The organism is Catenulispora sp. MAP12-49 (assembly GCF_041262705.1).
In the GTDB taxonomy this organism is placed as follows: Bacteria; Actinomycetota; Actinomycetes; order Streptomycetales; family Catenulisporaceae; genus Catenulispora.
In genome coordinates, this window is record NZ_JBGCCP010000002.1 from 397,889 (window position 1) to 454,102 (window position 56,214).

Sequence of the window (56,214 nt, forward strand, 5' to 3'; positions counted from 1 at the left end):
CGAAGGCGACGTAGCCCAGCCGCTCGTACAAGGCGCGCGCCCGGGGGTTGTCGTGCTCGACGCCGAGTTCGGCACGAAGCAGACCCCGCCCCCGGATGCGCTCCTCGGCAGCTGCCATCAACACCGTGCCCAGCCCGCAGGACTGCAACGCGGGCATGGTCGACAGCTGGTGGATCACCCCGGCACCAGGCGTCTGCTCGTAGTCGATACCGCCGATGGCCAGCGGCTGGCCGCTCTTGGCGGCGCACACAGCGAGATACTCCGCATCACCGGCCGCCACCCGATCCAGTTCGATCGCCACACTGCGCAGGTGCAAGGCCGACCCCGACCACCCGCAGTGCGGCAGGTCGGCTTGACTCAGGTCCCGGACAACAACGGGCAGCACTAATTCACCAAAGCCAGACATGCCGGTAGTCCAGCACACCACGCACCGGCCCGCGGAGTCATTTTCACCGCCACACCCGCTACACCCACCCCCTCCCCCGCGCCTCCATCCCGGCCTGGAACCGCGTGGTCGCGTCCAGGCTCCGCATCAGGGCCTGGACCCGCCGCTGCGTGGTGCGGAAGCTCCAGCCCAGTGCGCGGGCGATGGCCTCGTCGGTCTGGCCGGAGGCCAGCAGCAACAGCAGGGTGCGGGTCTCCTCGTCCGGTCCGGCTCCGGAGGCCTGCGGGATCGGCAGGGCCAGGCGCCATTCGGCCTCGAACAGGGCGATCAGGGCGTCCAGCAGGGAGGAGGGGTGGATCACGTAGGCGGTGGTCAGCGCCTCCTCCGGGTCGCGGATCGGGATCAGGGCCTGGCGGTCGTCGCTGATCACCATCTTGATCGGCAGCGTGGGGCGGGTGCGGGCGTGCTCGAAGGGCTGCGAGGGCTTGATGTCCTGGGTCAGGCGGCCGGGCCAGGCCAGGGCGGCGCGGGTGTAGATGACGCGGTAGGTCAGGCCCGAGCGGGCACGGCCGGCTTCGCGGTCGTGGTTGGTGCCGGGGGCGTCCAGGTAGGGCGGGCGGTCGAAGCCGCGGATCTGGTGGCGGGCCTCGGTCTGCAGGTGCTCGAAGCGGCGGCTGATCTCCTCGTGGCCGCGGACGACCTCGACCGACAGCGAGGGGTCGGTGTAGCGGGCCGCCTCGCGGTAGCTGTCCATGAGCTCGTTCATCAAGGACCTGACGCGCACCAGGTCCTGCTCCGCGCGTCCCACCAGCGAGCCGATCGCGACGTCCGGGGCCGAGGCGAACCACACCGCCGCGCGGCCCGGGGCACGGCTGGCCATCCCCTCGGCGGTCAAGCGATCAAGTGCGGCGCGAACCTTGGTCAACGGCAGGCTCGTGACCTCCGCCAAACGCGTCGCTCCGGACTCCGGATGCTCAACGAGTGCTGAGTACACTGTGCCGCACGGCTCGGGCAGGCCTACGGATTCCAGCACGTCAGACCCCTTATTCAGTCTCGCTGGCGTAAGTACGCCGGATGGCGAGAATACGCCCCGCTGGCCATCTTGTGCCATCCCCCGCCACGCTGCCAGGTTGTTCCCCACCGTTGGTTGACTGAAGCGTGTGAGGGACAGTAATGCACCATGCAAGAAGGCGAACACGCCTGCTCACAGCCCTGATAACGGGCACCGCGCTGGCCGCCGGGACACTCGGCGCGGCCGGCGCCGCCGCGGGCGCCGACACCCCCGGCGCCCCGACCACCCCCACCGTCCCGAGCAGGCCCGCCTCCGCCTTCGGGTCCGGCGGGTCCGGCGGCTCTGGCGGGTCCTCGGTGTTCGGCGAGTCCTGGAACAGCGCCGACCACCCGGTCCCCGGCGGCTCCACCGCCGGCGCCAAGGCCGGCACCAAAGCCGGCACCGAGGCCGCCTCCGGCCACACCGTCAGCAGCATGATCAGCGACCGCACGCAGATCCCGGCCGCCCTGGTGGCCGCCGCCAAGTCCGACGCGAACGCGACCGTCACCAAGCGCCTGAACGCCGCGAACACCTCCGGCCTGCCGGACAACTACGGCATCTCCTCCTCGCTGGAGAGCTGGATGAACTCCGGCGGCGTCGACGCCCTCGGCGCCTACAGCGACCTGGCCACCCGCTACGGCAAGCTGCCGGGGCAGGGCGAGATCATCACCAACGTGTGCGTCGGCGACCTCACCGACCAGTCGATGGCCGACGCCGGCGACGGCTACGTGCAGCAGTACGGCCCGACCACCGTCGTCACCGGAGGCCAGCGCTACCTGGACATGCCGTCCATGCCGCTGATCCCCACCTACGTCGCCGACACCGCCGGGCACCTGAACCCGCTGGGCTCCACGGAGAACCAGGACCCGTCCAACGGCGAGATCATGCTCGACTTCAGCGTGATGGCCCCGCTGCCGCACCAGAGCCAGCGCCCGTCCAACACCGGCAGCGGCTTCACCGACCTGCTCGGCGTGGCCCCCGGCGCGCAGTACCGGCTGGTCGTGCCCTCGGCCCCGACCCCGGACCAGATCCGGGTCGCGCTGCTGGCCGCCGCGCGCCAGAACCCGCGGCCGAACGTGATCAACGCCAGCCTCGGCTTCGGCACCGACAGCCAGGGCTACCCGGGGCGCTACCTGGAGGACGACCCCTCGATCGAGGCCACGGTCGCCCAGATCGTGCACCAGTACGGCATCACGGTCTCCATCGCCGCCAACGACGGCACCCGCCTGTACACCCCGACCTCGGTCGGCCCGGACGGCGGCAGCACCCCGACCGACCTGGCGCACTCCGCGCACCAGGCGACCACGATCGACGACGACGCCAACTCCACCACCCCCAGCCGGGTCCAGGACAGCGGCGCCATCGCCGCCGGCGGCACCACCACCGACGACACCCTGGCCTCCGGTCCCGCCGGCCCCGCGACCGTCGCCGAGACCCGCATCACCGGCAGCGGCGACTTCTCCTCCGGCATGGGCTCGCGCATCAACCTGTCGGCACCCAGCGACAACATCCCGGCGTTCTACCACGCCGAGGGCATGACGGCGACGAACGTCGCGGTCAGCCTCACCGGCGGCACCTCGGCCGCGGCCCCGGAGATCGCGGCCGCGGCGGCCGTGGTCGACGGCGCGGCGAAGCTGACCGGCCGGACCCTGACGCCGGAGCAGATCAGGGACCTGCTGGAGCACACCGCGCGCACGGTGGCCACGCCGCCGCAGATCGACCGGACCCTGAACGTCGGCCCGCAGGTCGACGTCACCGCCGCGGTCGAGCGGCTGCTGTCGGCCCGTCATGAGGACGCCAGCAACGACGTCGTCAGCGCGGCCGGCCCCGCGACTGCGAGCGCTGACAGCGCCGACGCCACCGACGCGAAGAACAACCCGACGAAGATCGTCCGCCTCGGCGTCCAGCACCACCAGCTGCTGGGCGAGGAGGGCGGGGAGTTCCTGGAGAACACCGACCCGGCCTCCATCGACCTGGCCGGCCCGACCGACGGCCGCAACGAGAAGACCGGCGAGGGCCTGGTCGGCCCGATCACCTTCGCCGCGGACGTGGTCAACGCCGGACACGGCGCGCGCTACCGCCTGACCGTGGGTTCGAAGACCTTCGACTCCGACACCCCGGCGATCCGCCTGACCCCGACCCAGCTGCTCACCGCGGCCGGCCTGCCGGTGGTCTCCACGACCCCGCGCACCGTCTCGGTGCGGTTCGACGTCCTGAACCACGGCCGCAGCACCGCCTCGATCACGCAGTCCCTCACCCTCAGCGCGACCGACGGCACCTACATGGAAGCCCAGGCGCCGACCGCCCCGGCGACGGTCGCGGCGGGCCAGGACGTGACCGTCCACTACGACCTGACCGGCGTGCGGAACGTCAAGGACCCGACCCTCTCGGTCTCCACCGTCGGCCACTGGAGCCCACTGCTCGCGCCGCTCTACAACAACGCCTGGACCACTCCGCTGACCGGCACCAGCGGCGACGTGAAGATCCCCGCCTCGGCGTTCACCTCCGGCGGCGGCATCTACGGCATCACGATCATCCAGGACAACTCCAACCCGCTGTACCCGGTGTACAGCGAGTCCGCGCCGATCCGCGTCGCCGGCTTCAGCGCCGACCGACGCGCCGACGCGCCGACCCTGGCCGCCGGCGGCGCGCGCCATGGGGCTTCGAGCGACTCGGGTGACTCGGGCGACTTGGCGAGCAACTCGGTCTCGTTCGGCCACCAGGCCGAGGTCTCGCGCACGGCGTCGACCTTCAGCGTCCGCTACTCCGTGGACTCCGTCCCCGGCGCCACCGGCGCGATGCTGGAGATCTCCGCCGGCGCGCCGACGCTGTGGAACTCGCTGAACACCTTCACCGCGCAGAACGGCACCGCCCAGGACACCGACGGCTTCGACGCCGGCTCGGTCGTCTACCAGCGACTCCCCTGGGGCTCCGGGGTGGTGACGCTGGACGCGCTGAAGCTGGGTCTGGCGACCGCCTCGCAGTACAACGTGCGGATCGTGCCGATCGGCCGCGACGGCAAGGCGGCCGGCCAGGCCTCGCCGTCCTCGGGCCTGATCGTGGACGACGGCGTGCCGCCGGCCGGCGGCGCGATCGCGGACTTCACGGCCGCCGGCGCCGACTCGGTCGCCGTGGTGACCGACGCCGCCGACGCCGGCGAGTCCGTCCGGCACTACAACCCGGCCACCGGGACGTACGGGTCGGTGATCACTTCCGACACCACCCAGGCCGGACCGTACGCGCTCATCGGCGTTGACGCCTCGGCGCACCGCGTGGTCCTGATGCACACCCTGAGCCAGGACTCGTACCAGCTCGAAGTGCGGAACCTGTCGAACGGCGCTCTGGTCGGCACCCCGCAGGCCGTCCAGAACGACCCGGGCCTGGTGATCGGCGGCCGGGTGGACTCCACGACCCACAAGGCGTGGGTGCTCCAGTGGGTCAAGTCCGACTACCACGACGAGCTGCTCAACCTGGACGTCGCCACCGGCACGCCGGGCACCCCGGTCGAGCCGGACGCCGCCGCGAAGGCGAACCGGGCCTACTACGACGGCATCGACGTGGACGCCGGCACCGGCACCGTCCAGCTCGCGCACCTGGCCGACAGCTCGCTGTGCTTCGGCTTCTCGGCGAACGCGGTGCTCGACGTCAGCGAGGCCACCGGCGCGGTCAGCCTGTCCGCCACGTCCAACCCGGCGTGCGGCACCAACTTCGCCTCGGCCCAGGACGGCTCGAAGGCGGCGCTGCTGAACTACCAGAGCTTCAGCGTCAACTTCCTGAGCCACCTCACGCTGAACATGATCGACGAGAAGACCCTGTCCAACTCGGCCGGCGGCACGCTGCGCCAGCAGATGGCCGGCGCCCTGGCGCTGGACAGCGTGCACCACGTGGCGCTGATCGCCTACGCCAGCCCGCAGCCGCTGTCGGTCTACGGCCACCCCGGCGGCATCCTGACCGACAGCAACTCCCGCGGCCAGATCGACGAGGTGGACACCGACACCGGCAAGGTCCTGAAGACCGTGTCCGCCTTCGAGTTCACCCACGGCTTCGGCGGCCCGCTGTCCGCCACCGCCGAGCCGGACATCCAGATCGACCCCAAGACCCGGACCGGATTCACCTACGGGCCCGGCTGGAGCCAGATCGAGCAGTTCTCCTACTGATACCGCTCACATAGCCTGATACCACTCGCATAACCCGCGCGGACCGGGCCTTCGGGCCCGGTCCGTTTGGCGTGTCCGACGCTCAGGTGGTCGGTGCCGGGATCTGCAGGGAGCCCGGTCCCCAGTCGGAGATCCATTCATGGCCGCCGTGCTTGTAGAGCGGCCTGGCTGGAGCGGACCGTCTGGCACCCGAACATGAACGCCACGCTGCGCCGCCGCAGCCGGGTCAGCAAGCTGCTGCCGACGCAGATCAGCGACCTGATCGCGCGGATGGCGCCGGCCCTGCGCGCCGACGGCGTCCCGGTCCGCCTGCAGGGCCCCGAATAGAGGACCATCAACTACACCGACAACGGTCTGCGGATGGCACGGTTCTTGGCCGGGGCGGCCTGCGCGGGCATCGTGGAACGGGTGGTCTCCGGGACCCTTCCGGCCGGGACCTGCGAGGCCGATCCGCGAGCCAGCGTCCCCGAGCTCGTCGCTCGGGTTGCCGAGGAGCATGGTCTGGGCTCGGAGGCTGCGACGCTCTACCTCCAACTCCTCGCCATGCCGAATCCGACCGACAGGAGGGTGCGGGCCTGGAACCGGTGGAACGCCGCCGCCCACAAGGCCGCGGTCGCGGAGCTGGTGACCAAGGGGCTGGTCCTCGAGGAGAAGCGGCCGAAGTCCGGGCGCGGGATCGTGCTGGCCGGCGACTGGCACAAAGCCCGCAATGAGCCCGGGTCCCGGCCGATGGAGTACTGGAAGATCAGGCTGCTGAACGAGTTGGGCTTGAGCGAGCACTCCGACTGGCCGGCGATACCGCTGCCGGAGTTGTTCGAGGCGGCGTGGAAGAAGGCTGGTTCCACGCCGCCGGTATGACTGCGGCTCACACGGTCAGGACGATCTTGCCCTGTGTGCGACCGGATTCGATGAGCTCGTGCGCCTTGGCGGCCTCCTCCAGCGGGAGCGAGTGCTCAACGTAGGGCCGCAGCTGGCCGTCCTGTACCAGGGCCGCCAGCGCTTCGAGGCCGACGTGGTCGGGCTCGACGGTGAGGCCCGCGAAGCGGCGGCCGGCGTCGATGGTCGCGGCCCGCAGCCCGGTGTCCATGCGGTCCACGATGGTGAGCAGCAGGCCGCCGGGGCGCAGGACCTCGATCGACCGGCGCGCGACGGCTCCGCCGACGGTGTCCAGGACGACGTCCATGCCGCCGATCGCCTCGGTGATGTCCACGGCGCGGTAGTCGACGACCTCGTCGGCGCCGAGGCCGCGGACGAAGTCGTGCTTGGCGGCGCTGGCGGTGGCCACGACGTGCGCGCCGCGGGCCTTGGCGATCTGCACCGCCAGGTGCCCGACCCCGCCGCCGCCGGCGTGGACCAGGACGCGGTCGCCCGGGGCCACCTCGGCGGCGTCGGCGAGCGCCTGCCAGGCGGTGAGGCCGGCCAGCGGGAGGGCGGCGGCGTGGTCGTGGTCGACGGCGGCCGACTTGCGGGCCAGCTGGCGCGAGGGGACGGCGACGTACTCGGCGTAGCCGTTGCCGGCGCGCGGGAAGAAGGGCATGCCGAAGACCTCGTCGCCGACCTCGAAGCGGGTCACTCCGGGGACCACCTCCTCCACGACCCCTGAGATGTCCCAGCCCAGCACGAACGGCGGCTGCCCGAGCATCGGGAACGCGCCGGAGCGGACCATGGCGTCGACGGGGTTGATGCCGGTGGCGTGCACCCGGACCAGGACCTCGGAGGGCAGCGGGGCGGGCTTGGGCAGGTCGACGACGTGCAGGACGGTCGGGTCGCCGAAGGCGTCCTGGGTGACAGCGCGCATGGGAGGTCCCTCCACACTTTTTGTAGTGGTCGATACAGAAAGGACGGTACCACGTTTCCTAGCGATCGCTATAGAATCGGGGACGTGACTACCGCGACCGCCCCCGGCACCGCCGCCACCACCGCGTCCAGGCCCCCCGCCAAGGGCCGCCCGCGCGGCTTCGACCGCGAGCAGGCCCTGGAGGCGGCGCTGATGGAGTTCTGGCGCCACGGCTATGAGGCGACCTCCATCGCCACCCTGACCAAGGCGATGGGCATCAACCCCCCGAGCCTCTACGCGGCCTTCGGCGACAAGCGCAAGCTCTTCAGCGCCGCCGTCCAGCGCTACGCCGAAACCCACGGCGACTACGGCTCGCGCGCCCTGGACCAGCCCACGGCCCACCGCGTCGTGGAAACCATGCTCCGCCTGGCCGCCACCGAGTACACCGACGCCGCCCACCCGCCCGGCTGCCTGGTCATCGACGCCGCGACCAACACCTCCGAGGCATCCCAGGACGTCGCCGAGGAACTCCGCACCTACCGCGAGAACACAAAGCAGGCCATCGCCGACCGCATCACCGCCGACGTCCAGGCCGGCACCCTGCCCCCGAAGACGGACGCCCCAGCCCTGGCGACGTTCTACGCGGCGGTGATCCAGGGCATGTCGACCCAGGCGCGCGACGGCGCGAGCGAAGCGCAGTTGCAGCGGGTCGCCGACGTGGCCCTGGCGGCCTGGCCGGCGTGATCACGGTCTCGGACCGGCAGCGCTCGGCGGAGTTCTACGCGGAGATCCTCAACGGGCAGATCGGCGGGCCGGCAGGCGGTGCGATCGCTATCACCTTTGGCAGCGGGGATACGGTCGAAATCCACGAGCCGCCTGCGGGTACTGCGTTCCGGCTCCGGGAGGCAGTCGTCGAGGCCTCGACACGAGGCTGACGGTCATGCTGTGTTGTCCAACAGCCGGGCTTGACCGATTCTGAGCTCGGCGAGAAGACCCGTTCCGACGACTTCGATCGCGCTGGGCTCGTCCACGACGATCGCGTCGAGGGCGTTCAGCGTCACGCCGTCGCCGCCCAAGGTCAGCCCGCCAGTCAGCGCGACCAGCACTACCGTCTCGCCGCTCGCCACCGTCACCGCCTGCGCTCCGGCCACCTCCACAGGCCGTGACGTCCCGCTCGCGCGCCCGCGCCGCGTCATCAGGTTCAGCGCGCGGGCAGGGCCTGCGGGCACGCGGCAGGCAGTGGTCGCTTCGCCGGAGAAGGCGAGGGTGTCCGCTACGCCGAGCCGGTGGACCGCCCTGTCGACATCCACGATCAGTTCGCTGCCGCCGATCAGCATCAGGACCCGGTCGATGCCGGGGAAGCCGGAGAAGGGGCCGTCCTTCTCGATGTCGGCGATGCTCACCGACCAGTCGATGTCCTCGAACGCCGCGCCGGCGGGAGCGGCCTGGACTCGCCGTGTCACGCCGCCGCCGTTCTTCCACGGCGCCGGGGTGAGATCTTGCCAGCGCACGAGGGTTTGGGACATGGCCGCATCATAGGGGCCCGCCGGTCCGCGTCCGCGAACGTTCGGCCAGCTTCCTGTTTCCGGTCACTCGCGGTTCACGGAAGAGCCTTGATCAACGCGCCTACTGGATGAAGTTGTACAGTCAACTTTGGCGCTTTACCCGACACCTTCGGGAGCCGTCGAGCAGCGACGTCTCTGGCAGGAGATTCCATGACGCACATACCGAACACCTCCCCCACCCCCGAATCACCGCTCGACGACAGCTCGGAGCCCACCGCCGGCGCCAGCCGCCGACGCTTCCTCCAGGGCTCCGGAGTCGTCGCCGGCACGCTCGCGCTTGGCGGGCTCACCAGCGAGGGCACCGCCGAGGCCGCGGACGCCAACGGCGGCAGCATCACCGCCGACGCCACCGAAGCCGCAGCCGCAGCCGCCGCCAAGACCAACCGCAGGGGCCTGCCCCGCGGCTTCAACGGCGACATCTCCGACCTGAAGCACGTCGTCATCCTGATGCAGGAGAACCGGTCCCTGGACCACTACTTCGGCGCGTTGCCCGGCGTGCGCGGCTTCGGCGACAAGCAGGCGCTGCGGTTCCAGGACGGCACCAGCGTCTTCCAGCAGAAGGACGCGAGCGGCAAGATCGTGACCCCGCAGGCCGACGACGGCGCCTGGGGCAACGACCACGGGGCCTGGGGCGACGTGAACCACCGCAAGTGGGACCTGTGGGTGCAGCACAACGGCGCCAGCTGCATGAACTACCACAGTGCCGCCTACATGGGCTTCTACCACTCGGTCGCGGCCCAGTACACGATCGCCGACCAGAACTTCTGCTCCGAGTTCGGGCCCACCGACCCGAACCGGAAGTACCTGTGGAGCGGTACCGCCAACAGCGAGACCGGCAACACCGACGAGTCCAACTACTCCCGCCCCTGGGTCACGGTCGCCGAGCAGCTCCAGGAGGTCGGCATCGACTGGCGGCTGTTCTCGGACAACAGCGGCGACGGCCGGCAGGGCTACGTCAGCAGCTGGATCGGCGACTACGGCGACAACGAGCTGAAGTACTTCAAGGGCTTCGAGCCGGCCGGCCTGGCCGCCGACGACCCGCGCCTGCGTCCCGGCACCGGCCTGATCTGGCGCGGCAACGCCGCCTACTACGCCGGTTCGACCACGCCGGACGACGACTCCGACGCGAACCTCGACGCGGTCCTGAAGCCCCTGCACGACGCCTGCCAGCCGGGCGCGGAGCACCCGCTGCCGGCGGTGTCGTGGATCGTCGCGCCCTACGGCTGGTCCGAGCACCCGGGCGCGGACACGATGCACGGCGAGCGCTACACCAAGAAGGTGCTCGACATCCTGCAGGGCAACCCCGACATCTGGAACCACACCCTGTTCATCCTCAACTACGACGAGAACGACGGGAAGTTCGACCACGTCCTCCCGCCGTGGCCGGAGGCCGGCACGGCCCGCGAGTACGCCGGCGACTACCCGCTGGGCTTCGGCGCACGGGTGCCGATGCTGCTGGTGTCGCCGTGGACCCGCGGCGGGCACGTCGCCTCTGAGGTGTTCGACCACACCTCGACGATCAGGTTCCTGGAGGTCTGGGCGAAGTCCCTGGGCAAGCCCTTCACCTGCCCCAACATCAGCGACTGGCGCCGCTCCATCGCCGGGGACCTCACCAGCGCGGTCGACTTCGCCCACCCGCAGCCGGGCCCGGCCGCCTTCCCGGACCCGCTGGCCGAGACGCCGGTGTCGATCACTGCTGACGACATGACGCCGCGCCCGCTGAGCTTCCAGCCGAACGCGACCCTCTCCGAGGACCGCAAGGCGGGCACCGTCACCGCCACGATGACCCTGGCGGGCGGGCCGGCCGGCAAGGCGGTGAGCTTCCAGGTGTTCCCTGACAAGTACCTGCCGTTCTCCAGCACGCCGTTCACGGTCACGGAGAAGAAGTCGCGCACGTACACCTGGGACGCGAAGGCCAACGACGGCAAGTACGCCTTCTCGATCTACTGCAACGACGGCTTCGTCCGCTCGTTCGCGGGCCAGGTCGGCGGCCCGGCTCGGGTGCAGGCGGAGTTGGTCACGGGCCACCACCACGAGGTGAAGTTCACTCTGCACAACGACGGGACCAAGCGGATCACGTACACGCTCACCGCCAACGACTTCCTCGGCGGGACGCGGCACGTCACGGTGGCCCCCGGGCACACCTCGACCGTGACGTGGCCGACGAAGCAGGGCTACTACGACGTGGTGCTGACCGTCGACGCCGACGCTGCCTGGACGCAGCGCTACGCCGGACGGATCGCCACGGCTGAGCACGGCTGCCGCTAAGGCGGGCCAAGCCACCAGCTGTCCGAAGCCGCCGCCACCCCGGGACAAGGGTGGCGGCGGCTTCGGCGTGCTGTCAGGCCTCGATGAACCGCTCGTGGACCCGGTCCCAGGAAGCGAGCACCGTCTTGTCGCCGCCCAACGCCGAAAGCAGGCGCGGGAAGTAGTCCGCGAGGCACTGCTCGTAGTCCCGGCGCCCCTCAACGAGGTCATCGGCTGCTTCCAACAGCTCGGGGATGGTCCCCTCGATCCGCTCCCGGGTCATCGACGCCTCGCGCACGCCGCTGCCGTCGCTGTCCGCGATCCGATGGCCGACACCGCCGAAAGACGGGAAGCGCGCGGTATCCGGCAGAAGCGAATGGAAGGGCACCCCGTTGTGGAAGTACTCGAACCACGGCCCGCCGGAAAGCGTCAGCCAAGGCGTGCCGACCACGAGCGCGGCGAAGGAGAACCCCGAATGCGGCGAGAACAGCAGCGCGGCACGGTGGATCAGTGCCAGCTGCACCAGCAGCGGCAGATCGTAGCCGTCGACCGCGCCGACAGCAGCCATCAACTCGGCCGCGTCCCCGCGCGGCATCGCACTGGAGCGGCGCCCATGCGCCCCGGCGGTCTTGCCGATCAGCACGATGGTGGCGTCCGGCCACGCCGCGCGCAGCTCACGCAGCATCAGCAGCCATGATCCGGTGGACGGGTAGCCCGCTCGCTCCCCACCCCCGCTGAGCAGCACCGCGAGCACCGGACCGGAACCCGAACGCGGCGCGAGGATGCGCTCGGCCTCCTGCAGCGCCTGCGCCGGAAGACGCAGCCGCAGGTGCTGCTCAAGCCGGAAGGGAAGGCCGGGGGCGTTGCCAGGTGCCGCGAAGTGCGCGGCAGCAGCCTCCGACAGCCGGGCGAGGTGGGGGAACTTGGCGCTCTCGACCGGGTCGTCGCGCCGGTAGCAGCGATACGTGAACTCGAAATCGCGCGGCACCTCCGCGTACGGATCGGCCGGGAATCCCGTCTCCGTCGGGTCGAACATCACCGGGTACACGGCGTCGAGGAAGTCGCAGCATTCGGCCAGTTCGAGCGGGGAGCGATAGGGCAGCGCAAGCGAGACTGACAAGCCCGGATTGGCGGCGGCGTAGGCACCGGCGATCTGCAGGCCCTCGATCACGTGGCCGACAGGAGGGTAGGTCGACCAGTCCACCAGCAGTCGTCCGATCATGGCGGGGACGCTACCAACAGGCCCGCCCCCACCGCCTCGCATTTTCCTGTCGCAGAACACGAAGAGGCCGCCGACCGGGGGGTGGTCGGCGGCCTCTCTATCCTGCGATCAAGCGATCAGCAGGCGGTGCATCAGCCCTCAGCCACCGCGAACACGTGCATCGCCGTGGTGTTGCTGCTGACGCTGGAGGCCACGTCCGGGAACGTGATCGACGCGAGTGTCTTCGTCGAGTCCAGCGGCACCGTGGTGGAGAACACGTACATCGTGATCGACTGCGAGCTGCCACCGTCGCTGTTCCGGTAGGGCATCGTCGCGATCGCGGCGTCCGTGGTGTCCGCGCCGCTGGCCCAGTCGTTCAGGGTCAGCGTCTGGGTGGTGCTGGTGCCGTCGGTGTAGGTGAGGGTGACGGGCCCGGCGGACCCGCCGTTGGTGGAGGAGCCCAGGAAGCCGAGCTTGGTCGCCCCGGCCTTCCCGTTCACCAGCATCTCCTGGCCGGCGGGCAGGAGGTTGTCCGCGCCGCAGGCCTGGACGTTCGGCCAGGTGTAGGTCACGCCGTTGGACGTCACCGTGCCGCCGGGCTTGATGCCGTCGGCGGCCAGGGCTTCAGCCGAGTAGCTGTAGCCGTCGCCGTCGAAGTTGGCGCACTGCTGGTTCGCGTCCGGCGAGGTGCCGGTGTTGCTGTAGTAGTCGGCCGGGTTGGCGGTCGGGGTCATCGGCAGCACCTGGCTGTCGGAGACCTGGCCCGCGGCGTTGACCACGGTCGCGGCGGCGTTGGTGCCCGCGTAGACGTGGAACATGCCGTTGGAGCCGCTGGGGGTCGGGACGGTGAAGGTCACCGCCGTGTCGCTCCAGGAGTCGACCGTGAACGCCGCGCTGTTGCCCGGCGCGCCCCAGTTGATGCCCTGGTCGCTGAAGGCCACGTAGCCGGTGCCCTGGGTGGCGCCGAAGCCGGAGCCGTGGATGGTCACCTGCTGGCCGGCCGCGGCCGGGGAGGGGCTCACCGAGGTGGTCACCGCACCGGTCGGGGCGGTGGTGGAGGTGCCGGTCGCGAAGACGTGCAGCCGGCCCTGGTCGGCCCCGTTGGGCAGGGTGACCGAGGTCAGCGTCTTGGCCGGGTCGACCGGGAACACCGTGGAGAACACGTTCGTCGCGACGGACTGCTTGCCGTTCGAGCAGCCATCGCAGGTCCGGTAGGGCAGCGTCGCCGCGTTACCGTTGCCGAACGAGGGCTTGCTGTTGCCGCCGCCCAGCGTCCAGTCGGACAGCCCGAGCCAGAACTGGGTGCTGGTGCCGTCGGAGTAGGTCAGGGTCATGACGCCCTGGCTGGGTCCGCCGTCAGCCGAGCCGAGCAGGCCGAACTGCTGCGTCCCGGCCGGGGCCGACACGGTCAGCTTCTGGCCGGCGGCCACCGTGTTGTCCGGGTAGCCCGGAGCCGGCAGCGGCCAGGTGTAGGTGATGCCGCCCACGGTCACCGGCTTGCCGGGGTTCAGCCCGGCGGCGGCCAGCGCCTCTGCGGAGTAGCTGTAGCCGCCACCGTCGAAGTTCGCGGAGTTGACCGCGGCGTCGTCGGCGATGCCGTTGTTGTTGAAGGTGGACAGCAGGCTGCCCGGGGTGGCGACGAGGACCGTGAGGTTCATCGTCGGCAGGGCCTTGCCGTTCTCGGTCAGCTTGACCGGGATCGTGTAGAAGGTCTGCGCCGTGGCGGCCGAGGCGTTGACCGTCAGGGTCAGCGAGCCGTGGCCGTCGGGCGAGACGTGGACGTCCGATGCGGACTGCTTGGTGCTCAGGCCGGCCGGGGCGGTCGCGCTCACAGAGATCTTCTGGGAGTGGCCGATGACGTCCTGCGCGGACACCGTGACCTTGGCGCTGCCGCCGGGGGCCACCTGGATCTGCTGGTCGGACAGGTACCCGATGGCGGGCTGCTGACCGGCGCCGTCGGACGGAGGCACGTCGTTCTTGCCCGAGCCCCAGTCCTTGTTCGGGGTCGAACCCATCTTGACGTCGAGCCGCGCGCCGTTGGTGAACGCCGAGGCCGGCAGGTACGGCGAGTGCCACGACGAGCCGTCGAGCTTCATGTTCTGCACGTAGAAGTTCTTCACCGAGTCCGCGCCGGGGGCGTTGACGGTGATGGCCTTGCCGTTGCCGAGGTGGATGACCTCCAGCGGGAACTCAGGGCTGTTCAACGCCATGTTCGCGCTGCCCGCGGCCTCCGGGAACATGCCGAGCATCGAGAAGACACCCTGGGCCGAGGTGGTGCCCAGGTCGTCGTTGCCGCCCAGGCTGGTCTTCGGGTCGTCGGTGAAGATCTGCGTCCGGACGTCGTTGACGATCTTCTGCGCCTTCCACGGGGCGCCGGTCCAGTCGTACAGCCACGGCACGCCCATGTCGGGCTCGTTGCCCAGGAACGCGTACGGCGAGGGCGGACCCTGGTCGAGCTGGGTGAAGAAGGTGTCCAGCTGCTTCTGCACCGCCTTGCCGCCGCCCATGGCGGTCACCAGACCGCCCAGGTTCCAGCCGATCTGCCAGCGGTACTGCGAGGCGTCGCCCTCGACGTAGTTGTCCGAGGAGCTCAGCGTCGTCGGGACGTACTGACCGCTGGTGGTGCGCGGCTCGATCAGGCCGGTGGCCGGCGCGAACAGGTTCTGCCAGTCCTGCGACCGGGTCTGCAGCGCGGCGGCGTCGGTCTTGTCGCCGAGCGCGCCGGCCAGCTGGCCCAGGGCGTAGTCGGCGGCGCCGTACTCCTCGGTCGTCGACACCGGCCCGTAGAAGTTGCAGCAGGTGTTGGCGGCGTCGGAGGGGACGTAGCCGTACTTCTCGAAGTCGGCCAGGTCCGGCCGGATGTTGTTCGGCGTGTTCGCCTCGGCCAAGGCGTACTTCAGCGCCGAGGCCGTGTCGAAGTCGCGCGCGCCGAAGGCGTAGTAGTCGGCGAGTTCGCCGTCGGCCGGGTCGCCGACCATGACGTAGCTCTCACCGTTGTTCATCGCCCACTTCGGCATCATCCCGTTGTTCTGGGAGGCGTCGTTGACGATCGACTGCGCGGCGTTGCTGGCCATCGCCGGGTCGACGATCGCCTCCAACTGCGCCTGGGACCGGTAGATGTCCCAGCCGGAGTAGTTCGCCACCTGGATGTGTCCGGCCTGGACCGTGTGCACCTGGTTGTCGAACCCGACGTACTGGCCGTTGGTGTCGGAGAACGTGTTCGGGTGCAGCAGCGCGTGGTACAGCCCGGTGTAGAACACCTGCTGGCGCGCCGCGGTCCCGCCGCCGATCTGGATCTTGCCCAGCTCGTCGTTCCAGGCCTTCACGCCGGCGGCGTGCACGGTGTCGAACGCGAAGCCGTTCTGCTCGGCCGCCAGGTTCGCCGTGGCGTTGGGGCCGGAGGTGAACGAGATGCCGACCTTGGCCTGGACCACCTGGTTGCTGCTGGTGTCGAAGGTCAGGTAGACGCCGTCCGGGCCGGTGGCCGCGGCGTTGACCGCCAGCTTCTGGGCCGTCTTGGGCGCGGCGGGCACCGTGCCGTGCAGCGTCGGCGCGGGCAGCACGCCCGGCTTGGCCTTGGGCGCGGTGTCGGTCTTGGCGCCCTGGTTCGAGGTCGAGTTCGAGTTCGAGTTCGGACTCGGGCTCGCGCTGGGGCTCGGCGAAGCGCTCGGCGCCGCGGGGCTGGCGGCGGTCGAGGGGGCCGCCTGGGTCTTCGTGCTCTGCGTGGCCTTGGACTGCGTGTTCGCGGCCGGCGCCGAACCCGGGGTGACAGTCGAGCCGGTCCACGTGCCGTTCGCGGTGAACGGCTGGTCGAAGACCATGTCGAAGTTCAGCGTGTAGGTGTTGCTGGCACCGCAGAAGTGGCCGCTGGTGACAGAACCCTTGATCTCGTTGTTCCCGACGACCGTGGCGCTGGTCGCCGAGTCGCCGTTCTGCGAGCCGTTCAGCTTGAACAGCAGGTTGGACTGCGCGTTGGCCGGGAAGGTGAACCGGCCTATGCCAGAGCGCGCGGTCTCGGTCAGCTCGGTCTTGACCGCCGAGGCCCCGGTGCCAGTGGTCACCGAGTAGTAGTCGGACGAAGCCGACTCGGCGGAGTGGCTGAACGGCGCCGACGCGCTCGACGGGTTCGCCGGCAGCGCGCCGACCGTCGGCAGGATCGGCACGTCGCCGAACGCCCCACAGCCCGGGCCGGACATGTGGGTCATGCTGAAGCCGGAGATGTTGGAGTCTCCGTAGTAGTAGCCGCCGCCCTCAGGGCGGTCCGGCGTGGTGTCCGGCCCCCACTGCATCATGCCGAACGGCACATCCGGGCCGGGGAAGTCGTCGGCCTGGCCGCCTGCTCCGCCGTCTCCGGTGGCCAGGAACGGGTTGACCGCCGCCGCCGGGTTCGCGACCGGGGCTACCGTCCCGGCCCCGTCGGTCGCGGCGAAAGCCGTCCCCGCCGCACCCGACAAGCCTGCTGCAACGCTTAAGGCTCCGGTCAAAACGACGGCTCCAGCCGTCTTGGCCATCTTTCGTCGAACAGCCCTTAGTTGGACATCTGCACGGCGCGCCATGGGCACCGTCCCTCCACGAGTGGTCAGTTTTCGAACGAGCTCGAAGGTGACGGCGGTAACGTTAGCAAGGCTTCTGAGTTGCGACTATGGGTCCTGGCGAACCTGTTTTCCTGTTAACGTTCCCATGCTGGTCAGGCCGACCCGACGGCGAAAAATCGTTATCCGGCTCCGGTTACGGGCAGGTGACAAAGGCGGTCGGGGCCGACATCGGCCCCGACCGCCTCAACAGGGGGTGAATACTAACTCGCTGTACCGCCACGGGCATCAGCCCCGATACGTCTCCAACAGACGCAACCAGACCTCGCCGATCGTCGGGTAGGCCGGAACGACGTGCCACAGCCGGCTCAGCGGCACCTCGGCGGCCACCGCCATCGCCGCGGAGTGCACGAGCTCTGCCACCCCGGGCCCGACGAAGGTGACCCCGACCAGCACCTCCCGGTCCAGATCGACGACGGCGCGCGCCTTGCCGGTATACCCGTCGGCGTACAGCGCCGCCCCGGCGACCGAGCCGAGGTCGTAGTCGACCTCGCGCACCCGAAGTCCCTTGTCCTGCGCCTGCTTCAGGGTGATGCCGGCGGCGGCGGCCTCGGGATCGCAGAACACGACCTGGGTCACGGCGTGCACGTCAGCGGTCGCCACGCTGCGACCCCACGGCGCGGTGTCGAGCGCCCGCCCGAAGGCGCGGTCGGCGATCGCGCCGCCGAAGATCCGGCCCTGATACTTGCCCTGGTGCGTGAGCAGCGCGCGGTGGTTGACGTCGCCGGCCGAGTACAGCCACTCCCCCTCGACGCCCTGGACCAGTCCGGTGTCGTCGACCTCGAGCCAGCCGCCGGGCTTGAGGCCGACGTTCTCCAGGCCGAGGTCGGCGGTCGCGGGCCGGCGGCCGGTGGCGAACAGGACCTCGTCGGCGGTCAGGGTGCTGCCGTCGGCCAGGGCGAGGTCGACCGTTCCGTCATCCCGGCGCTTCACGGCGGCGACCGAGGCCCCGAAGCGGACGTCCACGCCGTCGTCGGCGAGGTTCTTCGCGACGAGTTCCCCGACGAAGGGCTCCATGCCGCCCAGCAGCTTGTCATCGCGCACCAGCATGGTGACCTCGCTGCCCAGCGCGTGCCACGCGGTGGCCATCTCCACGGCCACCACACCGCCGCCGACCACGGCCAGCCGCGCCGGCGCCTTCTTGGCGGAGGTCGCCTCCCGGCTGGTCCACACCTTCGCCTCGGCCACACCCGGCAGGTCCGGCACCAGCGCCTTGGTCCCGGTGCACACCGCGACGGCGTGCCGCGCGGTCAGGACGCGGTCGGTGCCTTCGGGGGTCCGGACCACGACGCGGCGCTCGCCGTCGATCCGGGCGTGGCCGCGCACCAGGCACAGGCCGGCCTTGGCGAGCCAGTCGACCTGACCGTCGTCCTTCCAGTCCGAGGCGAACCCGTCGCGGCGGGCGAGCACCGCCTCGACGTCCAGCGTCCCGGCGGCGACCGCCTGCTTGGCGCCCTCCAGGCGCCGGGCGTCGGCCAGCGCGGCGATCGGCCGCAGCAGCGCCTTGCTGGGCATGCAGGCCCAGTAGGAGCACTCGCCGCCGACGAGTTCGTGCTCGACGACGGCCACGCTCAGCCCGCCGGCGTGCGCGCGGTCGGCGAGGTTCTCCCCCGTCGGCCCGCCGCCCAGGACGATGACGTCGAAGACCTCGCCGTCGGCGGGGTCGATGGTGTCGGCCGGCTCTCCGTCGTCGCCGACGGCCGGGGCGGCACCGTGCACGAAGACCGGGGCCCCTTCGGCCACCATTTCCTGGGCGGCTTGCACGACGTTCTCATCCGGGGCTTCCATGGCACTCCTCGCTGGTCTCAGTGATGGATCAAGTATCGGGCTCAATGCCGGACCAGGCCGCCGACCGGCACCGCGGCGACGTGGCCGGTCGCCGGGGTGGTCCGGGCCAGCGCCAGGCCCACGTCGACCAGCGAGGAGCGGCGCAGGGCGGGGACCTCGGCGATCGGGGTCCAGACCGACTCGGCGATGTCGCCGTCCGGCTCGGGCCGCGGCTCGCCGCCGGTGATGCGGACCTGGTAGAAGATGCCGACGTTCTGGTGCGGGACCGGGCCGGGTTCACGCATCTCGGCGATGGGGATGACGCGCGAGTCCACGCCGAGCAGCCGTTCGACCACCGCGTCGCAGCCGGTCTCCTCCGCGACCTCGCGGATCACCGCGTCGATGGGGTCCTCGGTGTGCTCGACGCGGCCGCCGGGGAATGTCCAGACACTGTCGCCGTCCGCCTGCACACAGCGGGCCAGCAGGACTCGGTCATCGACGATGCAGACGGCATAGGCGGCCAGCCGGAAGCTCATTCCTGCCACGGTATACGGCATCGCATACGAAAACCGGCCCGGCCGCCGGGAAGGCGACCGAGCCGGTCCGCAAACGCTGAATGTTGAACGCTGAATGTTGAACGTTGAACGCTGAACGCTGTCAGCCGCTCTTGGCCGCCGAACCGGAGTTCGCGCCCTTGGTCCCGGCGCCGGACTCGCGGGCCGCCGCCGCCCCGGCCGCGCGCGCCGCGGAAGACCCAGAGGATCCAGAGGACCCTGAGGACGCGGAGGATCCAGAGGACGCCGAGGGCGGCGGGCCCGGCTTCGGCCCCGGCTTGGGGACCGGTCCGGGCTTCGGGGCCGGCTTCGCCGCCGGGGTCGCGCCCGGAGCCGCCGGCGCCGGCGCCGCCTGCTGCTCTTCCTCCTCCTCGGCGAAGGCCTCGCGCAGCTGCGCCTCCTGCTCCGCGGAGAGGTTCGTCTTGATCAGCTCGGCCCCGGCCCGCTCGAAGGTCGGCAGCACCCGGTCCCCCACCTCGTCGGAGGACAGCACGAACAGCGCCGAGGTGCCCCGCGTGACCTTCGCCTTCACCTGCTCGATGAAGTCCTTGTCGATCCCGACGTTGGCCATCGAGCCGCCGAGCGCGCCGGCCGCGGCGCCGACCGCCAGGCCGATCAGCGGGATGAAGAACAGCAGCCCGAACAGCAGGCCCCAGAAGGCGCCGCCCAGGGCCCCGCGGCCGGTCATGTCGGCCAGCTGCCGGGTCTTGGGGCGCTTGGCGTCGGCCGGCCAGCTGACCACGGCGCCGTCCAGCACCTTGATCAGTTCCTGGGCCTGCAGCTGCTTCAGCTCCTCGAGCACCGTCTCGGCACCGTCGGGGTTGTCGAACTTCCACACGGTCAGGGTTGCCACGAATCCTCCTTCGGAAGGGCATCCCGACCAGTTTGCGTCGGTATGGGCGGACGTGCCTCTCGGCTGGGCCGCATGCGCCGACCGGGGCCGTGCCGGACTGGTTCTGGGGCCCCGACAAACTGGTTCCGCGGCCCTGCCGATTACTTCGCGAGCCGCCCGAGCAGCGCCGAGGCCGCGGCGATCCCGGCCACGGCCGCGCCGGCCAGCACCCCGAAGCCGGTCAGCCCGCTGTCGGCGGACAGCTGCTGCGGGACGTAGCCCAGCAGCCGGCGCGCGCCCATGCGGTCGCGGGCGACGTCGTGCCCGAAGAGGCGGATCATCCCCGGCGGCACCTTGGGCAGCGTGGTGATGGCGCGGATCGCGGTGGTCTTGCCGGCGCCGTTGGGGCCCAGCAGCCCGAAGACCTGCCCGGCCGGGACGGTCAGGTCGATGCCGTCCACGGCCCGGGTCTGGCCGAAGGCGTAGACCAGGCCGGTGACGGCGATCGCCGCCGCGCCGGCGTCGGGCGCAGCGGCGGGTTGTCGGGAATCGGCAGCGGTCATATGCCATCTCCGCTCTCGGGGAACTCAACGCGGTCCGGAACCCCGGCGCCGTTCTCGGCTTCCTCATGCAGCGACGCGGACAGGGCCCGCAACGCCGGCAGCGCGGCGTCCAGCGCGGCACGGTCGGCCGGCGCCAGGCGCTCGATGTGCGCGCAAACCAGCACGGAGCGACGGTCCTGCCACTCCTGCAGCCGCTTCTCCGCCTCGGGGGTGATGCGCAGCAGGGTGGCCCGGCCGTCGCTGGGATCGGCCGAGCGCTCCAGCATGCCGAGCTCCACCAACCCCTTGACCAGCGTGGACACCGAGTTCCCGGCCAGCCCGAGCTCCTTGGCGGCCTCGGAGACCCGCAGGCCCGGATGCGCACGCACCAGCCTGAGCAGCTCGACCTCCGCGCCGCGCAGGCGCGGCAGCTGAAGCCCGGCACGCAGCCGGCGCCGGATCAGCCGGTTCAGCCCCGCAAGGACGTTCTCAAGCTCCGATGGCTCGGTGGCACCGCTCATACCCCCGATTTTAGCTCTGACGCAGAGCTAACTGAAGTGGGGGGTCGGAACGCGGCGGTATCACGCGGTGAAGCAATAAGGACCTTTCCACGCCGAAGCGCCGTAATGATCGCTTGCGGAAGCCCGGGTCCCCGGCCAGGTCCTCGCTGACCACATTGTCAGAGCTCGTATGAGCACGCCTACCGGTCGCGCGGTGCCAGATCAGTTTTGTCACCACGCGAACCGCACAGGTCGGCCTCACCGCCAAGGCATCAGCAGTACGTCAGCGGTGCGTCAGCAAGCCGAGATCCCGCAGGCTCTCCGCCGACTCCACGATCGTCGTCTCGGCCGGCCGCGGACGCCAGCCCAGTTCCTGGCGCGCCCGGTCGTTGTGGATGACCGGGCGGGGGACCTCGGGGCCGTCGGCCTCGGTGGTCGGTGCGAGCGCCGCGAGGTCGCCGAGGCGGTCGCGCAGGATCGCGGCGAGTTCCAGGAAGCTCAGCGCCGGGCCGTCGGCCAGGGCCAGGAACCGCTTGCCGGCGGCCTGGGGTGCCGCCATCGCGCGCAGGTGCAGGTCGGCGACGTCGCGTACGTCGGCGACGCCGAAGCGCAGGCGCGGCGCGACGCTCATCGTGCCGTCGAGCAGGGCCTTGATCAGCTGCATCGACGAGCCCAGCGCCGGGGTCAGGGTGGGGCCGAAGATCGCGGTCGGGTTGACGGCCACCAGCTCGGTGCCGCCGTCGGCCATCAGGTCCCACGCGGCCCGCTCGGCGATCGCCTTGGACCGCGGGTACGGTGCCAGCCCGGGCGTGTCGGGGTCGGTCCAGTCGGCCTCGGTGAACTCGGGGTGCCCGGGGTGCTCGGCGTCGGGCTTCGGCGTGTAGCCGATCGCCGCGAACGACGAGGTGAGCACGACCCGGCGGACCCCGGCGTCCCGGGCCGCGCCCAGCACGCGCAGCGTGCCCTCCCGCGCCGGGACGATCAGCTCGTCGGGGTCGGCGGGCTGCGCCGCCGGGATCGGCGAGGCGACGTGGTGGACCTCCTGGACCCCGGCCATCGCCTGCTTCCAGCCCGCGTCGGCCGTCAGCTCGGCGGCGACGACCTCCAGGCGGGCATCGTCGGCGCCGCCCCGGCGCACCGCCTCGCGCAGACCGGCTTCGCGAGCCTGCGACCGCACTGTGGCCCGCACCCGGCGGCCGTCCCGCAGCAACGCGGCCACGACATGGCTCCCCAGGTAGCCGGACCCGCCGGTCACCAGTACGGGATTGGTGGAATCACTCATCGCAGCGCCTCCAAACGCTTCATCGTGGCCACCAGCCTTTCGGCGGCCACCTCCTCGGCGACGGCGTCGCCCCGGTCGCGGGCGTCCCACAGCTCGGCCTTCTGGCGCAGGTAGCCCAGCCGCAGCCGCTGCGCGGCGATCTCGGCCTCGACCCGCTCGACGTGCCGCAGCAGCAGATCGCGCTGCTCCCCCGCCCGCGACCGGCCGATACGCCGGTTCGCCAGGTAGGTGCGCATGTCGTCGATGCCCATGCCGACCGCGCGCAGGCACGAGAGCACCTCGACCGTCTCCAGGTCGCCCTCGCCGTAGCGGCGGTGGCCGCTGCGCTCGTCCCGGTCGATCGGGCCGACGAGCCCGACCTCCTCGTAGTAGCGGAGGGTCGGCTCGGACAGGCCGCTGTGCCGGGAGACCTCCTGGATCGTGTATGCCGTGGAAACCGTCATGAAGGCAGCGGACCACACTTCAAGCGCTTGAGGTCAAGCCCGCGCCGCCGGCCGAGCGACCACAATGGCGCCATGACCGCGCAGCAGGTGACCCTCCGCACGATGACCACGGCCGAGTACCGCGCCGCGACCGAGCACCGCGAGGCGGAGTCGGTACGGGTACTCAGCCGGACCATGGCGGAGGACCTCGCACGCGAGCGCGTCGCCCAAGGCACCGCCCGGTTCCTGCCCGACGGCCTGGAAACCCCCGGCCACCACCTGCTGACCGCCGAGAACAAGGCCGGCGAGGCCGTCGGCAACGCCTGGGCGGGCCCGGACCCGAGCGGCGCCGCGGCGTCGGCGTGGCTCTACGACATCAACGTCTTCGAGCCGCACCGCCGCCACGGCTACGGCGCCGCGATCCTCGCCGCCGTCGAGGAGCTCATCGCCGCCGACGGTCGCACCGCGCTGGGATTGAACGTCGTCGGCGACAACGCCGCGGCGATCGCGCTGTACCGCCGCGCCGGCTACGACGTGGCCTCGATGGTGATGCGCAAGCAGGTGTAGAAGTCTGCGCGAATGACCGTTACCGCGACGTCCGCCCCTGCATACGCTCGCTCCCATCACCGTTCGCACAAACGGATCCAGGGGGCAGCCATGTCGTGGCGCGAAAACGGATACATCTTCTACGGGAGACAGACGCTTTCCCACACCGCCCGGTCCCAGGGCCGCGGGACGATGCTCTGCTGGTGCTACGCGTTCGGGGCGATCCTGGACACCAATTGGAGCGGCGTGGCGCTGTTCTCCGATCTGAACGCGCTGTCCAAGGGACAGTCCCCTCAGGGCATCAACCTGATGGTCGAGGCCATCAACAAGGACGGCAGGCACGGCCACCTCCGCCCGCTCGCACGCTGGCACGGCGCGGACTGGGGACCCGCGCAGCTGGAGCAGAACTTCCCGCAGGCCACGTTGATCAACGGGCACGTCGTCGTCGCCCTGGCGATCGGCAAGGCCGACCCGCCGGCGAAGCCGGACGAACCGGCGAAGCCCGACCTGGTCCGCTACTGGGACCCGGGGGACGCGCAGATCCACGTCGTCAGCCTCGCCGCTTTCACCAGCCTCAATCCGCACGGGGGCTTCATCAGAGGCTGAGGACCCGGCCCTCTCAGCTCCCGGTCAGCACCGACCCCCCGTCGACCGTGACCACCGTCCCGGTCACGAATCCGTTCTCCATCAAGAACACGTGGGTCGCGGCGATCTGCTCGGCCTCGCCGATCGCGCCGGTCAGCGTCCGCTTCGCCATCGCGCCGAACATCCCGTCGCGCTGCTGCTGCGGGATCGCGTCCCACATCGGCGTGCGCACAGCGCCGGCCCTGACCACGTTCACCCGGACCGGCGCCAGCTCCACCGCCAGGCCGCGGGCCAGGCCCTCGATCGCGCCCACGCCGGCCGCGCCGAGGGCGAAGCCGGGGACCGGGCGGACGCCGACGGTGCCGGAGGTCACCGAGATCGAGCCGGTCCTGCTCAGGCGCGGGATCGCGTGCTTCACCGCCGTGACCGTGCCCCAGAAGCGCACGTCCAGCCGCCGGCGCGCGTCGGCGAGGGCCACCTCGGCCACCGGGTGCGGGGCGACGGCGTCGCCGGCGGTGTAGACGAGGTGGTCCAGGCGGCCCACGTGCTCGAACAGCGCGGCGATCGCCTCCTCGTCCCTGGTGTCGGCCACGACGCCGTCGCAGCCGTCGGGCAGGTCGGCCAGCGCCGCGTCCAGGCGCCGCTTGTCGCTCGAGGCGATGGTCACGCTCGCGCCGGCCTGCGCGGCGGCGCGCGCCGTCGCCAGTCCCATGCCGGAGCTGCCGCCTATGACGACGATCTTCTGTCCCGTCAGTGCCATGATCCGTCCTCCTGTCATCGATCTGCCATCGATCCGTCATCCATCACCGATTGGTGATGTCCCACTGAGACATCACCGTAGCGCATGATGTCTCACTGTGTCATCACTGCTAGGCTGACCCCATGCCGCGCTGGGAACCGAGTGCCGAGGACCGCCTCCGTGAAGCCGCGCTGGCGCTGTTCCTGGCCCGCGGATACGAGAACGTCACCGTCGCCGACATCACCGACGCCGCGGGTCTGACCCGCCGCACGTTCTCCCGCTACTTCGCCGACAAGCGCGACGTGCTGTTCGCCGGCTCGGACCGGCTGCCGCAGGTCATCTCCAAGGCGGTGGCCGAGGCCGACGCGAGCCTGGGCCCGGCCCAGGCGCTGCTGGCCGGGCTCGCCGGCACCGCCGCGACCCTGGCCGCGAACGTGCCCCGCTCCCCCGAGCGCCGCCGCGTCGTGGCCGGCAGCGCCGAGCTCCGGGAGCGCGAGCGCACCAAATTCGCGGCCGTCAGCGATTCCCTGACCGAGGCCCTGCTCGCCCGCGGCGCGACCGAGACCGCCGCGCGCATGCTCGCCGAGGTCGGCATCGCCGTTTTCCGGGCCGCGTTCGCCCGCTGGACCGAGGAGCCGGACGGGGCCGACTTCCCCGTCTACATCCACGAAGCGGCGGCCGAGCTGACGACCGCCCTGGCACCGGTGGCCGAGCGGGACTGATCGCCGGTCAGCCCAGATGCACCGCGTTCGCCAGGACGACGTACACCACGGTTCCGCCGACGATGCTCACCAGGGCACTGCGACGCCATACGTGCAGACCCACTGTCATTGCCAAAGCCACCAGCGGCGCCAGCAACCGCGCCGGATGCGTCACCGGCAGATCGCGCAGGCAGTAGCACAGCAAAATCACCATGACGCCGGCCGGCATCCGAGCGCTGAGCTCCCGCACGGTCGCGCTGGAGCGCAGCGCGTTCAGCGCCGCGAACGGCAGCGCCCGCAAGGCCCACGTCACGGCCGCGGCGACAAGGACCGCGGCGACCAGGTAGCTGGTATCAGGCATCTGCGTTCCTCCGCACCGAGACCACGCGGCGGACCGACAGCCCGGCCGTGAACACCACGAAAGCGGCCAGCAGGAACTGCCCCGGGAACAACCACCGGGCCATCAGCGCACTGAATACCGCCAGCACCGGCGTCGGCAGGTCCCCGCGCTGATCGCGCAGCGCGTCCAACGCCAGAACCGTGAACAGCGCGGTCATCGCGAAGTCCAGACCGGTGATACTGCTGGGTATCAGGGTGCTGAGCAACGCTCCGACCGTCGCCCCGAGCACCCAGTACAACTGCAACAACACCTGCAGCCACACGACCCGCCGGCCCGGCCAATCCCGCGCTTTCTCCGCCGTGGTCAGCGCATAGGCCTCGTCGGTCATGGCGAAGGTGCTGTAGGCCTTGGCGAGCCGGCCGTCCACCCGGTGCAGCGGGAAGGACAGCGAGTAGAACACGTGCCGGACGTTCACCAAGAACGCGGTCATCGCGATGCTCGCCAGCGGGACCATCGCCACGGCCAGCGGCACCAGCAGGAATTCCAGCGACCCCGCGTAGATCACGCTGGTGAACAGGACGGCGCACCACCACGGCAGCCCGGCGTGCGTGACCACCACCCCGAACGCCACGCCCAGCGGCAGCAGCCCGATCCCTACCGAGGCTGAGTCCCGCAGTGCCACACCAGTTCTCATGGCGAAATTCTAGAAAGAATCGCGCCTAATATGGTTTCCGATTATGGCTCTACAATGTCCTTGTGAGCAATGAAGTGACCCTGGATGCCATCGACCGCGAAATTTTGTTGCACCTCCGCACAGACGGCCGTCTGACCAACGTCGAACTCGCCAAGCGCGTCGGCCTCACCCCGCCGCCGTGCCTGCGCCGGGTCAAACGGCTGGAGGACGCCGGCGTCATCAGCGGCTACCGCGCCGTCATCGACCCCCGCGCCCTGGGCCGGGGTCTGGAAGTCCTGGTGGACGTCGAGGTCAGCGGCAACGACCGCAAGAGTTTCGAGGAGTTCGAACGCATCGTGGTCTCCTACGAGGAGGTCACCGAACTGCGCCGGCTGTTCGGCCGCAAGGACTACTTCCTGCGCGTCGCGGTCGCCGACCACGCCGCCTACGAGGAGTTCCTGACCACCAAGCTCAGCGGCCTGCCCGGGGTGCTGCGGCTGACCTCGCACCTGACGATGAAGGAGCTCAAGAGCGAGGCGTGAGCGACGGAGGCGCAAAAGAGTCGGGCGCAAGAGGCCCGGGCACGGGAGACCCGGGCATGAGGGCCCGGGACGCGGGAGACCCGGATGTGAGCGGCACCAGCATGACCGCCTCCAGCGCGGCGACCAGCACCCCGGCCCGCGTCGCGGCCAGGGCCCGCACCGGGTGGGTGGTCGGGTACGGCGGCGCGGCCTCGGCACCGGTGCGCAGGTCCCAGGTTCGCACCAGCCGGTCATCGCCGCCGCTGACCGCGACCGGCCGGCCGTCCAGCTGCGCTACCGCCACCGCCCGGACCACGGCGGCGTGCACGGCCAGCGGAGCACCGGCCGGCGCGCACGCGGCCAGGTCCCAGACCCGCACCGTCGCGTCCCGCCCGCCGGTGACCGCGATCGGCCGCCCGTCGAGCACCGTCGCCGCTATCGCCGTCACCGCGCCTTCGTGCCCTGTCATCGCCGCCCCGACCGGCCCGCCCGAGTCGGCGTCCCACATCCGCACCGTGCCGTCGGCGCTCCCGGCGACGAACACCGGACGGCCGTGCAGCACCGCGGTCGTCACGCAGGAGGCCGCGTCCATCGCGTCGGCACGACCGGGCACCGGATCGCCGAGCGGCGCGCCGGTGTGCACGTCCCGCAGCCACAGCCGGCCGTGATCGTCGCCGACCACCGCGATGGTCGGACCGCCGGGCACCTCGGCCAGCGCCGCCGACACCGCCCGCACCCCGGGCACGGACAGCGGTGAGCGGCCGCCGCGGGGGCGCGCGGCCAGATCCCAGACGTTGACGACGGCGTCACCGCCGGCCGAGACGACGATCGGCCGGCCGCCGAGTTCGGCGACCGCCACCGCGGTCACCGCACGCCGGTGAGCGCGGATGGAGTCGGTCACCGCGACGCGGGTCGCCAGGGCGACGAAGTCGACGCCGCCGTCGGCGCGCCCGATGACCAGGACCGGCCCGGCAGGCGAAGGCATCACCGCGAGCGCGCAAACGGCCGCTTTCCGGTCCCCGACAATGTCGCCGACCTGCTCGCCGGTCGCCAGATCCCAGACCCGGACGGTCCGATCACGGCCGCCGCTGATGCCCACCGCGCGACCACCGAGGTCGGCCACCGCCACGGCGGTCACCTCGTCCCGATGCGCCGGCATCACTCTGCCCCGCTCCCCGCCGGCCAGCGCCCAGGCCATGACCGAACCCCGGCTGTCGCCGCCGACCACCCACGGCCGGCCGCCCACCACCGCCGCGGCGACCGCCCCCACCGCCCCGAGCGACGGCTCCGGCGGCCGCAACGCGGCACCGGTGCGCAGGTCCCACACCCGGACCGTGCCGTCAGCGCCGCCGGAGACCGCCGCCGGCCGGCTCCCCAGCACGATGGCCGCCACCGCGTGAACCCGGCCGCGGTGCCCCGGGAAGGGCCCGGCCGCCGGGCTGTCGCTCATCAGGTCCCAGACCCCGACCGTGCCGTCGAAGCCGCCGGTGACCGCGACCGGCCGACCGTCGAGCTCCGCGGCGGCCACCGCGAGCACCGGACACCGCTCGCCCACGCGCGATGCCCCGGCGGGTGCGCCGGTGGCCAGGTCCCAGGTGAGCAGAAAGCCGCCGGCATCGCCGACCAGGGCGACCGGCCGCCCGCCGATCGCGGTGACGGCGACGGCGTGCACCGGCCTGCCGTGGCCGCCCAGAGCACCGAGACGCCGGACGTCGGGCTCGGCGGTGGTGGCCCACGCCGCGCGCCATCGGACCTGGCCGCCGAGGGCGGAGTACTCCATCACAGCGGCACGCTAAGCCAGTGCCCGGCGGTTGAGGCAGAGGACATTTGCCCTTACGGGATCGGCGGAAAGTTGCTACGGCGAACGTCTTTCGGTGATCGCATGACGCTGACATGACGTGGGCATAACCGCCTCATGCCCCTTGGACCCCGCCGCCGGATGATCTCGGCGCGGGCACCCCCATGTAACGATCGCATCAAGCTCTTGTCCATATACCGAACCGGTTTGACCCTCGCCCGAATCCCGACCTACCTTCTAGACATGTCCTCGATTCTCACGGCCCGCATGGCGTTCCTCGAACGCGCGCTGCTCGCCGTGACCAACCACTGCGTGGCGGACATCCTCTGTAGCCGTTAGTCGGCCTTGCTTCCGCGTTCTTTTGCGGACTTCTGCTTAAGCGTTACACGTCAGTGCGTGCCCTTGCCGGTGCGCACCGCTTTCCCTCGTCTCCCTCGTCCGAGAGGTTTCTTCCCATGCGGAGAATATCCGTCCTGTCGGCTGCCCTGGCGCTGGTCGCCGCGGGTGCGGCCGCGTGCTCGTCGTCGGCGGGCCACTCCTCGTCCGGCACCGCCGGTTCGGCCGCCTTCGACCCCAAGACCTGCCAGGGCGGCACGCTGGAGGTCCTGAACCAGGACAGCATCAGCAAGCTGGACCCCGCGCGGATCTACACCTCCGGCGGCGGCAACATCCCCTCGCTGCTGTTCCGCACGCTGACCACGCGCAACCGGCAGCCCGGGGAGGCCGGCGCCAAGCCCGCGCCGGACCTGGCCACGGACCTGGGCACGCCGAGCGACAACGCGCAGACCTGGACGTACCACCTCAAGAACGACATCTACTTCGAGGACGGCACGCCGATCACCTCGGCCGACGTCAAGTACGGCATCGAGCGCTCCTTCGCCCCCGAGCTGCCCGGCGGCGCCCCGTACCTGCGCGACTGGCTGGTGAACGCCGCGAACTACCAGGGCCCCTACAAGGACCCCGACGGCATCGCGGCGATCGAGACGCCGGATGCGAAGACCATCATCTTCCACCTGCGCAAGCCCGAGGGCGACTTCCCGCTGCTGGCCACCGCGACGCAGTTCGCCCCGGTGCCCAAGGCCAAGGACACCGGCGTCGACTACGACAAGCACCCGATCTCCTCCGGCCCCTACATGGTCGCCAGCTACGACAAGGGCAAGACCCTGGACCTGGTGCGCAACCCGCACTGGACCGCGGCCTCGGACCCGCTGCGCTACGCGTGCCCGGACAAGATCAACGTGACCTCGGACCTGGACCCGGCGGTCATCAACCAGCGCATCGCCACCGGCACCGGCCAGGACGCGAACGCGGTCACCACCGACACCACCATCGGCCCGGACCAGCTGGCCCAGCTGAACAGCAACCCCTCGCTGGCCAAGCGGGTGGCGCGCGGGGAGTTCCCGGCGACCACGTACCTGGCGTTCAACACCAAGGTGAAGCCGTTCGACGACATCCGGGTGCGCGAGGCGGTCTCCTACGCGATCAACCGCACCACCGCGGTCAACGCCGCCGGCGGCACCGCCGTGGCCGGCGCCTCGACCACCTTCCTGCCCCCGCAGAAGGCGCTGGGCTACCAGCCCTACGACTACTTCCCGGCCGGCGCCACCGGCGACCCGGCCAAGGCCAAGGACCTGCTGGCGCAGGCGGGGTATCCCAACGGCCTGACGATCACGCTGTTCCACCAGAGCGACGACGCCAACAACCTGGGCCCGAAGGAAGCCACCGCGGTGCAGGACGCGCTGAAGGCGGCGGGCATCACGGTGAAGCTGAACCCGGTGGACGACAACAGCTACCAGGACGTGACCGGCAAGCCGGCCACCGAGCCCGGCATCTCGCTGCAGTACTGGGGCGCCGACTGGCCCTCCGGCGCGCCGTTCCTGATCCCGATCTTCGACGGCCGGGAGATCATCAACAGCGGCGGCAACTTCAACATGGCGCAGCTGAACGACCCGAGCGTGAACACCGAGATCGACGCGATCAACGCGATCACCGACCCGGCTCAGGCGCAGGCCCGCTGGGGCGCGCTGGACGCCAAGCTCGGGCAGCAGGCGCTGACCGTGCCGCTGTTCTACGAGAAGGACGTCTACCTGTTCGGCAAGAACGTCAAGGACGCGGTGCCGGACGGCTGGCGCGGGCAGTACGACCTGGCCCGCGTGTCGGTCAAGTAAGGCTGCTGCGTTGACCGCGATCATCGACGCGGCGGGGGCGGCGGCGGGTTCGGACCCGTCGTCGCCGCTGTCTGCTGTTCCCCGGACGCGCGGCGCCCTGTGGCGCCGCCTGCGCAAGGACAAGGCCGCCGCGACCGGCATGGCGATCATCGCCGTGATGGTCCTGGTGGCGTTGTTCGCCCCGCTGCTGACCGCGCTGGAGGGGCAGAACACCACCTCCCTGCACCCGGAGCTGGTCGACTCGGCCAGCGGCGGCACCCCGCTGGGCTCGCTCGGCGGGATCAGCGCGAGCCACTGGCTCGGTGTCGAGCCTCAGACCGGGCGCGACCTGTTCGCCCGGCTCGTCTACGGCGCCCGGATCTCCCTGGGCGTCGCGCTCGGCGCCACCGCGCTGCAGGTGCTGATCGGCGTCTCGGTCGGCATAGCCGCTGGGCTCGGCGGCCGGGCCACCGACGCGTTGCTGAGCCGGCTGACCGACCTGTCGCTGGCCTTCCCCTCGGTGCTGTTCGCGATCGGTCTGATGGCCATCGTGCCGGGCTCGGTCCCGCGGCCGCTGATCCTGGCCGTGGTCATCGCGGTGCTGGGCTGGGGCCCCACCGCACGGCTGGCCCGCGGCCAGACGCTGTCGCTGCGCACCCGGGACTACGTGGCCGCCGCCAAGCTCTCCGGCGCGGCGCCGCTGCGCGTGGCCCGGCGCGAGATCCTGCCCGGGCTGGTCACCCCGATCCTGACCTACGCCGCGCTGCTGGTGCCGGGCAACATGATCGCCGAGGCCGGGTTGTCGTTCCTGGGCGTCGGGGTCCGGCCGCCGACGCCGTCGTGGGGCCAGATGCTCTCGGGCGGCACCACCTGGTTCCGCCCGGACGTGATGTACGTGCTCGTCCCCGGCGGCGCGCTGTTCCTGACGCTGCTGGCGTTCACGCTGCTGGCCGACGGGATCCGCCGGGTCCTGGACCCGCGCAACACGGAGGTGGCGGCGTGATCGGCTATTTGCTCCGCCGGATCATCGGCGCGGCGGTGGTGCTGCTGGCGCTGTCGGCGATCGTCTACGGGCTCTTCTACGCCGGCCCCTCCGACCCGGCGCTGCTGGCCTGCGGCAAGGGCTGCACCCCGGACCGGCTGGCGGTCGTGAAGGCCTCGATGGGCCTGGACAAGCCGCTGGTCGACCAGTACCTGTCGTTCCTGCACGCCATCTTCCTCGGGCGCGATTACTCCTCCGGGCCCACCGTCACGCACTGCCCCGCGCCGTGCCTGGGCTACTCGTTCTCCACCGACCAGCCGGTGACCACGATCCTGAGCTCCGCGCTGCCGGTGTCGGCCTCGCTCGCGCTCGGCGCGATGGCGCTGTCGCTGCTGCTGGGCATCGGCGCCGGGCTGGTCACGGTCCTGAGCCGGCGGCGCTGGCTGGACCACGGCCTGAACGCCGTGGTGCTGGTCGGCTACGCCACCCCGGTGTTCCTGGTGGCGCTGGTGCTGCTCATCGTGTTCTGCGCCGACCTGCAGTGGCTGCCGTTCCCGACCTACGTGCCGCTGACCCAGGACCCGGCCGGCTGGGCCCAGAACCTGCTGCTGCCGTGGATCGCCCTGGCCCTGATCCAGGCCGCGGCCTACGCGCGCATGACCCGGGCCCAGACGCTGGAGACGCTCGGCGAGGACCACGTCCGCACGGCGCGCGCCTACGGCCTGCCCGAGCGGCGCGTCATCACCGGCCACGTGCTGCGCGGCGCGCTCACCCCGCTGGTCACCATGGCCGCGATCGACCTGGCCGCGATCATGACCTCGGCGGTCCTCACCGAGACCATGTTCGGCCTGCCGGGCATCGGCCAGGCGCTGGTGTCCGCGGTCGGCAGCACCGACCTGCCGGTGATCGTGGGCGTCACGCTCACCGCCGGCGCGGTCTACGTCCTGGCCAACGCAGGCGCGGACATCTTGTACGCGGCGATCGACCCCCGAGTGGAGCTGACATGACCGCCCCGAACCCGGTGCTGAACCCGGTGCTGGAGGTCAAGGGCCTGAGCATCGACTTCCCGGTCCGCGGCGGCAGTGTGGTGCACGCGGTCCGAGACCTGAGCTTCTCGGTCGCGGCCGGCTCGGCGCTGGGCATCGTCGGCCAGTCCGGCTCGGGCAAGAGCGCCACCGCGCTGTCGTTGCTCGGGCTGCACCGCAACACCCCGGCCAAGGTCTCGGGCAGCGTGCTGGTCGACGGCGTGGACCTGGTCTCGGCCACCGACACCGAGGTCCGCAAGCTGCGCGCCTCGAAGATCGCGATGGTCTTCCAGGACCCGCTGACCGCCCTGGACCCCTTCCACACCATCGGCGACCAGATCTCCGAGGTCTACCGCCTGCACACCAAGGCCTCCCGGGCCGAGGCCCGGGCCCGGACCGTCGAGGTGCTGCAGCAGGTGCGGATCCCGGACGCCGGCCGGCGCTACCGCGCGCACCCGCACGAGTTCTCCGGCGGCATGCGGCAGCGCGCGCTGATCGCGATGGCCCTGGCCTGCCGCCCGGCCGTGCTGGTCGCGGACGAGCCGACGACGGCGCTGGACGTGACGGTCCAGGCGCAGATCCTGGACCTGCTCGACGAGGTGCGGGCCGAGACCGGGATGGCGCTGGTGCTGATCAGCCACGACCTCGGGGTGGTCGCCGGGACCGCCGACGAGGTGGTGGTGATGCACGAGGGCGTCGCGGTCGAGAGCGGGACGGCCGAGCAGGTGCTGCTGGATCCGCAGGATGCTTATACGCAGGGGCTGCTGGCGGCGATGCCGCGGCTGGATTCGCCGCTGCCGGAGCGGATTCGGATTCAGACCGGATCAGAGCCCGAAGTCCCCGAAGTCCCCGAAGTCCTGGTCCGCATCGAGGACGTCGCCAAGCACTACCGCCGTGGCGGCGCCATCCTCGGCCGCGGCAGCGAACCGGTCCGCGCGGTCGACGGCGTCAGCCTGGAGTTGCGCGCCGGCGAGACCCTCGGCCTGGTCGGCGAGAGCGGGAGCGGCAAGACCACGCTGGCGCGCATGCTGGTGCGCCTGCTGGAGCCCTCGGCGGGCCGCGTGGTCTTCGGCGGGACCGATATCTCGGCCCTGGCGGAGCGCAATCTCCGTCCCCTGCGACGCGATCTGCAGATGGTCTTCCAGGACCCGCTGTCCTCGCTGAACCCGCGCCGCTCGGTCGGCGAGACCATCGCCGACCCGCTGCGCGTGGCCGGCGGGTCCTCCGACTCCGAGATCCGCGCGGCCGTCGCCGACCTCATGGCCAAGGTCGGCCTGGACCCCGGCTCCTACGACCGTTTCCCGCACGAGTTCTCCGGCGGCATGCGCCAGCGCGTGGGCATCGCCCGCGCCCTGGCCCTGCGGCCGAGGCTGCTGGTGTGCGACGAGCCGGTCGCGTCCCTGGACGTCTCGACGCAGGCCGTGATCCTGGACCTGCTGCGGGACGTCCAGCGCGAGTACGGCCTCACGGTCGTGTTCGTGGCGCACGACCTGGCCGTGGTCCGTCAAGTCGCCGACCGCGTGGCCGTGATGCGCGCGGGCAGGATCGTCGAACTCGCCGACGCCGCGACCCTGTTCGCCGACCCGCAGCACGAGTACACCCGCACGCTGCTGGACGCGGTGCCGATCGTCGATCCGGCGGCGGCCCGGGCGCAGCGGGCGCGGCGGCGGGAGGCGCTGGCGGTGGTGTGATCGCGCCGAAGGACTCCTTAGGCCGCCGACATTCCGTCGGCGGCCTGCGGGGGCAGATCGGCGGCCAGCATCGAATACCCGATCATGTCCTGGCGCTCCTCGCCGACCAGCTGCCAACTGCGCAGCAAGCCCTCACGCTGGAAGCCCACCCGCTCGGCCGTCCGCGACGAGGCGGCATTCCACGGCTCGACGTACAGCTGAAGACGGGGAATTCGCAGGTCGCCGAGAGCCCAGTACGCGACCGCCCGGAGCGCCTCGGCCGCAACCCCTTGGCCCCGAGCCGATCCGGCGAGCCAATACCCCACTGATGCTCGTCCCTGGCCTTGGTCCTTCAACCACAGACCAATCGTTCCCAGCGGGCGCCCATCCTCTGCCCGCGCGATGACGAACGGACATCCGGTGCCGCTGGAGGCTCGCTCCCACTGCCGCCGGACGAAGGCCTCACCGGCCGCCTGCGAGTACGGCGAAGGAACAGTGGTGATCAACGGGATGTAGTCGTCGTCTGACGCCTCCCGGACCAGAGGCAGATCGTCAAGCTCCCACGCGCGCAGCAACAAACCGTCACCAGCACTTAAGCGTGGGACGTCCAAGGAATCAGTCATGATCGCATCATGCCAGGCGTGCCTCGCACTACCCCGCCACCGCGGTTTCGGCCCTATCCCGCCTAGCCCTCGGCGGCGGTCGTCTCAGCACTCTGAGCCGGCCGCCGCAGCCGCCACCCCGCATAAGCCAGCGGCCCCAACAGAATCGGCAGCGCGTACGTCAGCGCCCGCGCCAGCAGCACCGCCGCCGTGACCCGCGTCGCCCCGGCGGCGTCGAGCCCGGCGCCCAGGTAGGCGGTCAGGCCCAGCTCGATCACGCCGACCCCGCCGGGCGTCACCGGCACGGCCGACAGCACGCGGGCCAGCGCGAAGCCCGCCAGGCAGCGGCTCCAGGGCACCTGCGACTGCGGCACCCCGCAGGCCAGCAGGCAGGTCTGGAACACCAGCAGCCAGCCCAGGTCGTTGCCGATGCTGGCCAAGGTCAGCCGCCGGCTGCGCACCCGCAGCAGCTCCACCGCGTCGTCGCGGAAGCGCACCACGGCCGCGGCGATCGTGGTCGGGGCCGTGCGCCTGGCCAGCCGGAACAGCCGGTCGGCCCACCGCTGCGCCTCGCGTCCCACGGCGCGCGCCGCGCGCTCGTCGCGCAGCGAGCGCCGCACCACCAGCACCCCGGCAACGAACGCGCCGGCGCAGATCGCGGCGCCGCCGCACAGTGTCGCCACGGCGCCGTCGCCGGACGTCAGCCGTCCGGTCGCGGCCAGGACCAGCACCACCGCGGAGGGCGTGGCCAGCTTGGCCAGCGTGCTCCACACGCCGGTGACCCCGGTGTAGACCGCGAACGAGCGCCGGCTCAGGCCCCAGTTGGACAGCATCCGCCAGCTCACGCCGACCGACACCGCGCCGCCGGCCGGGACGGTGTTCGCCACGGCGGTCGAGGCCAGGTTCACCGCCGCCGCCCGGCGCAGCGGCAGGCCGGGGATCGCCGCGGCGATGAACAGCCAGTTCGCGAGCAGGTTCAGCGCGGCGGCCGCCAGGACCAGGACCGCCCATCCCGAGGTCAGCGCCCGCAGCGTGCCCAGCACGCCGTGGTACGGCGCGAGCTTGGGCAGCCCGTAGCCGAACGCCGCGACGCACACCGCCGCCGGGATCAGCACCCCGGCCGCGCGCCGCCCCCGGCCACCGACCATCCCCACCATCGCAGCCCCCTCCGCCTTGATGTCAGGAGGCTAACGGATCGGGCCGGTGAAGGAGCGGCCGGTGAAGGGCGGTCAGTGAAGGAGCGGTCGGTGAAGGAGCGAAGCGAGCCCTACGCCTTGGCGGCCCGCGCGTTGTGCACCCGCAGCCGAATCGTCGCCGCCGCCAGCGAGGGCACGGCCACCCCCAGCGCCTCGGCCCGCGCCACCAGGTCGCCGAAGATCTGCTCGGCCTCGACCGGCAGGCCCGCGGACAGGTCGCGGAACAGGGACGAGGTGTCGTCGCTGCCCTGCGCCGTCAGCATGCCGGCGTAGGCGGCGAGTTCCTTCTCCGGGACCGGGTGCCCGGCCGCCGCCGCGACCGAGGCGGCCTCGGCCAGCACGGTGTCGGCCAGCGCCGTGCCGCCGGGGACGCCGGCCACCTCGCCGACCGTGCCGCCGCCGAGCACGCAGACCGCCCCGAGCGAGGCGATGAACGTCCACTTCGACCACATCGCCGACAGGATCCGCTCGGACAGCGCGGTGTCGAACCCGGCGTCGGACAGCGCGGCGTGCACGGCCCGCACCTTGTCGTCGACGCTGCCGTCGCGGCGGCCGTAGGTCAGGCGGTGCATGCCGGCCAGGCGCAGGATGTCGCCGTCGGCGTCGATGGTGGTCATCACGTAGGCGATGCCGCCGAGCACGGCCCGCTCGCCGAAGCGCTCGACCAGCACGTCGATCTGCCGCATCCCGTTGAGCACCGGCACGATCAGCGTGTCCGGGCCGACCGCGGGCGCCAGGTCGTCCACCGCGCCGGTCAGGCCGGATTCCTTGACCGTGAGCAGCACCAGGTCATAGGGACCCTCGATGGCGTCGGCGGTGACCAGCTCGGGCTCCAGCACGGTCTGTTCGCCGAGCCCGACGATGCGCAGGCCGCGCTCGCGCAGCGTGCGGGCCCGCCCCTCGCGGACCAGGAAGGTCACATCCCGTCCGGCCTGGACCAGTCGGCCTCCGAAGTACCCTCCGGTCGCGCCGGCTCCGACAACGAGAATCCGCATCCCGCACCCCTCCTGATCGACGAACAATGGTTCTCAGCGGGAAACGACCGCGCTCATGTGATCATTCCCGCGGACTACCCATTCGGAGCAACGGATGCGGCATAGACGCGGCCGGATCGGGACCCTGGATCGCATGGAAGCACTCATCAATCCCCGAAGCGTCGCGCGCCTGGCCGCAGCGGTGGCTGTGGTCCTGTCCTTCGCGCCGGCCACGGCCGTCGCCGCGACCGCGCACATCCCGAAGTACGACCTTTGCGACGGCCACAAGTGGTCGCTGTTCGGCTGCCGCCCCGATCCCGGACACCACGGCGTCGGCCGGCCGGAGGCCGAGCGGTTACCGGCGGCCGACGACTGACTCAGGACTCGTGATCAGCGGGGCGGCGGGCCGCCAGCACGGTGCCGATCCCGGCGAGCAGGGCGGTCAGTGCGGTGACCGCGCCGAGGGCTGCTGACATGGGGACTCCGGTGTCGGGAAGGCTGCGCGCCTTCTTGCTGGGGTGGAGGAAGGGAAGGCGCGGGTGGAGCTTCTTGGGTGAGGCGTGCTTGGGCGCGGGCTTCGGTGCGGGCTTGGGCGCGGGCTTCGGCGACGTCGTCGCAGAGGGCTGCGACTTCGGTGTTGTCGCAGCCGTCGCAGCCGTCGCAGGCTGGTCGGCCGGGGCCGGCGCCCGCTGCTGCGGCTGCGAGGCGGCGGGCACCGGGAAGCCAACGGTCCCGGCCTCCAGGTCGAAGCGGATGGGCCCCTTGGCGAACGCCGGCAGCCCGATCAGGGTCCCGGAAGTCGCGGTCGATGGCGCGTCGGCCACGGTGACGCCGGTCCCCGGGCCCGTGCTGTACACCGCCGTCCAGCCGGCCGCCGGGACGCCGACGACCAGCGAGCGCCCGGCGCGCCAGGCGCCGGCCGGGCCGCCGGGGACGTTGAGCGCGAACTCCGGCGTGCCGGTGTCGAACATCGCCGGGCCGCAGCTCTTGCGCAGCCCGGCGCCCTCGACGCAGGTGTGCACCTCGCGCGGGTTCCAGGACGGCGGAATCGCCAGAGCCGCCGTGGCCGCAGTAGTTGCCGTAGTCGCCGTAACCGGCACACCGACGCTCGCCCGAGCAGCATAGGAGCCCATGTAAGAACTCACATAAGCACGTGCGTCGTAACCGCTGTTCGCCCCCGAGTGCCGGGTGCCGCTCCCCGGCGTCCGGGGCAGCTGCGCCAGGCCGTACCCGGCGGCCGGGACGTTCAGCAGCACCTCGCCGCTGACCAGCTCCGGGTCGTACCGGACCGCGAACTGCCGCCCGATGTGCGCACCGGCCGCGTCGTGCAGCGCCCACAAGGGATTCACCAGCCCGGAGATCTCCTCCGGGCTGACGCCCATGATCCCGTCGAGCACGCCGCCGAACATGGCCGGCTTGACCCCGTGCGCGGCGGGGCAGTCCGGCTTGTCCGCGAAGCAGTCGGTGGAGCGGACCAGCTCGATCGGCAGCGGGCCGGTGTGGTAGTCGCCGATCGCCACGTCGGCGTCGGCCTGGTCGCCGTGCAGCTCGATGCCGCTGCCGTAGCCGTAGGCCGCCGCCGCGCCGGTGACCGCGACCGCGCGGGAGGGGATCTTGTCGGCGGCCACCCGGATTCCGGTGGAGCCGGTGTCCAGCAGCAACAGCAGCGGCACGCCGCCGATCGCGACCGTCACCACCGGGCGCGGCGCCGTGTCCGGATCGGCGACGGAGAACGGGACGGCTCCGGCTCCGGCACCGGGCCCGGCCGGCGCCGCCGGGACCGCCGCACCGGCCGGGAGCCCCGCGGTCAGCCCCACCGCGAGGCCGGGCGCGGGCCGGGAGCCGGGGCGCGCCGCCGCCGCGACCGCACCCGCCGACGAGGCCGCGAGCACCCCGCCGACCAGGCCGATCGCCGCCGTCGTTGCCGAGAACCGTGTGGCCAAGGTCCCTATCCGTCCGCCCGAGGTTGCCGAAGACGCGCCTACTCTGAGCGATCAGGAGCCGGAGACACGAATCGCTTGCGCTGAACGGATGAAGACCCTTGCGATTGGGTTCGCGCTGTTTGTGCGACCTGGAAACGTAGGGCCCGACCGGAGCGCGAAGCACGCCTTCGCCGTTCCACAGGACCCTGATGAGGAGACCCCATGAAGCCGACCGAAGCGGCCATCGGCGCACCCTGCTGGGTGGAGCTGGGTGCCGCGGACGTCCCGACGGCCGGCGAGTTCTACAGCGCCCTGTTCGACTGGACGATCACCACCGACCCCCGAGCCGAGGCCGGCGGCTACACCACGGCGTCTTCGCAGGACCTGCCCGTCGCCGCGATGTCGCCGCTGTACGCCCCGGGGCAGCCCGTCGCGTGGACCGTCTCCTTCGCCGTCCTGGACGCCGACGCCACCGCGTCCCGGGCCGCCGAGGAGGGCGGCGCCGTCCTGATGGCGCCGATGGACATCTTCGACAACGGCCGCTTCGCCGTCCTGCGCGAACCCGGCGGCGCGATGTTCACGGTCTGGCAGCCGCGCACCTTCCAGGGCTTCGGCCTGTGGGACGAGCCCGGAGCGGCGTGCTGGGCGGAGCTGGCGACCCGCGACGTCCCCACCGCCACCGCCTTCTACCAGGCGCTGCTCGGCTGGTCCGTCAGCAGCGACGACTACCCGCATCTGAGCGCGGGCGACCGCGTGTTCGGCGGCATCCGCGACCTGAACGCGATGGGCGCGCCGGAGGACGTGCCGACGCAGTGGCTGGTGCACTTCAAGACAGCGGACGCGGCGGCGACAGTCGCGCGGGCGGCCGCTTTGGGCGCGCACACGACGTCCGGAGCGTTCCACCTGCCCGGGACGGGATATTTCGCGACGCTACGGGATCCCCAGGGGGCCGTGTTCGCGGTGTACCAGCCCGATAACGAGGGCGAGAACGAGAACGAGAACGAGAACGAGGACGCCGCGGCGGCCTGAGCAGCCGCCGCAGCCCCGCGGCTCACGCCGTGATCGGTACCTCGTAGACCTCGTTGGCCGGATGGCCGGCGCGCTCGTGGACGCGCATCACGGCCTCCTTGCTCGGCCCGGTGGACAGGCAGAAGACCATGCCGGACTCGGGGTCGAGCCAGGCCTTCTCGAAGTGCACGCCCTCGTCGGCCTCGATGGCGAGGTCGGCGGCGTGCGCCTCCTTGAGCTGGTCGCCGGTCACGCCGACGAATCCCTTGTGCACATCCATGAAGGTCGCCACACCGACCACCTTCCCTTCCTTGCGCGACGCTGGTTTCCTTCCAGGATCGCCGCTTCGGGCCGGTCCCGCCTGTTCGCCGAAATTCCGCGCTTACAGCGAGCTCTCGCCCCGCACCCACTGCCCCAGCGTGCGCCGCGGGTAGCGGACGATGACGTCCCCGCTGACCCGCCCGGACACCTTCACCCGCAGCGTCACCGGCGCGTTCGCGTCCGAGCGCGGCGTGCGGATCTTGATGTCGCCCATGCGCACCTTCACGCCCTCGGTCTCCACCGACACCCCGGGCTTGGTGATCAGCACCAGGTCGCCGCCGAACCCGACCTCGACGTGCAGCTCCAGCTCACCGTGCTCGGAAACCGCCTCGGTGAAGTCCAGCCGCACGTCGCCACCGACCATCTTGATCTCGAACCGGCGCGGCACATGCCACACCCCGACCCGCTGCAGGGTCCCGAAACGCTGGTCGGCCACCACCACATCGGCCGTGGTCGTGGCCGGCAGCGTCTCCACGGCCGGGACCGGCAGGTCGCGGGTCAGGTCCGCCAGCTCCCCCACCGTGCGCGCACTCAACGCCGCCCCCACCCGCTCGTCCAGCTCCTCGCCGGTCAGCCGGCCGTCGGCCGAGGCGTCCCGGAGGATGTCGACGACCTGGTCGCGGTCGGAGTGCGAGGCCTTCATGTCCACGGGCTGGTTTTGATCTTCGTCGCTCACGCTGACAGCTTGCTGGCCCCCGCCGGGTGAGCGCAAGCAGGTTGCCGGCCCGCCGCCGGTCTGCGAGCGTCCCACCCATGACGGGAGAGCGCTTGCTGCGGGTGCATATCAACACTCGGGGTATCGGACTGGTCGAACACAGTGGCCCGGAAGCGACACGGGGAACGTGGTACTCGCTGCCGGCCGAGCACGAGGAGCCAGACGTCTGGCTCAGCCGCGAGCAGGCCGTTCACGCCGAACTGCACCCGAGCGGCTCCGCGGCGCAGGTCCTCCGCTCGTGGTCCTCGGGGACCGTCCTGCCCGAATACGTGGAACACGACGAGCCGGCCGACAGACCCTCGGCCAGGGACCGCGGCGCGGCGGTCGTCATCCGGGACGGCCGGATGCTCGCCATCGCCTACGCACCGCAGAAGGGCGGACACTTCATGCCCGGCGGCGGAGTCGAGCAGGGCGAGACCCCCGAGGAAGCCGCGATCCGCGAGCTGCACGAGGAGACCGGCCTGCGCGGAACCGTCCAGCGGAAACTGGCCACGGTCTACAACCGCGGCAGACACGAGCACTACTTCCTGGTGGAGGCCACCGGCACGACCTCGCCGGCCGAGAGCCTGGACCTGTATCCCGGCGAAGTCCTGACCTGGATCGACATCGCGGCCCTGCCGACCACCGCCATCTGGCCCCGCCGCCTGGCCTGGCGCATCGCGTACTGGCACCGCGCAGGCTGGCCGTCGCGGCCGGCCGTGCTGGAGGACTCGCTCGAATCCGGGCTGACGGAGTGTGCTTGGTAGGAGGGAGCAGCCGAGGAGCAGCCTGCCTTCCACCCGAGAGCGTCAGTAGCATGATCGACGGACCGACTGACCGCTTACCCGAAGGCAGCCCGATGGCAGACTCGACCGACAAGGCCCGTATGATCGCCCACTGCTTGACCGATGCCGAGTTCGAGGGCGTGCCCGGGTTCTCTTCCAACAAGGTGCGCGATGCCTACCAGTTGCCCGACCGGCGCCGGCTGCTGATATCGACCGACCGGCAGTCCGCGTTCGACCACGTCCTGGCCGCCGTCCCGCACAAGGGCCAGGTGCTCACCCAGACCGCGCGGTACTGGTTCGACGTCACCGCGGACGTGTGCCCCAACCACGTGCTCTCCTACCCCGACCCCAACGTGGTCCTGGTAAAGGACCTCGACATGTTGCCTCTGGAGATGGTCGTACGCGGCTATCTCACCGGATCCACCAACACCAGCCCCTGGCCGATGTACGCCCGCGGCGAGCGAGTGCTCTACGGTCACCGCTTTCCCGAGGGGATGAAGAAGAACCAACCCCTGCCCGAGCCGGTCATCACACCGACGACGAAGTCGGCCCAGGGCGGTCACGACGTGCCGACCACCGAGGCCGAGATCCTCAGCACCCAGCTCGTCACGACCGAGCAGTGGCACGAGATGGCCCGGAAGAGCCTGGCGCTGTTCGCCCGCGGTCAGCAGGTCGCAGCGGAGAAGGGCCTGATCCTGGTGGACACCAAGTACGAGTTCGGCCTCGACGAGAACGGGGTCGTGGTCGTCGCCGACGAGATCCACACCCCCGACTCCAGTCGCTTTTGGATCGCAGACTCCTACGAGGAACGGTTCGCGGCCGGCGAGGAGCCGGAAAGCTTGGACAAGGAGTTCCTTCGGCTCTGGATCACCAGCCAATGCGATCCCTACACCGAGCCGATCCCGCCGATCCCGGACGACACCATCATCGAATTCAGCGACAAGTACATCGCGCTCATTGAGCGGGTGACCGGCCAAACCTTCAATCGTCCGGACCCGGCGCTATCGGTCCGCGCCCGCATCCGCGAGGCACTGGCGCGAGAGTTCCCCGAGTACTTCTAGGCGCCGCGGCAACGAGCCGGGACCATCGAAGAGATGGCCCCGGCCGTCCGGGAGTCGATGGCCGGTGGCGGAGTGCAGCCACTCGTCCCGTGTCTACAGTCTGGTCCTGATACTGCCGGCGCCTGTCGAGAGTCGGCCGTAGAGGATCAGTGGTGCGTCAGTTCTGGACGAGCTTGCCCACCGCGTAGACCTCGTCGACGTCGCCGGTCGTGAAGAAGCTCCACGGCACGTTGACGTAGCCGTTGTCGCCCCAGCCGGAACCCCAGCTGTTCTCGATGGTGACGCCCTGGTCGGTGTAGGCGATCACGGCCACCTCGTGGCCGCCGACGACGGGGTCGCTGCTGTCGTCGCCGGGGGTGTAGCTGTAGTCCGAGGCGGCCGAGCCGGACAGGTCCATGAAGCTCTGGCGCACGTTGAAGCCGATCGACACCGGCAGGCCCTGGGAGATGGCGTCCTTGATGGCCGCCTCCGTCCCGTCGCCGACCGCCAGGGTCTGGTAGCCGGAGAGCTTGTAGTTCGCGGCGTTGGCGCGCTCGCTGTCGGTCGGCTGGGTGGTGTAGTCGAAGTCACCCTGGGAGTAGTCGGCCTTGGTGTCGATGCCCTGCTGCTGCTCCATCCCCAGGGCGACGTCGCCGGTGGTGCCCTGGTCGTTGCCCTGGGCGATCTGGGCGTAGATGAACATCGGCGCCATCGGGGCCCCGGAGATGCCCTGCTCGTTCATCAGGATCCCGTAGGCGCTGTACCCGGTGGCCCAGGTCACGCACGAGCCGACCTGCCCCTGGTCGCCCGGGGAGAGCGCGTACTGGGCCAGGCTGGCGCTGTCCGGGGCGTCGGCCGAGGCCGCGGTCAGCAGGTGGTGGCTGTGCGCCTGCGCGGTCAGGCCGGCCCGCTCGGCGGCCCGGGCCCGGGCGATGTTCAGCCCGGTCGCGTAATGGTGGTGCCGCGTGGCCTTGGCCGGCTGCGCGGCCGACGCCGGCGAGGCCGCGACGGCGGTGAGGGCCGCCGCCGCTGTGAACGCCGCGGCTATGCCGGCGGTCTTTGCGTGGTGCATGAGAACTCCCTTGTTCTACGTGTACGTGAAGGTGGCATGACGCTGATACGCCGGTTCGGGCAGCAGCGGCCCGCAGGCAACCGCAGTCAGGATCTTGAGCAGCTCTTGACATCGCGGCCACACTCGGGCACACGTCGGCCCGGTACCGTGCGGAACCCGCGACGGTGCCGTGAGGACATGCGGACCCTGAGACGTGGCTGCCGAAGACCGACGCCGAAAGCAGCGAATCCAGGTGACGACGGTTGCGCCGACGCGGCGCGACCGGATGCCCTGCTTCGCGACAAAGGCCGGCTGCGGTCCGGTCTCGGCTGCGGAGGGGCTCGTACTACCGAGGAAACGTAGCAAGTACCTGCGACTCACGTCAGCCATCAGACTGGCAAAAGGTTCGCAAAGGGCTCATAGGGTCGGCGCAAGGGGAACCCTTGGAGACCCTGTCGGCGCGGCGTCCTAAGCTTGGCGACCATGGTGTCCGACGAGGTACTCCGGGAATCAGTGTCCTGGCTGCTGGCGCTCGCGTCCGGCGAGGTCTCCCCCGACGCCGCGAACGCGAGGTTCACCCCGCACCTCACGGAAGGCCGCGACATCGGCGCGACCATCGCCAAGCGTTTCACCGCGTTCCGCGATTCCCCGCCGACCATCACGGCATTCGACCGTGCAGGCGAGGCGAAGGCCGTCGCCGTGGTGCGCTCCGGCGAGCGGCTCTGGGAGTTCGCCATCACCGTCGAGCCCACCGAGCCGCACCGCATCCACAGCTTCCGGCCGCGACCGGTCCCCGCGGATGCCCGGGAATGGACCGGCCTGGTCGATCGGCTCCGTCAGCTCGACCACGCGGCGTCCAGCCTCCCGGCAAGCCTCCAGACCCGAATCCACCAGCGGTTGGCGGACGTCGTGGCGGACGACCGGATCCCCGGGCTGAGTTGCGGGATCGCCGTGGCCGGGGAAACCGTGCACCGCGAACACCTCGGCACCGGCGACCTCCGTACCCTGACTCCCCTGACCGATGCCGCCGTGTTCCGCGTCGGCTCGGTCACCAAGCTCGTCACCGCGCTGACGGTCCTGGACCTGGTGCAGGACGGCCGCATCGACCTGGACGCGCCGGTGGCACCGCGGGCCGGCTTCGAGGCGACCGTCGCCGACCTCCTGCTGCACCGGGCAGGCCTGCCCAAGGACCTCACCATGCGAAGGGACACGGCGGCGCTCCCGGAAACGCTGGCCGAGGCTGTCGCGCTGCTACCCCCGGCGCGGACCGGGGACGGCCGTGCCACGTATTCGAACCTCGGCTACGAGCTGCTCGGCTTGTACGTCGAACAGGCCACCGGCGCACCGTTCGCAGAAAGCTGCGACCGGATCCTGGCCCGCTACGGCATCGCCGGCGCGCGCCTTGCCGGGCCGGGGACCCTCGCGCCCTCCAGCGTCATCGGCAACCAGGCGATCGCCGGCCGGCTCGCGCCGGTCGTCGAGGCCGCCGATCCCTACCGCTTCGCCGGCGGCATGACCGCCGACCTCGACAGTGTCCTGGCCATCGCGGGCGTCGTCGGCCGGGTCGCAGACCCGCTCGCCGGCGCCCTGCTCGCCCACACGGCCCCCGTTGGCCCGGGCTCCAGCTTCATCCCCGGTGCCGCGCTCCTGGACCGCCCCGAGGGCCCCATCATGTGGCGCGGCGGCAGCACCGCCGGCTTCACCGCCGAGATCATGGCTCCCGCCGACGGCTCGGCCGCGGTCGTCCTGCTCGGCTCCTCGACCCCGGCCGAGGGGCTGCGGAACGCGGCTGAGGAAGTCTTGCGGCTCGTCCGCTCCTGAGCGCGCCCGCGTATCAGGACTCGCAGATGTAGATGTACTGCGCGTCGTCCTGCTGCAGCGGAGCCGTCGGATGGCAGGTGTGGATGATCAGCTGGATCCGCGGGTCCGCCGCGCGGGTGTCCAGCGGGCCGGGGACGATCGCGGTGAAGATCCGGTTCTGCCGCAGCAGTGCCGCGATGTCGTCGACGGAGGGCTTCGGGAGCAGGCCGGTGTAGCCGCCTATCACCAGAACCCGGTCGGTGCCGTTCGTGACCTGGAAGCTCGCGGCGGAACCGCTGAAAACCGCGACGTATGCGTCGTTCGGGGCTGTCAGGGCATTGTTCCTGCGGCCGTTGGCCATCATCTGCTTCCACAGGTCGCCGTCGCCGTCGTGGAAGGAGGCGCCGTAGACCGGCAAGGCGGTGAGGAAGAAGTCCGTATCGGGATGCGTCGTGGTGCCCTGCGCCGCGTAGGCCGCGTCCCAGGCGCCGCCACCGTTGTGCAGGAGCCAGACGTCGGCGGCGATCGGGCCCACGACGGCTCCGGTCACGGCGAGCGCCGCGACCAATACTCGGTTCGTCCGCTGCGGGCGGCCGATGAACAGGGCACTGATAGCCGCAGCGGCGAGGACGACGGCGGCCCAGGACCACAGGGCGCCGCCGGCGGACTGGAGCCACGCGCTCCAGCCGACGGCCGCCGCGATGGCCGCAGCGGTCGCGATACGGGCCGTGCGGGTGGGTGTGGCGGTCAGGGCGGTCTTGAGCCCGATGGCACAGAGCACTGCGATACCGGGGACGAGCATCGTCGTGTAGTACGGGATCAGGGTCCCGGAGGCGCTGAAGACGACGGTGTCGGTGAGGAGCCAGAGGCCGAAGGCGATGGTCGCGGCCCGGAGCGGATCCGTGCGTGGTTCGTCCCGGCGCACGAAGAGGATCGCGACGCCCGCGATGAGCGCGATCGGCAGCAGCCAGCCGGCGCAGCGGCCGATGTCATCGGTCAGCAGCCGGTTCCAGGAAGCGGCCGAGCCGATGGCGGTGCGGTGGCCGAACTGAACCAGATCGTTGGCGTACTCGGTCGCGTCCGGGCTCGGCGGCGCGATGCTCGGCAGGCCGTAGGTGGCCGTGCCGCCGCCGGCGAAGCGCCCGAAACCGTTGTAGCCGAAGATCTGCGAGAACGGCGAGTTGTCCGTGGTGCCGTCGGTGAAGGGCCGGTCGTGGGCCGGCGTGAGTGCGACGAACGTGACCCAGCTGAAGGAGACCACGATCATCACGCCGGCCGCCGCGGACAGTCGCAGGGCCCTGTTCTTGAACGACTTCGGCCCGGCGATCGCGTAGGCGACCGCCACGGCGGGCACCGGGAGCCAGGCCTCCCCCATCTTCGCCTGGAAGGCCAGCCCGAACCAGACGCCCGCCAGGATCAGCGAACGCAGCCCGCCGGTCGTCCGCAGGCCCGGAAGCCCGCGCTCGCGCCGCCTCGGGCCCGCGATCGCGCGCAGCACCGCGTCGACGGCCAGCAGGATCAGCAGCAGGGACCACGGGTCCGACTCGTTCCCGCGCGGCTCGGTCAGGGCGGCCGGGGTGAGCGTGAACAGGACGGCGGCCGCCAGCGCGGTCCGGGCCCCGGCGACCCGGCGCACCGTGCGGAACAGCACCGGGATGGTCAGCGCCCCGGCGACCACCTCCGGCAGCACCATGGCCGGCTCGTTGAAGCCGAAGACCTTGACCGAGAGCACCTGCAGCCAGAAGGCGCCGGGCAGCTTGTCGATGCTGATCGAGCCCTGACGGTCGAAGGCGCCGTAGACGAAGTCGTGCCAGCTGCTCGCCATCGACCGGACGGCCCCGGCGTAGTAGACGTTGATGCCGTCGTGGCCGATGCCCCAGCTGTAGGCGACGGTCGCGGCGATCGTCAGCGCTGCCAGCGCGGCGTAGATCCACCAGGGATCGGCCGGGGACCGGACCGGATCGAGGGCTCCAGTGGTTCCGGCGCCCTCGCTCCCGGCCTCGTCGCTCACTTCACTCGGTTCCGGCGAAACCATGGTGCTCCGTCTCTCGAACTCAGGCCGTGAAGTCGGGGAACTCCCCGACGTGCTCCCGGTACCAGGCCAGTGACTCCGGGATGCCGGTCTCGATCGGGATCTCCGGCCGGTAGTCGATGTACCGGCTGCTGTTCGTGACGTCGCCCAGCGTCACCGAGTCCTTCGGCTCGCCCAGGCGCATCTGCACCGAGACGATGTCGGCCTCGTCGAAACTCCCCTTGGCCTGCTCCAGGATGAACTTCGCGAGCCAGAGCACCTCGGTCTTGCGCTCGGTCCCCAGGTCCATGATGTGCTCGAACAGGCCCGGCTGCTCCGGTGCGAGCATGGCCGAGACCAGGCCGCGGGCCAGGTCGCGGACGTGGACCAGGTCGATGATCATGTTGCCGCGGTCGTGCACGCGCAGCGGCAGGCCCTTGAGGGCGGACAGCGCGAAGACCGGGAACACCTTGCGGACCGGGTAGGCCTTCTGCCGGGGGCCGTAGGCGTTGAGGCCGCGGACCACCACGATCTTGCCGTCCTGCCAGCTGTTGATCATCTGGGCCAGCTTGGCCGCGGTGTGCTTGGTGACGCTGTACGGGTTCAGCCAGTCGTTGCCGACGGTGATGTACACGCACCGCTTGCCCTCGTCGCGGGCCGCCTCGAAGACGTTCAGCGAGCCCATCACGTTGCTGCCGGCGGTCTCCTCCAGGAAGTCCATGGTCTCGGAGGTGCCCAGGATCCCGGCCATGTGGATGACCCGGTCGGCCTCGCTCACCAGCTTGCGGACCAGCGAGCGGTCCCGGGTGTCGCCGCGGACGTCGGTGTAGTCGGCGTCGAAGGCGAAGGCCGGGCCCTGTTTGTCCAGGCCCACGATCTCGTACGGCGCCGGCTCGCCGGCCGCGGCGGCCGTGCGGTTCAAGGCGGTCAGATGCTCGGCTATGTGCGATCCGATGAACCCGTTGATCCCGGTGACCAGAACCCTCACGTACCCGCTCCCGTCGCGTTTTCGGAGGCCTGCAGAACGATTGCCAAGCTGTCGGCCACGTACGCCAGGTCCTCTTCGCCGAGGCCGTACCAGAACGGCAGGCACAGCAACCGGTCCCAACCCGGTTCGGCCCGACCGTCCAGCCAGTCCGCCTCGGCCATCGAGAAGTCCATGATCGGAGTCGGCGTGGCGATGCCGAACCCGGTACGCAGCCGCTGCCGGACGCCGGGGACGTCGCCGACCCGGAGCACGGCTCTGGTGTGGTTGTCGTAGTCGTCGGTGACCAGCTCCAAGCCCACACGCCGGAGCTGGTCGCGGTAGGCCGTGTGCAGCCCGGCCATGTGCGCGCTGATCTCGTCGGCGTGCCGGAGCTGCACCTCGAGCATCGCGGCGTGCAGTTCGGAGAGCCGGTGGTTGTAGCCGAGGTGGTCGATCGGGCGCTCGGCCGGGACGGCACGGCGGTCGAGCCGGCCGAAGTCCCGGTAGCGGCGCAGCTTCTCGTGAAGGCCGGCGTCGTCGGTGACGACGCAGCCGCCCTCGCCGGCTGTCAGGGCCTTGTTGAAGGTGAAGCTGTACACCCCGGCCCGGCCGAGCGTGCCGACCATGCCCTTCGGGGTGCGGGTGAGGAAGCACTGGCTGGCGTCCTCGATGTCCTCGGGGCCGACCGAGCCCACGTAGTCGGCGCCGGCCTGGCCGGCCAGCGCGACGTGCCAGCGCTGGGTCCCGGCCGGCAGCGGGTCGGCGGCCTCGGCCATCGGCCCGCTCAACGGCCGGGTCCGCGGCCGGAGCACCACCTCCCGGCCGAGGCGGCGGGCGACGTAGGGGACGCTGACGAAGTTGACGGTCGGGGTGCCGACCGGGCCCTCGTCCTGCGCCATCAGGGCTTCGATGGCGGTCGTGCCGTTGCTGAACAGCAGCGCGTACCGCTTGCCGGTCAGCTCGGCCAGCGCCGCCTCGCACCGTTCGACGTACTCGCCCTGCAGGACCCGGCCGGAGGCGATGACGCCCGAGACGGCCTGCGCCACCTCGTCGGCGAACATCAGATAGGAGGGCCGGAAGTCCGTGACCGGTCGGCGGTCCATCAACGGTTCCACGCCCGGACCAGGTCCTCCAGGGCTTCGGCCGCATGCGACGGGCTCGGCTGCGCGGCGATCTGCGCGGCGACGTCCTGGGCGCGCTGCCGATAGGACGGGTCCTCCAGCAGATCGCGGACCGCCGCCACCACGTCCTCGTCCGTCATACTCGCGTGGTCCAGCTTGCGGCCGGCCCCGCAGCGTTCGAGCAGCATGGCGTTGGTGTGCTCGTCGCCGAACACCGGCAGCGCCAGCTGCGGCACGCCGAAACCCAGCGCGGTCAGCGCCGTGCCGGGACCGCCCTGGTGGACGAGCACGTCCAGGCTGTCGGCCAGGAGCTTGAGCGGCAGCCAGTCCACCACCCGCACCCCGGGCAGATCCAGGTCCACCAGCTCCCGGTGCGCCGGCCGCAGCGGCACGACCACCTCCATGCCCAGTGGCGCCAACGCCCGGGCGATCCGGCCGACGATGGCCAGCCCGCCGTTCTCCGGCAGCACCGTGCCCATGGTGACGCACACGCGCGGGCCCTTGCGCGGCTCGGCGAGCCAGTCCGGCATCGCGCCAGGGCCGTTGTAGGGCACGTACCTCATCGACTGGTGCGGCGCGTCGATCCTCAAGTCCGGCGTCTGGAAAGCCGGCGGGCACACGTCGAGCACCAGCGCCGGCGGCCGGGCCGGCTCGGTCATGCCGAACCGGGCGCGCAGCCGCGACTCGCCCTCGGCCAGCGCGCGCCGCAGCCGCGGCCGGACCGGCGGGCCCCAGCTCTGGTGCACGGCCGGGACGCCGAGCCGGTCGGCGACCAGCCGGCCGGCCAGCTCCACCGGCTCGTGCAGCACCAGGTCGGGGCGGAAGTCCTCGACGGCCTCCAGCAGCCCGGAGGCCAGCAGTCCGCTCATCCGGGCGTTGGCCTGGGCGAAGGCGGTGGCCAGCGAGCCGCCTTCGGTGAAGGCCGCGACCGGGAGCTCGGAGGGGTCCAGCCGCCGGCCGACCGGCATCGCGGTCAGGCTGGTCTCGACCACATGGTTGGTCAGGTTGGGCAGCGAGGCCACCCGGACGTCGTGGCCGCGCGAGCGCAGGGCCCACGCGGTGGGCACCACGTCCCACAGATGGCTGAGGATCGGACTGGTCGTGACCAGGATGTTCAGCGCGCGTTCGGGCGCGGGCGAGCCGACGGTCACCTGTGCTGTCCCCCTCCGGCACCGGTCCGCGCGGGCGCCGGTGGCTGGCGCTCCGGGGCCGCAAGTCCCGCTGCCCGCGTGATCCTAGCGGGAGGTTTCCAGAGCGTGCAAGACCACTGATATCCCGCTTCCGGCAGCCCGCCGACGGGACGGCGAACCGGGCATGAACATCAGGGCTTTGACCTCAAATCGACTATCAGAGCTTTGACGAAGGCCAGCGGTCCAGGTCGATCTCCGGGAACCGGGCGGCCAGCCGGTCCAGGTCCGCACGCAGCGCCGCGCGGGCCACCTCGTCCAGCTCCCGGCCCACCTCGATCTTGGCCCCGGAGGTGGCGTTGCGCGGCCGGCGCAGCGCCGCGGTGACCGGCACGCGCTCCGGGTCCAGGGCGAGGAACTCGAACATCGCCCGCGCCTGTCCGGCCGGATCGGCGACGCAGTGCTCGTATTGCTGGATGAGGATCTGCTCGGCCGGGAACGCGGCCAGGAGCCGGTCCAGCTGGTCGGCATACAGGCTCCTGATGAACTCCCGTTCGATCATGGTGTCGTCCAGCAGCGGGCCCGATGCCGCGGCCGGATCGGCGGCCCGCATCCGGGCGACGTAGGTCAGGCCTGAGCGCGCCCGGTCGATGGGATCACGCAGCAGCACCAGCAGCCGCGCGTCGGGGGCCACGCGGGCCAGCATCGGCGCCGTCCAGCGGTCGAACATGTACCTGGGCGTCCACTCCCCGCCGATGCTCCCCTCCGGACGCGGGAAGTACGCGTGGTAGGCCGCGGCGTCGGGACCGCGCCGGCCGTCGCCGAACTGGCCGAAGTAGTGGACCTCCTTGGGCTGCCCGGGCGGGCGGGCCACCACCGGGTGGCTGGTGAGGATGTGGTGCCACCAACTGGTCCCGGAGCGGAAGGTCCCGACGCCGACGAAATCCGGCGGCCCGGGGCGCCATCCCGGCGGAGTGGCCGGCGGCGGCAGCGGGGCCCGATATGGCAGAGCGCTGATGTTCTCGGCACCGGTCCGGTCCAGCCGTTCTGACATGCGTCGGCCTCCAGATGAAGGTTTGCCGAAACGCCGGTTGCCGGCGGGTTCGGCGGACGTGTCGGCGAGACTTCCGCCGTCGCGGTATGGCAGCCTATGCGTCGTGACTACCGACACGCCCACAGGGCAGGGTCCTGAGATCGGTCGCTTCGAGCCCATCTTCCCGGTCCGCGATCTGCGGCGCTCGCTGGAGCACTACAAGCTACTCGGTTTCGATGTCGACGACTACGAAGAAGGCGACGAGTACTCCTTCGCCCGGCGCGACGGCAACCAGCTGCACCTGACGCTGACCCCTGACATGGACCCGCTGGTGAACGCCGCGTGCGTCTACTTCCGGGTGGACGACGCGGCGGCGCTGGCCGACCAGTGGCGGGCCAGCGGCGCCGGCGGGACCGGGCCGGCGCACGACACCGACTACGGGATGTGCGAGTCCGCGCACGTGGACCCGGACAACAACATGATCAAGTTCGGCTCCCGGATCGCCCAGCGGTGAACACGGCGCCCACCGCGCCCGGCCACGGCCCGATATCCGCCGGGCGCCGCCTGTCATGAGGGCCCTGATAACCACCACACCCTTCCTGTCCCACCTGTGGGACGTCGTGCCGCTGGGCTGGGCCCTGCGCTCGGCCGGGCACGACGTCCGGGTCGCGGCCCTGCCGAACATCACCGAGGACATCGTCGCCACCAGCCTGACCGCGATGCCGGCCGGCCCGCTGTTCGACACCACCCTGGTACCGGACTGGAGCGGGCAGGACGACGGCCTTCTCCCCTTCGCCAGCACCACCGCGCGCCTGGGCGGGCTGCTGGCCCACGGCCTGGCCGGCAAGCTCGACGACTTCCCGCCGGACCTGGTGGTGCACGAACCGCTGGACCTGGCCGGGCCGATCATCGCCCAACTGGCCGGCGTCCCGGCGGTCCACGTCTCCTGCGGACCTCCCTACGCACCGCGGGCGGTCCAGGCGCTGGCCAAGGCTGCCGCCTCGGTGCGCCGCCGCCAGGGCTGGCCCGCCGAGGTCCCGCCGCCGGCGCTGATCGTCGACGTGTGCCCGCCGAGCTACGCCGATCCCGACCGCCGCCTGGCCGGCCCGCACCAGCCGATGCGGTTCGTCCCCTACAACGGCCCCGGGGCCGTCCCGGACTGGCTGCGCGAGCCGGCGGACCGGCCCCGGGTCTGCGTGACCATGGGCACCGGAGCGGCCGGACACCCCCTGCTCAGCCGGATCGCCGCGGCGCTGGCGAGCCTGGACGTCGAGGTCGTGGTGCCGGCCCGGCCCGACGTCGCGGCGCAGGTCGCCGAGGCGGTGCCGGCGGCGCGCGTCGTGGAGTGGCTGCCGTTGAAGCTGCTGCTGGCCGCCGGCTGCGACCTGGTGGTCCACCACGGCGGACCGGGCACGGCGCTGACCGCGCTGAGCTACGGCGTGCCGCAGCTGACCGTGCACGTCCACGACCATCCGGCGGCCGGGGAGCACTACATCAACAGCCGCCTGCTGAAGGCCTGCGGCGCCTCGATCGGCCTGAGCGGCCGGGCCATGACCGACCAGGACATCGTCGACGCCGTCAGGGCCCTGATGACAGAGTCCGGATACCGCGCCGCGGCCGGCGCGATGGCCGCGGAGATCCGCGCCATGCCCAGTCCCGCCGCCACGGTGGAGGTGCTGGAGCGGCTCGTCGGCCAGGCTCAGGAACAGATACAGACTCCGTATCAAACACAGGCTCTTGATCAAACACAGGCTCTTAGTCAAATACAGACCGGGCGTGCCACTCGTCCGGTGGAGGCCTGATGACACAGTCCCGCGAAGAGAACGACGGCGGCCCGGGGCATCCGGCGCCGCCGCCCGGACGGACGCCGGTCGATCTGGTGATCGTCGGCGACGTGCTGCTGGACCGGGACATCACCGGCGAGGTGGAGCACATATCCTCCGAGGCCCCGGTCCCGGTGGTCGACGTGCTGCGCCAGACCACCCGGCCCGGCGGCGCCGGTCTGGCCGCGCTGCTGGCCGCGCGCCAGGGCGAGAAGGTCACGCTGATCACCGCGCTGGGCACCGACCAGGCCGCGGCCAGCGCGCTGGAGGCGCTGACCCGGGCCGGCGTCGCGGTCGTCAACCTGGGCACGGCCGCGCCGACCACGGTGAAGACCCGGATCCGGGCCGCGAACCAGACCCTGGTGAAGGTGGACGAGGCCGCGCCCGCGCTGGCCCCGGGCCCGCTGCCGCCGGCCGGCCGGGCCGCGATCGAGGCGGCCGACGCCGTGCTGGTGTCGGACTACGGCGGCGCGGTCGCGGCGGCCGAGGACGTGCGCGAGGCGCTCGCGCACGCCGCGCTCCGCACCCGCATGGTGTGGGACCCGCACCCGCGCGGTTCCGTACCGGTCGCCGGGGTGACGGTGGTGACGCCGAACCGGCGCGAGGCCCGGGCGCTGGCTCCAGCTCCGGCTCCTGTCCTGGCTCCCGTTCCGACTGCCGAGCAGGGCGCCGACCCTGTCGCGGCGCCAGCCGCCTCCGCCGACGGGGCCCGGCACCCCGGCCTGGCCGAGGACGTGGAGTGCGCCCGGCGGCTGCTGCGGATCTGGGACGTCGGCCAGGTCGCGATCACCCGCGGCGCGGCCGGGGCGGTGCTGGTCAGCGGTGCGAACGCGCTGCCGCTGGTGGTGCCGACCCCGTTCGAGGCGTTCGGGGACCCCTCGGGCGCGGGCGACCGGTTCGCCGTCGGCGCGGCGGCCCTGCTCGCCCGCGGCGCGCTGCCCTCCGAAGCCGTCGGCCACGCGGTCGTGATGGCGGCCGAGTACGTGGCCGCGAACACCTTCCAGGCCCGGCCGCCGATCGCCGCGCCGGCCGCCGACGAGAGCGCCGCGGCGCTGGCCGAGCGGATCCGGGCCGGCGGCGGCGTGGTGGTGGCCACCGGCGGCTGCTTCGACCTGCTGCACCGCGGGCACGTGGCGCTGCTGCAACAGGCCCGCCGGCTCGGCGACTGCCTGATCGTGTGCGTGAACGACGACGCCTCGGTGACCCGGCTCAAGGGCCCGACCCGCCCGGTGGTGACCGCCGAGGACCGCGCCGCCGTCCTGGAGGGGCTGGGCTGCGTGGACCGCGTCGTCGTGTTCGAGGGCGACACCCCCGCCGAGGTACTCTCACGGATCCGGCCCCATGTGTTCGTCAAGGGAGGCGACTACGCAGTCGGCGACATCCCCGAGAGCGCGGCGGTCGAGAAGCACGGCGGCCAGGTGGTCCTGGTCCCCTATCTCGACGGCCGGTCGACCACTTCCATGATCGCCCGCGCACTGCGCACCGACGACGCGATGGGACAGACCTGATGACGGGCCGCCACACAACCACGACACCGCAGGCACCGACCCGCGGCGCGACGATCTGGCTCACCGGCCTGTCCGGCGCCGGGAAGAGCACCGTCGCCGAGGCCGTCGCCGACCGGCTGCGCGCCGAAGGGCATGCGGTGCAGGTCCTCGACGGGGACGAGCTGCGCGCCGAGCTCTCCCCCGGCCTGGGCTTCACCCGGCAGGACCGCGACATCCACGTGGCGCGCGTCGGCTACGTGGCCCGGCTGCTGGCCGGGCACGGAGTCAAGGTGCTGGCACCGGTGATCGCCCCGTACGCCGAGGCGCGCGCCGCCGTCGCCGCCCGGCACGCGGAGTCCGGTGTCGACTATCTGGAGATCCACGTGGCGACCCCGGTCCAGGTGTGCGCGGCCCGGGACACCAAGGGGCTGTACGCCAAGCAGGCCGCCGGCGAGATCTCGGGCCTGACCGGTGTCGACGACCCGTACGAGCCGCCGCCGAACCCGGCGCTGCGGCTCGACGCGCACCTGGAGTCGGTGCAGGAGTCTGCGCAGGCGTTGTACGCGGTGCTGGAGGCGCGGGGGCTGCTCGGTTCCGGGATCGGGGCCGAGGAGTCGGTCGCCGCAGCCTTCTAGACAGCCGGACCAGCGG

At 71.5% G+C, this 56,214-nt stretch carries 52 protein-coding genes and 1 pseudogene (1 of these 53 running past the window's edge); 24 read left to right on the top strand and 29 right to left on the bottom strand.

Going from position 1 to position 56,214, the window contains the following annotated elements:
* Positions 1-301: the 5' portion of a GNAT family N-acetyltransferase gene (locus ABIA35_RS05905; protein ID WP_370357153.1), read on the bottom strand. It extends 101 nt beyond the left edge of the window; the window shows 301 of its 402 coding nt (coding positions 1-301); it begins with the start codon at positions 299-301; its stop codon lies beyond the left edge, outside the window.
* 163 nt (positions 302-464) lie between these two features.
* Entirely contained in the window at positions 465-1,280 is an 816-nt protein-coding gene (locus tag ABIA35_RS05910; RefSeq protein WP_370357154.1) for a transcriptional regulator, read from the bottom strand.
* Positions 1,281-1,558: 278 nt separating this feature from the next.
* Between ABIA35_RS05910 and ABIA35_RS05915 the strand changes: the two genes are divergently transcribed.
* The 3 genes from ABIA35_RS05915 (at position 1,559) to ABIA35_RS05925 (ending at position 6,451) form a co-directional block, all read left to right on the top strand.
* The gene (locus ABIA35_RS05915) at positions 1,559-5,593 is read left to right on the top strand and encodes a peptidase S8 (protein WP_370357155.1); all 4,035 of its coding nucleotides are present in this window, start codon (positions 1,559-1,561) and stop codon (positions 5,591-5,593) included.
* A 195-nt stretch (positions 5,594-5,788) separates the two neighbouring features.
* The gene (locus tag ABIA35_RS05920; RefSeq protein ID WP_370357156.1) at positions 5,789-5,920 is read left to right on the top strand and encodes a hypothetical protein; all 132 of its coding nucleotides are present in this window, start codon (positions 5,789-5,791) and stop codon (positions 5,918-5,920) included.
* Between the two features lie 33 nt (positions 5,921-5,953).
* Complete coding sequence (locus ABIA35_RS05925; protein WP_370357157.1) at positions 5,954-6,451, top strand: hypothetical protein; 498 nt, start codon at positions 5,954-5,956, stop codon at positions 6,449-6,451.
* 7 nt (positions 6,452-6,458) lie between these two features.
* Here ABIA35_RS05925 and ABIA35_RS05930 read toward each other — a convergent pair whose 3' ends face one another.
* A complete protein-coding gene (locus tag ABIA35_RS05930; protein ID WP_370357158.1) occupies positions 6,459-7,391 on the bottom strand; it encodes an NADP-dependent oxidoreductase in 933 nt (310 codons plus the stop codon).
* A 192-nt stretch (positions 7,392-7,583) separates the two neighbouring features.
* Here ABIA35_RS05930 and ABIA35_RS05935 point away from each other — a divergent pair, with 192 nt between their 5' ends.
* Complete coding sequence (locus ABIA35_RS05935) at positions 7,584-8,114, top strand: TetR/AcrR family transcriptional regulator (RefSeq protein ID WP_370357404.1); 531 nt, start codon at positions 7,584-7,586, stop codon at positions 8,112-8,114.
* Positions 8,111-8,305 carry a VOC family protein gene (locus tag ABIA35_RS05940; RefSeq protein WP_370357159.1) on the top strand — a complete coding sequence of 65 codons (195 nt, stop codon included), beginning with the start codon at positions 8,111-8,113 and terminating at the stop codon, positions 8,303-8,305. The genes ABIA35_RS05935 and ABIA35_RS05940 overlap by 4 nt, the downstream gene beginning before the upstream one ends.
* Before the next feature lie 3 nt (positions 8,306-8,308).
* Here ABIA35_RS05940 and ABIA35_RS05945 read toward each other — a convergent pair whose 3' ends face one another.
* A complete protein-coding gene (locus ABIA35_RS05945; RefSeq protein WP_370357160.1) occupies positions 8,309-8,896 on the bottom strand; it encodes a HutD family protein in 588 nt (195 codons plus the stop codon).
* A 189-nt stretch (positions 8,897-9,085) separates the two neighbouring features.
* On the opposite strand from ABIA35_RS05945, the gene ABIA35_RS05950 reads away from it, so the two are divergent.
* On the top strand, positions 9,086-11,203 hold the full coding sequence (locus tag ABIA35_RS05950) for an alkaline phosphatase family protein (RefSeq protein ID WP_370357161.1): 2,118 nt from the start codon (positions 9,086-9,088) through the stop codon (positions 11,201-11,203).
* Between the two features lie 73 nt (positions 11,204-11,276).
* On the opposite strand, the gene ABIA35_RS05955 is transcribed toward ABIA35_RS05950, so the two are convergent.
* The 9 genes and pseudogenes from ABIA35_RS05955 to ABIA35_RS05995 form a co-directional block, all read right to left on the bottom strand.
* Positions 11,277-12,404 (bottom strand): hypothetical protein, encoded by a 1,128-nt coding sequence (locus tag ABIA35_RS05955; RefSeq protein ID WP_370357162.1) that lies wholly within the window; start codon positions 12,402-12,404, stop codon positions 11,277-11,279.
* A 131-nt stretch (positions 12,405-12,535) separates the two neighbouring features.
* A complete protein-coding gene (locus tag ABIA35_RS05960; protein ID WP_370357163.1) occupies positions 12,536-16,837 on the bottom strand; it encodes a GH92 family glycosyl hydrolase in 4,302 nt (1,433 codons plus the stop codon).
* A 366-nt stretch (positions 16,838-17,203) separates the two neighbouring features.
* A complete protein-coding gene (locus tag ABIA35_RS05965; protein ID WP_370357164.1) occupies positions 17,204-18,763 on the bottom strand; it encodes an NAD(P)/FAD-dependent oxidoreductase in 1,560 nt (519 codons plus the stop codon).
* Positions 18,764-18,804: 41 nt separating this feature from the next.
* Entirely contained in the window at positions 18,805-19,278 is a 474-nt protein-coding gene (locus tag ABIA35_RS05970; RefSeq protein ID WP_370357165.1) for an NUDIX hydrolase, read from the bottom strand.
* Positions 19,279-19,399: 121 nt separating this feature from the next.
* Positions 19,400-20,149 (bottom strand): DUF1269 domain-containing protein, encoded by a 750-nt coding sequence (locus ABIA35_RS05975; RefSeq protein WP_370357166.1) that lies wholly within the window; start codon positions 20,147-20,149, stop codon positions 19,400-19,402.
* Positions 20,150-20,364: 215 nt separating this feature from the next.
* Positions 20,365-20,691 (bottom strand): annotated as a pseudogene (locus tag ABIA35_RS05980) (ATP-binding cassette domain-containing protein); the annotation flags it as partial.
* Entirely contained in the window at positions 20,688-21,191 is a 504-nt protein-coding gene (locus ABIA35_RS05985; RefSeq protein WP_370357167.1) for a MarR family winged helix-turn-helix transcriptional regulator, read from the bottom strand. The gene ABIA35_RS05985 and the pseudogene ABIA35_RS05980, both read right to left, overlap by 4 nt.
* Before the next feature lie 262 nt (positions 21,192-21,453).
* Entirely contained in the window at positions 21,454-22,452 is a 999-nt protein-coding gene (locus ABIA35_RS05990; protein WP_370357168.1) for an SDR family oxidoreductase, read from the bottom strand.
* Positions 22,449-22,895 (bottom strand): MerR family transcriptional regulator, encoded by a 447-nt coding sequence (locus ABIA35_RS05995; protein ID WP_370357169.1) that lies wholly within the window; start codon positions 22,893-22,895, stop codon positions 22,449-22,451. The genes ABIA35_RS05990 and ABIA35_RS05995 overlap by 4 nt, the downstream gene beginning before the upstream one ends.
* 72 nt (positions 22,896-22,967) lie before the next feature.
* Here ABIA35_RS05995 and ABIA35_RS06000 point away from each other — a divergent pair, with 72 nt between their 5' ends.
* Positions 22,968-23,441: a GNAT family N-acetyltransferase gene (locus ABIA35_RS06000; RefSeq protein WP_370357170.1), complete on the top strand. Its 474-nt coding sequence runs from the start codon at positions 22,968-22,970 to the stop codon at positions 23,439-23,441.
* A gap of 90 nt (positions 23,442-23,531) precedes the next feature.
* The gene (locus tag ABIA35_RS06005; protein WP_370357171.1) at positions 23,532-24,026 is read left to right on the top strand and encodes a hypothetical protein; all 495 of its coding nucleotides are present in this window, start codon (positions 23,532-23,534) and stop codon (positions 24,024-24,026) included.
* A 13-nt stretch (positions 24,027-24,039) separates the two neighbouring features.
* Here the strand turns inward: ABIA35_RS06005 and ABIA35_RS06010 are convergent, their stop codons facing one another.
* Positions 24,040-24,765 (bottom strand): SDR family oxidoreductase, encoded by a 726-nt coding sequence (locus ABIA35_RS06010; RefSeq protein ID WP_370357172.1) that lies wholly within the window; start codon positions 24,763-24,765, stop codon positions 24,040-24,042.
* A 122-nt stretch (positions 24,766-24,887) separates the two neighbouring features.
* Here ABIA35_RS06010 and ABIA35_RS06015 point away from each other — a divergent pair, with 122 nt between their 5' ends.
* On the top strand, positions 24,888-25,466 hold the full coding sequence (locus tag ABIA35_RS06015; protein WP_370357174.1) for a TetR family transcriptional regulator: 579 nt from the start codon (positions 24,888-24,890) through the stop codon (positions 25,464-25,466).
* Between the two features lie 7 nt (positions 25,467-25,473).
* Here ABIA35_RS06015 and ABIA35_RS06020 read toward each other — a convergent pair whose 3' ends face one another.
* Both ABIA35_RS06020 and ABIA35_RS06025 read right to left on the bottom strand, forming a co-directional pair.
* Positions 25,474-25,806 carry a branched-chain amino acid transporter permease gene (locus ABIA35_RS06020; RefSeq protein ID WP_370357175.1) on the bottom strand — a complete coding sequence of 111 codons (333 nt, stop codon included), beginning with the start codon at positions 25,804-25,806 and terminating at the stop codon, positions 25,474-25,476.
* Positions 25,799-26,479: an AzlC family ABC transporter permease gene (locus tag ABIA35_RS06025; protein ID WP_370357176.1), complete on the bottom strand. Its 681-nt coding sequence runs from the start codon at positions 26,477-26,479 to the stop codon at positions 25,799-25,801. Before ABIA35_RS06025 ends, ABIA35_RS06020 begins: the two co-directional genes overlap by 8 nt.
* A 62-nt stretch (positions 26,480-26,541) precedes the next feature.
* On the opposite strand from ABIA35_RS06025, the gene ABIA35_RS06030 reads away from it, so the two are divergent.
* The gene (locus ABIA35_RS06030) at positions 26,542-27,000 is read left to right on the top strand and encodes an Lrp/AsnC family transcriptional regulator (protein WP_370357177.1); all 459 of its coding nucleotides are present in this window, start codon (positions 26,542-26,544) and stop codon (positions 26,998-27,000) included.
* Here ABIA35_RS06030 and ABIA35_RS06035 read toward each other — a convergent pair.
* The gene (locus ABIA35_RS06035; RefSeq protein ID WP_370357405.1) at positions 26,984-28,759 is read right to left on the bottom strand and encodes a WD40 repeat domain-containing protein; all 1,776 of its coding nucleotides are present in this window, start codon (positions 28,757-28,759) and stop codon (positions 26,984-26,986) included. The two genes, ABIA35_RS06030 and ABIA35_RS06035, sit on opposite strands and share 17 nt — an antisense overlap.
* A 261-nt stretch (positions 28,760-29,020) precedes the next feature.
* Here ABIA35_RS06035 and ABIA35_RS06040 point away from each other — a divergent pair, with 261 nt between their 5' ends.
* The 5 genes from ABIA35_RS06040 (at position 29,021) to ABIA35_RS06060 (ending at position 34,622) form a co-directional block, all read left to right on the top strand.
* A complete protein-coding gene (locus tag ABIA35_RS06040; RefSeq protein ID WP_370357178.1) occupies positions 29,021-29,116 on the top strand; it encodes an Ms4533A family Cys-rich leader peptide in 96 nt (31 codons plus the stop codon).
* A 116-nt stretch (positions 29,117-29,232) separates the two neighbouring features.
* Positions 29,233-30,945 carry an ABC transporter substrate-binding protein gene (locus ABIA35_RS06045; protein ID WP_370357179.1) on the top strand — a complete coding sequence of 571 codons (1,713 nt, stop codon included), beginning with the start codon at positions 29,233-29,235 and terminating at the stop codon, positions 30,943-30,945.
* Positions 30,946-30,964: 19 nt separating this feature from the next.
* A complete protein-coding gene (locus ABIA35_RS06050) occupies positions 30,965-31,927 on the top strand; it encodes an ABC transporter permease (RefSeq protein ID WP_370357406.1) in 963 nt (320 codons plus the stop codon).
* Positions 31,924-32,913: an ABC transporter permease gene (locus tag ABIA35_RS06055; RefSeq protein WP_370357180.1), complete on the top strand. Its 990-nt coding sequence runs from the start codon at positions 31,924-31,926 to the stop codon at positions 32,911-32,913. The genes ABIA35_RS06050 and ABIA35_RS06055 overlap by 4 nt, the downstream gene beginning before the upstream one ends.
* Entirely contained in the window at positions 32,910-34,622 is a 1,713-nt protein-coding gene (locus ABIA35_RS06060; RefSeq protein ID WP_370357181.1) for an ABC transporter ATP-binding protein, read from the top strand. Before ABIA35_RS06055 ends, ABIA35_RS06060 begins: the two co-directional genes overlap by 4 nt.
* A 17-nt stretch (positions 34,623-34,639) precedes the next feature.
* Here ABIA35_RS06060 and ABIA35_RS06065 read toward each other — a convergent pair whose 3' ends face one another.
* From ABIA35_RS06065 to ABIA35_RS06075, 3 genes are all read right to left on the bottom strand, one after another.
* Positions 34,640-35,224 (bottom strand): GNAT family N-acetyltransferase, encoded by a 585-nt coding sequence (locus ABIA35_RS06065; RefSeq protein WP_370357182.1) that lies wholly within the window; start codon positions 35,222-35,224, stop codon positions 34,640-34,642.
* A 62-nt stretch (positions 35,225-35,286) separates the two neighbouring features.
* Positions 35,287-36,360 carry a YbhN family protein gene (locus ABIA35_RS06070; protein ID WP_370357183.1) on the bottom strand — a complete coding sequence of 358 codons (1,074 nt, stop codon included), beginning with the start codon at positions 36,358-36,360 and terminating at the stop codon, positions 35,287-35,289.
* A 110-nt stretch (positions 36,361-36,470) separates the two neighbouring features.
* On the bottom strand, positions 36,471-37,394 hold the full coding sequence (locus ABIA35_RS06075) for a ketopantoate reductase family protein (RefSeq protein ID WP_370357184.1): 924 nt from the start codon (positions 37,392-37,394) through the stop codon (positions 36,471-36,473).
* 133 nt (positions 37,395-37,527) lie between these two features.
* Here ABIA35_RS06075 and ABIA35_RS06080 point away from each other — a divergent pair, with 133 nt between their 5' ends.
* Positions 37,528-37,749, top strand: a complete 222-nt coding sequence (locus ABIA35_RS06080) for a hypothetical protein (RefSeq protein ID WP_370357185.1) — start codon at positions 37,528-37,530, stop codon at positions 37,747-37,749.
* Position 37,750: 1 nt separating this feature from the next.
* On the opposite strand, the gene ABIA35_RS06085 is transcribed toward ABIA35_RS06080, so the two are convergent.
* Positions 37,751-39,316, bottom strand: a complete 1,566-nt coding sequence (locus ABIA35_RS06085) for a hypothetical protein (protein WP_370357186.1) — start codon at positions 39,314-39,316, stop codon at positions 37,751-37,753.
* A 201-nt stretch (positions 39,317-39,517) separates the two neighbouring features.
* Between ABIA35_RS06085 and ABIA35_RS06090 the strand changes: the two genes are divergently transcribed.
* A complete protein-coding gene (locus ABIA35_RS06090; RefSeq protein WP_370357187.1) occupies positions 39,518-40,324 on the top strand; it encodes a VOC family protein in 807 nt (268 codons plus the stop codon).
* A gap of 22 nt (positions 40,325-40,346) precedes the next feature.
* Here the strand turns inward: ABIA35_RS06090 and ABIA35_RS06095 are convergent, their stop codons facing one another.
* The gene (locus tag ABIA35_RS06095) at positions 40,347-40,595 is read right to left on the bottom strand and encodes an SCO4226 family nickel-binding protein (RefSeq protein ID WP_370357188.1); all 249 of its coding nucleotides are present in this window, start codon (positions 40,593-40,595) and stop codon (positions 40,347-40,349) included.
* Between the two features lie 90 nt (positions 40,596-40,685).
* Positions 40,686-41,300 carry a DUF1707 domain-containing protein gene (locus ABIA35_RS06100; protein ID WP_370357189.1) on the bottom strand — a complete coding sequence of 205 codons (615 nt, stop codon included), beginning with the start codon at positions 41,298-41,300 and terminating at the stop codon, positions 40,686-40,688.
* 77 nt (positions 41,301-41,377) lie between these two features.
* Here ABIA35_RS06100 and ABIA35_RS06105 point away from each other — a divergent pair, with 77 nt between their 5' ends.
* Complete coding sequence (locus ABIA35_RS06105; RefSeq protein WP_370357190.1) at positions 41,378-42,085, top strand: NUDIX domain-containing protein; 708 nt, start codon at positions 41,378-41,380, stop codon at positions 42,083-42,085.
* A gap of 92 nt (positions 42,086-42,177) precedes the next feature.
* Entirely contained in the window at positions 42,178-43,164 is a 987-nt protein-coding gene (locus ABIA35_RS06110) for a phosphoribosylaminoimidazolesuccinocarboxamide synthase (RefSeq protein WP_370357191.1), read from the top strand.
* Positions 43,165-43,321: 157 nt separating this feature from the next.
* Here the strand turns inward: ABIA35_RS06110 and ABIA35_RS06115 are convergent, their stop codons facing one another.
* Entirely contained in the window at positions 43,322-44,215 is an 894-nt protein-coding gene (locus tag ABIA35_RS06115) for a C1 family peptidase (RefSeq protein ID WP_370357192.1), read from the bottom strand.
* 462 nt (positions 44,216-44,677) lie between these two features.
* On the opposite strand from ABIA35_RS06115, the gene ABIA35_RS06120 reads away from it, so the two are divergent.
* A complete protein-coding gene (locus ABIA35_RS06120; RefSeq protein ID WP_370357193.1) occupies positions 44,678-46,015 on the top strand; it encodes a serine hydrolase domain-containing protein in 1,338 nt (445 codons plus the stop codon).
* Positions 46,016-46,028: 13 nt separating this feature from the next.
* Here ABIA35_RS06120 and ABIA35_RS06125 read toward each other — a convergent pair whose 3' ends face one another.
* From ABIA35_RS06125 to ABIA35_RS06145, 5 genes are all read right to left on the bottom strand, one after another.
* Entirely contained in the window at positions 46,029-48,005 is a 1,977-nt protein-coding gene (locus ABIA35_RS06125) for an ArnT family glycosyltransferase (protein WP_370357194.1), read from the bottom strand.
* A gap of 43 nt (positions 48,006-48,048) precedes the next feature.
* Complete coding sequence (locus tag ABIA35_RS06130; RefSeq protein ID WP_370357195.1) at positions 48,049-48,993, bottom strand: NAD-dependent epimerase/dehydratase family protein; 945 nt, start codon at positions 48,991-48,993, stop codon at positions 48,049-48,051.
* Positions 48,990-50,075: a DegT/DnrJ/EryC1/StrS family aminotransferase gene (locus ABIA35_RS06135; protein WP_370357196.1), complete on the bottom strand. Its 1,086-nt coding sequence runs from the start codon at positions 50,073-50,075 to the stop codon at positions 48,990-48,992. The genes ABIA35_RS06130 and ABIA35_RS06135 overlap by 4 nt, the downstream gene beginning before the upstream one ends.
* A complete protein-coding gene (locus ABIA35_RS06140) occupies positions 50,075-51,244 on the bottom strand; it encodes a nucleotide disphospho-sugar-binding domain-containing protein (protein WP_370357197.1) in 1,170 nt (389 codons plus the stop codon). Before ABIA35_RS06140 ends, ABIA35_RS06135 begins: the two co-directional genes overlap by 1 nt.
* Before the next feature lie 196 nt (positions 51,245-51,440).
* Positions 51,441-52,274, bottom strand: a complete 834-nt coding sequence (locus ABIA35_RS06145) for a sulfotransferase (RefSeq protein WP_370357198.1) — start codon at positions 52,272-52,274, stop codon at positions 51,441-51,443.
* A gap of 103 nt (positions 52,275-52,377) precedes the next feature.
* Here ABIA35_RS06145 and ABIA35_RS06150 point away from each other — a divergent pair, with 103 nt between their 5' ends.
* The 4 genes from ABIA35_RS06150 to cysC are packed head-to-tail and all read left to right on the top strand — an operon-like array spanning position 52,378 to position 56,198.
* Positions 52,378-52,767 carry a bleomycin resistance protein gene (locus tag ABIA35_RS06150; RefSeq protein ID WP_370357199.1) on the top strand — a complete coding sequence of 130 codons (390 nt, stop codon included), beginning with the start codon at positions 52,378-52,380 and terminating at the stop codon, positions 52,765-52,767.
* Positions 52,768-52,822: 55 nt separating this feature from the next.
* On the top strand, positions 52,823-54,055 hold the full coding sequence (locus ABIA35_RS06155; protein WP_370357200.1) for a nucleotide disphospho-sugar-binding domain-containing protein: 1,233 nt from the start codon (positions 52,823-52,825) through the stop codon (positions 54,053-54,055).
* Entirely contained in the window at positions 54,055-55,584 is a 1,530-nt protein-coding gene (rfaE2, locus tag ABIA35_RS06160) for a D-glycero-beta-D-manno-heptose 1-phosphate adenylyltransferase (protein ID WP_370357201.1), read from the top strand. The genes ABIA35_RS06155 and rfaE2 overlap by 1 nt, the downstream gene beginning before the upstream one ends.
* A complete protein-coding gene (cysC, locus tag ABIA35_RS06165) occupies positions 55,584-56,198 on the top strand; it encodes an adenylyl-sulfate kinase (protein ID WP_370357202.1) in 615 nt (204 codons plus the stop codon). The genes rfaE2 and cysC overlap by 1 nt, the downstream gene beginning before the upstream one ends.
* The last annotated feature ends 16 nt before the right edge of the window (positions 56,199-56,214 follow it).

Excerpts from the sequence above, each read along its gene's own strand:
- ABIA35_RS06090 (WP_370357187.1), top strand. The coding sequence starts at position 39,518 with ATGAAGCCGACCGAAGCGGCCATCGGCGCACCCTGCTGGGTGGAGCTG.
- ABIA35_RS05925 (WP_370357157.1), top strand. The coding sequence starts at position 5,954 with ATGGCACGGTTCTTGGCCGGGGCGGCCTGCGCGGGCATCGTGGAACGG.
- ABIA35_RS06110 (WP_370357191.1), top strand. The coding sequence starts at position 42,178 with ATGGCAGACTCGACCGACAAGGCCCGTATGATCGCCCACTGCTTGACC.
- ABIA35_RS06000 (WP_370357170.1), top strand. The coding sequence starts at position 22,968 with ATGACCGCGCAGCAGGTGACCCTCCGCACGATGACCACGGCCGAGTAC.
- ABIA35_RS06120 (WP_370357193.1), top strand. The coding sequence starts at position 44,678 with ATGGTGTCCGACGAGGTACTCCGGGAATCAGTGTCCTGGCTGCTGGCG.
- ABIA35_RS05935 (WP_370357404.1), top strand. The coding sequence starts at position 7,584 with ATGGAGTTCTGGCGCCACGGCTATGAGGCGACCTCCATCGCCACCCTG.
- ABIA35_RS06070 (WP_370357183.1), bottom strand. The coding sequence starts at position 36,360 with ATGGTGGGGATGGTCGGTGGCCGGGGGCGGCGCGCGGCCGGGGTGCTG.
- ABIA35_RS06010 (WP_370357172.1), bottom strand. The coding sequence starts at position 24,765 with ATGGCACTGACGGGACAGAAGATCGTCGTCATAGGCGGCAGCTCCGGC.
- ABIA35_RS05930 (WP_370357158.1), bottom strand. The coding sequence starts at position 7,391 with ATGCGCGCTGTCACCCAGGACGCCTTCGGCGACCCGACCGTCCTGCAC.
- ABIA35_RS05970 (WP_370357165.1), bottom strand. The coding sequence starts at position 19,278 with ATGAGCTTCCGGCTGGCCGCCTATGCCGTCTGCATCGTCGATGACCGA.
- ABIA35_RS06135 (WP_370357196.1), bottom strand. The coding sequence starts at position 50,075 with ATGGACCGCCGACCGGTCACGGACTTCCGGCCCTCCTATCTGATGTTC.
- ABIA35_RS06115 (WP_370357192.1), bottom strand. The coding sequence starts at position 44,215 with ATGCACCACGCAAAGACCGCCGGCATAGCCGCGGCGTTCACAGCGGCG.
- ABIA35_RS05950 (WP_370357161.1), top strand. The coding sequence starts at position 9,086 with ATGACGCACATACCGAACACCTCCCCCACCCCCGAATCACCGCTCGAC.
- ABIA35_RS05990 (WP_370357168.1), bottom strand. The coding sequence starts at position 22,452 with ATGAGTGATTCCACCAATCCCGTACTGGTGACCGGCGGGTCCGGCTAC.
- ABIA35_RS05915 (WP_370357155.1), top strand. The coding sequence starts at position 1,559 with ATGCACCATGCAAGAAGGCGAACACGCCTGCTCACAGCCCTGATAACG.
- ABIA35_RS05985 (WP_370357167.1), bottom strand. The coding sequence starts at position 21,191 with ATGAGCGGTGCCACCGAGCCATCGGAGCTTGAGAACGTCCTTGCGGGG.
- ABIA35_RS06045 (WP_370357179.1), top strand. The coding sequence starts at position 29,233 with ATGCGGAGAATATCCGTCCTGTCGGCTGCCCTGGCGCTGGTCGCCGCG.
- ABIA35_RS06080 (WP_370357185.1), top strand. The coding sequence starts at position 37,528 with ATGGAAGCACTCATCAATCCCCGAAGCGTCGCGCGCCTGGCCGCAGCG.
- ABIA35_RS06060 (WP_370357181.1), top strand. The coding sequence starts at position 32,910 with ATGACCGCCCCGAACCCGGTGCTGAACCCGGTGCTGGAGGTCAAGGGC.
- ABIA35_RS06025 (WP_370357176.1), bottom strand. The coding sequence starts at position 26,479 with ATGAGAACTGGTGTGGCACTGCGGGACTCAGCCTCGGTAGGGATCGGG.
- cysC (WP_370357202.1), top strand. The coding sequence starts at position 55,584 with ATGACGGGCCGCCACACAACCACGACACCGCAGGCACCGACCCGCGGC.
- ABIA35_RS06105 (WP_370357190.1), top strand. The coding sequence starts at position 41,378 with ATGACGGGAGAGCGCTTGCTGCGGGTGCATATCAACACTCGGGGTATC.
- ABIA35_RS06015 (WP_370357174.1), top strand. The coding sequence starts at position 24,888 with ATGCCGCGCTGGGAACCGAGTGCCGAGGACCGCCTCCGTGAAGCCGCG.
- ABIA35_RS05945 (WP_370357160.1), bottom strand. The coding sequence starts at position 8,896 with ATGTCCCAAACCCTCGTGCGCTGGCAAGATCTCACCCCGGCGCCGTGG.
- ABIA35_RS06040 (WP_370357178.1), top strand. The coding sequence starts at position 29,021 with ATGTCCTCGATTCTCACGGCCCGCATGGCGTTCCTCGAACGCGCGCTG.
- ABIA35_RS05995 (WP_370357169.1), bottom strand. The coding sequence starts at position 22,895 with ATGACGGTTTCCACGGCATACACGATCCAGGAGGTCTCCCGGCACAGC.
- ABIA35_RS05965 (WP_370357164.1), bottom strand. The coding sequence starts at position 18,763 with ATGGAAGCCCCGGATGAGAACGTCGTGCAAGCCGCCCAGGAAATGGTG.
- ABIA35_RS06075 (WP_370357184.1), bottom strand. The coding sequence starts at position 37,394 with ATGCGGATTCTCGTTGTCGGAGCCGGCGCGACCGGAGGGTACTTCGGA.
- ABIA35_RS06155 (WP_370357200.1), top strand. The coding sequence starts at position 52,823 with ATGAGGGCCCTGATAACCACCACACCCTTCCTGTCCCACCTGTGGGAC.
- ABIA35_RS06005 (WP_370357171.1), top strand. The coding sequence starts at position 23,532 with ATGTCGTGGCGCGAAAACGGATACATCTTCTACGGGAGACAGACGCTT.
- ABIA35_RS06035 (WP_370357405.1), bottom strand. The coding sequence starts at position 28,759 with ATGGAGTACTCCGCCCTCGGCGGCCAGGTCCGATGGCGCGCGGCGTGG.
- ABIA35_RS06065 (WP_370357182.1), bottom strand. The coding sequence starts at position 35,224 with ATGACTGATTCCTTGGACGTCCCACGCTTAAGTGCTGGTGACGGTTTG.
- ABIA35_RS05955 (WP_370357162.1), bottom strand. The coding sequence starts at position 12,404 with ATGATCGGACGACTGCTGGTGGACTGGTCGACCTACCCTCCTGTCGGC.
- rfaE2 (WP_370357201.1), top strand. The coding sequence starts at position 54,055 with ATGACACAGTCCCGCGAAGAGAACGACGGCGGCCCGGGGCATCCGGCG.
- ABIA35_RS05920 (WP_370357156.1), top strand. The coding sequence starts at position 5,789 with ATGAACGCCACGCTGCGCCGCCGCAGCCGGGTCAGCAAGCTGCTGCCG.
- ABIA35_RS06145 (WP_370357198.1), bottom strand. The coding sequence starts at position 52,274 with ATGTCAGAACGGCTGGACCGGACCGGTGCCGAGAACATCAGCGCTCTG.
- ABIA35_RS06020 (WP_370357175.1), bottom strand. The coding sequence starts at position 25,806 with ATGCCTGATACCAGCTACCTGGTCGCCGCGGTCCTTGTCGCCGCGGCC.